50 protein-coding genes and 1 pseudogene (2 of these 51 only partly in view) are annotated in these 57671 nt (G+C 70.4%); 31 read left to right on the top strand and 20 right to left on the bottom strand.

What is annotated here, in order from left to right:
• The 4 genes in view from ACH442_RS29455 to ACH442_RS29440 are tightly spaced (at most 31 nt apart) and all read left to right on the top strand, a layout consistent with a single transcriptional unit that may run on beyond the window.
• On the top strand, positions 1–843 hold the final stretch of the coding sequence (locus tag ACH442_RS29455; RefSeq protein WP_396341357.1) for a glycosyl hydrolase family 95 catalytic domain-containing protein. The gene continues 1920 nt to the left of window position 1, outside the view; 843 of the gene's 2763 nt are visible here — the last part of the coding sequence; the start codon falls outside the window, past its left edge; it ends in the stop codon at positions 841–843.
• A 21-nt stretch (positions 844–864) separates the two neighbouring features.
• Positions 865–2319, top strand: coding sequence for an endo-1,4-beta-xylanase (locus ACH442_RS29450; protein WP_396341356.1), 1455 nt, complete (start codon positions 865–867; stop codon positions 2317–2319).
• Between the two features lie 31 nt (positions 2320–2350).
• On the top strand, positions 2351–4747 hold the full coding sequence (locus ACH442_RS29445; protein ID WP_396341355.1) for a ricin-type beta-trefoil lectin domain protein: 2397 nt from the start codon (positions 2351–2353) through the stop codon (positions 4745–4747).
• Entirely contained in the window at positions 4732–7425 is a 2694-nt protein-coding gene (locus tag ACH442_RS29440; RefSeq protein ID WP_396341354.1) for a ricin-type beta-trefoil lectin domain protein, read from the top strand. The genes ACH442_RS29445 and ACH442_RS29440 overlap by 16 nt, the downstream gene beginning before the upstream one ends.
• Before the next feature lie 60 nt (positions 7426–7485).
• Here the strand turns inward: ACH442_RS29440 and ACH442_RS29435 are convergent, their stop codons facing one another.
• Both ACH442_RS29435 and ACH442_RS29430 read right to left on the bottom strand, forming a co-directional pair.
• The gene (locus ACH442_RS29435; RefSeq protein WP_396341353.1) at positions 7486–7695 is read right to left on the bottom strand and encodes an SDR family oxidoreductase; all 210 of its coding nucleotides are present in this window, start codon (positions 7693–7695) and stop codon (positions 7486–7488) included.
• A 262-nt stretch (positions 7696–7957) separates the two neighbouring features.
• Entirely contained in the window at positions 7958–8986 is a 1029-nt protein-coding gene (locus ACH442_RS29430; RefSeq protein WP_396341352.1) for a zinc-binding dehydrogenase, read from the bottom strand.
• A gap of 119 nt (positions 8987–9105) precedes the next feature.
• Between ACH442_RS29430 and ACH442_RS29425 the strand changes: the two genes are divergently transcribed.
• The 6 genes from ACH442_RS29425 (at position 9106) to ACH442_RS29400 (ending at position 15418) form a co-directional block, all read left to right on the top strand.
• Entirely contained in the window at positions 9106–10479 is a 1374-nt protein-coding gene (locus tag ACH442_RS29425) for an ABC transporter substrate-binding protein (RefSeq protein ID WP_396341351.1), read from the top strand.
• Entirely contained in the window at positions 10476–11405 is a 930-nt protein-coding gene (locus ACH442_RS29420; protein ID WP_396341350.1) for a carbohydrate ABC transporter permease, read from the top strand. The genes ACH442_RS29425 and ACH442_RS29420 overlap by 4 nt, the downstream gene beginning before the upstream one ends.
• A gap of 85 nt (positions 11406–11490) precedes the next feature.
• Positions 11491–12321, top strand: coding sequence for a carbohydrate ABC transporter permease (locus ACH442_RS29415; RefSeq protein WP_396341428.1), 831 nt, complete (start codon positions 11491–11493; stop codon positions 12319–12321).
• A 28-nt stretch (positions 12322–12349) separates the two neighbouring features.
• A complete protein-coding gene (locus ACH442_RS29410) occupies positions 12350–13540 on the top strand; it encodes a mandelate racemase/muconate lactonizing enzyme family protein (RefSeq protein WP_396341349.1) in 1191 nt (396 codons plus the stop codon).
• 64 nt (positions 13541–13604) lie between these two features.
• On the top strand, positions 13605–14429 hold the full coding sequence (locus ACH442_RS29405) for an amidohydrolase family protein (RefSeq protein ID WP_396341348.1): 825 nt from the start codon (positions 13605–13607) through the stop codon (positions 14427–14429).
• Positions 14426–15418 carry an aldo/keto reductase gene (locus ACH442_RS29400; RefSeq protein ID WP_396341347.1) on the top strand — a complete coding sequence of 331 codons (993 nt, stop codon included), beginning with the start codon at positions 14426–14428 and terminating at the stop codon, positions 15416–15418. Before ACH442_RS29405 ends, ACH442_RS29400 begins: the two co-directional genes overlap by 4 nt.
• Before the next feature lie 15 nt (positions 15419–15433).
• Here ACH442_RS29400 and ACH442_RS29395 read toward each other — a convergent pair whose 3' ends face one another.
• The gene (locus ACH442_RS29395; RefSeq protein ID WP_396341346.1) at positions 15434–16204 is read right to left on the bottom strand and encodes a FadR/GntR family transcriptional regulator; all 771 of its coding nucleotides are present in this window, start codon (positions 16202–16204) and stop codon (positions 15434–15436) included.
• 130 nt (positions 16205–16334) lie between these two features.
• Positions 16335–19274 carry a S8 family serine peptidase gene (locus ACH442_RS29390; protein WP_396341345.1) on the bottom strand — a complete coding sequence of 980 codons (2940 nt, stop codon included), beginning with the start codon at positions 19272–19274 and terminating at the stop codon, positions 16335–16337.
• A gap of 225 nt (positions 19275–19499) precedes the next feature.
• Here ACH442_RS29390 and ACH442_RS29385 point away from each other — a divergent pair, with 225 nt between their 5' ends.
• Positions 19500–19631, top strand: coding sequence for an alpha/beta fold hydrolase (locus ACH442_RS29385; RefSeq protein WP_396341344.1), 132 nt, complete (start codon positions 19500–19502; stop codon positions 19629–19631).
• A 90-nt stretch (positions 19632–19721) separates the two neighbouring features.
• Here the strand turns inward: ACH442_RS29385 and ACH442_RS29380 are convergent, their stop codons facing one another.
• Complete coding sequence (locus ACH442_RS29380; protein ID WP_396341427.1) at positions 19722–19832, bottom strand: SDR family oxidoreductase; 111 nt, start codon at positions 19830–19832, stop codon at positions 19722–19724.
• Between the two features lie 98 nt (positions 19833–19930).
• Here ACH442_RS29380 and ACH442_RS29375 point away from each other — a divergent pair, with 98 nt between their 5' ends.
• Positions 19931–20203 carry a hypothetical protein gene (locus ACH442_RS29375; protein WP_396341343.1) on the top strand — a complete coding sequence of 91 codons (273 nt, stop codon included), beginning with the start codon at positions 19931–19933 and terminating at the stop codon, positions 20201–20203.
• 229 nt (positions 20204–20432) lie between these two features.
• On the opposite strand, the gene ACH442_RS29370 is transcribed toward ACH442_RS29375, so the two are convergent.
• Positions 20433–21878, bottom strand: coding sequence for an arabinofuranosidase catalytic domain-containing protein (locus ACH442_RS29370; RefSeq protein WP_396341342.1), 1446 nt, complete (start codon positions 21876–21878; stop codon positions 20433–20435).
• Positions 21879–22282: 404 nt separating this feature from the next.
• Between ACH442_RS29370 and ACH442_RS29365 the strand changes: the two genes are divergently transcribed.
• Positions 22283–23296: a LacI family DNA-binding transcriptional regulator gene (locus ACH442_RS29365; RefSeq protein WP_396341341.1), complete on the top strand. Its 1014-nt coding sequence runs from the start codon at positions 22283–22285 to the stop codon at positions 23294–23296.
• Here ACH442_RS29365 and ACH442_RS29360 read toward each other — a convergent pair.
• Positions 23256–24299 carry a glycoside hydrolase family 26 protein gene (locus ACH442_RS29360; RefSeq protein WP_396341340.1) on the bottom strand — a complete coding sequence of 348 codons (1044 nt, stop codon included), beginning with the start codon at positions 24297–24299 and terminating at the stop codon, positions 23256–23258. The genes ACH442_RS29365 and ACH442_RS29360 overlap by 41 nt on opposite strands.
• 222 nt (positions 24300–24521) lie before the next feature.
• On the opposite strand from ACH442_RS29360, the gene ACH442_RS29355 reads away from it, so the two are divergent.
• From ACH442_RS29355 to ACH442_RS29345, 3 genes are all read left to right on the top strand, one after another.
• Positions 24522–25277 (top strand): glycoside hydrolase family 16 protein, encoded by a 756-nt coding sequence (locus ACH442_RS29355; protein WP_396341339.1) that lies wholly within the window; start codon positions 24522–24524, stop codon positions 25275–25277.
• Positions 25278–25507: 230 nt separating this feature from the next.
• On the top strand, positions 25508–27058 hold the full coding sequence (locus ACH442_RS29350) for a serine/threonine-protein kinase (RefSeq protein ID WP_396341338.1): 1551 nt from the start codon (positions 25508–25510) through the stop codon (positions 27056–27058).
• 332 nt (positions 27059–27390) lie between these two features.
• Positions 27391–28455: an ATP-binding protein gene (locus ACH442_RS29345; RefSeq protein WP_396341337.1), complete on the top strand. Its 1065-nt coding sequence runs from the start codon at positions 27391–27393 to the stop codon at positions 28453–28455.
• Positions 28456–28474: 19 nt separating this feature from the next.
• On the opposite strand, the gene ACH442_RS29340 is transcribed toward ACH442_RS29345, so the two are convergent.
• Entirely contained in the window at positions 28475–29566 is a 1092-nt protein-coding gene (locus ACH442_RS29340; RefSeq protein WP_396341336.1) for a sensor histidine kinase, read from the bottom strand.
• On the bottom strand, positions 29563–30222 hold the full coding sequence (locus ACH442_RS29335; RefSeq protein WP_396341335.1) for a response regulator transcription factor: 660 nt from the start codon (positions 30220–30222) through the stop codon (positions 29563–29565). The genes ACH442_RS29340 and ACH442_RS29335 overlap by 4 nt, the downstream gene beginning before the upstream one ends.
• A 186-nt stretch (positions 30223–30408) precedes the next feature.
• Here ACH442_RS29335 and ACH442_RS29330 point away from each other — a divergent pair, with 186 nt between their 5' ends.
• The 5 genes and pseudogenes from ACH442_RS29330 to ACH442_RS29310 all read left to right on the top strand — a co-directional run bounded on the left by ACH442_RS29330 (position 30409) and on the right by ACH442_RS29310 (position 37024).
• A complete protein-coding gene (locus ACH442_RS29330) occupies positions 30409–31293 on the top strand; it encodes a S1 family peptidase (RefSeq protein ID WP_396341334.1) in 885 nt (294 codons plus the stop codon).
• A gap of 263 nt (positions 31294–31556) precedes the next feature.
• Positions 31557–32789 carry a sensor histidine kinase gene (locus ACH442_RS29325; RefSeq protein WP_396341333.1) on the top strand — a complete coding sequence of 411 codons (1233 nt, stop codon included), beginning with the start codon at positions 31557–31559 and terminating at the stop codon, positions 32787–32789.
• A gap of 52 nt (positions 32790–32841) precedes the next feature.
• On the top strand, positions 32842–33492 hold the full coding sequence (locus tag ACH442_RS29320; protein WP_396341332.1) for a response regulator: 651 nt from the start codon (positions 32842–32844) through the stop codon (positions 33490–33492).
• A 131-nt stretch (positions 33493–33623) separates the two neighbouring features.
• Positions 33624–34346 (top strand): annotated as a pseudogene (locus tag ACH442_RS29315) (ABC transporter ATP-binding protein); the annotation flags it as partial.
• A 185-nt stretch (positions 34347–34531) separates the two neighbouring features.
• Positions 34532–37024 carry an FtsX-like permease family protein gene (locus tag ACH442_RS29310; protein WP_396341331.1) on the top strand — a complete coding sequence of 831 codons (2493 nt, stop codon included), beginning with the start codon at positions 34532–34534 and terminating at the stop codon, positions 37022–37024.
• Positions 37025–37117: 93 nt separating this feature from the next.
• On the opposite strand, the gene ACH442_RS29305 is transcribed toward ACH442_RS29310, so the two are convergent.
• Entirely contained in the window at positions 37118–38722 is a 1605-nt protein-coding gene (locus ACH442_RS29305) for an AMP-binding protein (protein WP_396341330.1), read from the bottom strand.
• Positions 38723–38904: 182 nt separating this feature from the next.
• Here ACH442_RS29305 and ACH442_RS29300 point away from each other — a divergent pair, with 182 nt between their 5' ends.
• Positions 38905–39846 (top strand): endonuclease/exonuclease/phosphatase family protein, encoded by a 942-nt coding sequence (locus ACH442_RS29300; RefSeq protein WP_396341329.1) that lies wholly within the window; start codon positions 38905–38907, stop codon positions 39844–39846.
• Between the two features lie 15 nt (positions 39847–39861).
• On the opposite strand, the gene ACH442_RS29295 is transcribed toward ACH442_RS29300, so the two are convergent.
• Complete coding sequence (locus tag ACH442_RS29295; protein WP_396341328.1) at positions 39862–40662, bottom strand: ATP-binding protein; 801 nt, start codon at positions 40660–40662, stop codon at positions 39862–39864.
• A gap of 279 nt (positions 40663–40941) precedes the next feature.
• Between ACH442_RS29295 and ACH442_RS29290 the strand changes: the two genes are divergently transcribed.
• On the top strand, positions 40942–42474 hold the full coding sequence (locus ACH442_RS29290; protein ID WP_396341327.1) for an alpha-L-arabinofuranosidase B: 1533 nt from the start codon (positions 40942–40944) through the stop codon (positions 42472–42474).
• A 266-nt stretch (positions 42475–42740) separates the two neighbouring features.
• Complete coding sequence (locus ACH442_RS29285; RefSeq protein WP_396341326.1) at positions 42741–44246, top strand: dolichyl-phosphate-mannose--protein mannosyltransferase; 1506 nt, start codon at positions 42741–42743, stop codon at positions 44244–44246.
• A 479-nt stretch (positions 44247–44725) separates the two neighbouring features.
• Here ACH442_RS29285 and ACH442_RS29280 read toward each other — a convergent pair whose 3' ends face one another.
• Positions 44726–45214 (bottom strand): GNAT family N-acetyltransferase, encoded by a 489-nt coding sequence (locus ACH442_RS29280; RefSeq protein ID WP_396341325.1) that lies wholly within the window; start codon positions 45212–45214, stop codon positions 44726–44728.
• 190 nt (positions 45215–45404) lie between these two features.
• Here ACH442_RS29280 and ACH442_RS29275 point away from each other — a divergent pair, with 190 nt between their 5' ends.
• Together ACH442_RS29275 and ACH442_RS29270 are read left to right on the top strand one after the other, a co-directional pair.
• On the top strand, positions 45405–45863 hold the full coding sequence (locus ACH442_RS29275) for a hypothetical protein (RefSeq protein WP_396341324.1): 459 nt from the start codon (positions 45405–45407) through the stop codon (positions 45861–45863).
• 37 nt (positions 45864–45900) lie between these two features.
• On the top strand, positions 45901–46278 hold the full coding sequence (locus ACH442_RS29270) for a VOC family protein (protein WP_396341323.1): 378 nt from the start codon (positions 45901–45903) through the stop codon (positions 46276–46278).
• Between the two features lie 75 nt (positions 46279–46353).
• Here the strand turns inward: ACH442_RS29270 and ACH442_RS29265 are convergent, their stop codons facing one another.
• The 3 genes from ACH442_RS29265 to ACH442_RS29255 all read right to left on the bottom strand — a co-directional run bounded on the left by ACH442_RS29265 (position 46354) and on the right by ACH442_RS29255 (position 48981).
• The gene (locus tag ACH442_RS29265) at positions 46354–47283 is read right to left on the bottom strand and encodes an alpha/beta hydrolase (RefSeq protein WP_396341322.1); all 930 of its coding nucleotides are present in this window, start codon (positions 47281–47283) and stop codon (positions 46354–46356) included.
• Positions 47284–47396: 113 nt separating this feature from the next.
• Positions 47397–47870 carry a GtrA family protein gene (locus ACH442_RS29260; RefSeq protein WP_396341321.1) on the bottom strand — a complete coding sequence of 158 codons (474 nt, stop codon included), beginning with the start codon at positions 47868–47870 and terminating at the stop codon, positions 47397–47399.
• 184 nt (positions 47871–48054) lie between these two features.
• A complete protein-coding gene (locus ACH442_RS29255) occupies positions 48055–48981 on the bottom strand; it encodes a DMT family transporter (RefSeq protein WP_396341320.1) in 927 nt (308 codons plus the stop codon).
• A 72-nt stretch (positions 48982–49053) separates the two neighbouring features.
• Between ACH442_RS29255 and ACH442_RS29250 the strand changes: the two genes are divergently transcribed.
• Both ACH442_RS29250 and ACH442_RS29245 read left to right on the top strand, forming a co-directional pair.
• Positions 49054–49974: a LysR family transcriptional regulator gene (locus ACH442_RS29250; protein ID WP_396341319.1), complete on the top strand. Its 921-nt coding sequence runs from the start codon at positions 49054–49056 to the stop codon at positions 49972–49974.
• A gap of 129 nt (positions 49975–50103) precedes the next feature.
• Entirely contained in the window at positions 50104–50796 is a 693-nt protein-coding gene (locus ACH442_RS29245) for a GntR family transcriptional regulator (protein WP_396341318.1), read from the top strand.
• A 38-nt stretch (positions 50797–50834) separates the two neighbouring features.
• Here ACH442_RS29245 and ACH442_RS29240 read toward each other — a convergent pair whose 3' ends face one another.
• Positions 50835–51707: a biotin-dependent carboxyltransferase family protein gene (locus ACH442_RS29240; RefSeq protein WP_396341317.1), complete on the bottom strand. Its 873-nt coding sequence runs from the start codon at positions 51705–51707 to the stop codon at positions 50835–50837.
• Positions 51704–52321, bottom strand: a complete 618-nt coding sequence (locus tag ACH442_RS29235) for an allophanate hydrolase subunit 1 (RefSeq protein ID WP_396341316.1) — start codon at positions 52319–52321, stop codon at positions 51704–51706. The genes ACH442_RS29240 and ACH442_RS29235 overlap by 4 nt, the downstream gene beginning before the upstream one ends.
• A gap of 125 nt (positions 52322–52446) precedes the next feature.
• On the opposite strand from ACH442_RS29235, the gene ACH442_RS29230 reads away from it, so the two are divergent.
• The 3 genes from ACH442_RS29230 to ACH442_RS29220 all read left to right on the top strand — a co-directional run bounded on the left by ACH442_RS29230 (position 52447) and on the right by ACH442_RS29220 (position 55236).
• Positions 52447–53757, top strand: a complete 1311-nt coding sequence (locus ACH442_RS29230; RefSeq protein WP_396341315.1) for an MFS transporter — start codon at positions 52447–52449, stop codon at positions 53755–53757.
• Positions 53758–53808: 51 nt separating this feature from the next.
• A complete protein-coding gene (locus tag ACH442_RS29225) occupies positions 53809–54480 on the top strand; it encodes a class I SAM-dependent methyltransferase (RefSeq protein ID WP_396341314.1) in 672 nt (223 codons plus the stop codon).
• Between the two features lie 63 nt (positions 54481–54543).
• A complete protein-coding gene (locus ACH442_RS29220) occupies positions 54544–55236 on the top strand; it encodes a class I SAM-dependent methyltransferase (protein ID WP_396341313.1) in 693 nt (230 codons plus the stop codon).
• A gap of 44 nt (positions 55237–55280) precedes the next feature.
• Here ACH442_RS29220 and paaK read toward each other — a convergent pair whose 3' ends face one another.
• The 3 genes from paaK to ACH442_RS29205 all read right to left on the bottom strand — a co-directional run.
• Positions 55281–56552, bottom strand: a complete 1272-nt coding sequence (paaK, locus tag ACH442_RS29215; protein WP_396341312.1) for a phenylacetate--CoA ligase PaaK — start codon at positions 56550–56552, stop codon at positions 55281–55283.
• Between the two features lie 85 nt (positions 56553–56637).
• Complete coding sequence (locus ACH442_RS29210; protein WP_396341311.1) at positions 56638–57069, bottom strand: hypothetical protein; 432 nt, start codon at positions 57067–57069, stop codon at positions 56638–56640.
• 211 nt (positions 57070–57280) lie between these two features.
• A protein-coding gene (locus ACH442_RS29205; RefSeq protein WP_396341310.1) for a hypothetical protein crosses the window boundary here: on the bottom strand, positions 57281–57671 show its 3' portion. Its footprint extends 1745 nt past the window's final position; only the last 391 of its 2136 coding nucleotides appear in the window; its start codon lies beyond the right edge, outside the window — the gene reads right to left on this strand; it ends in the stop codon at positions 57281–57283.

The raw sequence follows: 57671 nt of genomic DNA, 5'->3' as shown, positions 1-57671 counted from the left end.
GGGACCGGCTGGTCGCTCGCCTGGAAGATCAATTACTGGGCGCGACTGGAGGACGGCGCCCGGGCGCGCAAGCTCCTGGGTGACCTCGTGCGCACGGACCGCCTCGCGCCCAACATGTTCGACCTGCATCCGCCGTTCCAGATCGACGGCAACTTCGGCGCCACCTCCGGCATCGCCGAGATGCTGATGCAGAGCCACAACGGCGAACTGCACCTGCTGCCGGCGTTACCGGCCGCCTGGCCGGCCGGTCGGGTGACCGGCCTGCGGGGGCGGGGCGGATACACGGTGGGTCTGGGATGGAGCGCCGGTCAAGCGGACGAACTGCTGATCACGGCGGACCGTGACGGGGCCGTCAAGCTGCGTGCCCAACTGTTCGCCGGGACCTTCACCGTCACCGACCTCACTGACGGCGCCTCCACCGCCGTCACTCGCATCGAGTCGGACTCGGTGCAGCTCACCGCCCGCGCCGGGCACACCTACCGGGCCGCCCGGGCCGGCGTGGACCCGTCCCCCTCGTCCTCGTCGCCGTCGCCGTCGCCGTCCGGCGCGCGGGCGGTGTACGCGGTGACGAGTTCGTGGTCCGGCGGCTTCCAGGCCGAGGTGACGGTGACCGCCGGATCCACGGCGATCAGGGGATGGACCGTCTCCTGGAGCTTCCCCGGCGGTCAGGTCATCAGTCAGGTCTGGAACGGCACCTACACCCAGAACGGACCGAACGTGACGGTGACCAACGCCGCGTACAACGGCGCCCTCGCCCCTGGCGCCGCCACCAGCTTCGGACTGATCGCCTCGGTGACCGGCGGGAACGAACCGCCCACCGCCGTCACCATCACCACCACCTGAACCTCGAGAGGACGTACAGGAATGAAAGAACGCCGTACCGGTGGTCGCGCCCGGCTCCTCGTCGGCGGCGCCTGTGCCGTGTTGATCGCCGTGTCCTCGGTGGCCCTGGCCACCGTCGCCCGCGCCGACCTGACCGGCCCGCCCGGGACCACGCTGAAGGCGGCCGCCGAGCGCAGCGGGCGGTACTTCGGTGCCGCGATGGGCGGCGACCGCCTCAGTGACCAAGGTTTCCTCACCATCGCGAACCGCGAGTTCGACATGATGACGGCCGTCAACGAGATGAAGCCCGACGCGACCGAACCCAACCGCGGCCAGTTCGACTTCCGGGCCGGTGACGCGATCTACAACTGGGCCACCCAGCACGGCATGCGGGTCCGGGGCCACACCCTGGCCTGGCACGCGCAGCAGCCACGATTCTGGGGGAGTCTCAGCGGCAGCGCCCTGCGCACCGCGATGGTCGACCACATCAACGGCGTCATGGCCCACTACCGGGGCAAGCTCTACGCCTGGGACGTGGTCAACGAGGCCTTCGCCGAGAACGGCAGTCGCCGCAGCTCCAACCTGCAGTCCACCGGCAACGACTGGATCGAGGTGGCGTTCCGGACCGCTCGGGCCGCCGATCCGTCGGTAAAGCTCTGTTACAACGACTACAACATCGAGAACTGGACCTACGCCAAGACGCAGGGCGTCTACAACATGATCCGGGACTTCAAGTCCCGAGGCGTCCCGATCGACTGCGTCGGCCTGCAGACCCACTTCACCGGGGGCAGCTCGCTGCCGGGCAACTTCCAGACCACGCTGCAGAGCTTCGCCGCGCTCGGCGTGGACGTGGCCCTGACCGAGGCCGACGTCACCAACGCCTCCGCCACACAGTACGCGGGACTGACCCAGGCCTGCGTGAACGTTCCCCGCTGCGTCGGCATCACGACGTGGGGCATCCGGGACAGCGACTCCTGGCGTGGCAGCGAGAATCCGCTGCTGTTCGATCGCAACAGCAACCCCAAGGCCGCGTACACGTCGGTCCTCAACGCGCTCAACGCCGCCTCCACCTCCGTGCCCGGTACGAGCGGCCCGTCGCCGAGCACTCCGGGCAGCCCGTCGCCGAGCAGTCCGTCGCCGAGCACTCCGGGCAGCCCGTCGCCCAGCAACCCGTCGCCCAGCAACCCGTCGCCGAACGCCTGCAGCGCGACGTATCACCTGACCAACAGCTGGAACGGCGGCTTCCAGGGCGAGGTCACCGTGGTCAACAACGGCTCGGCCACCCTCGGCGGCTGGACCGTGCAACTGGCGCTGGCCGGCGGGCAGACCCTCGCGAACGTCTGGAACGGCGTCAACACCGGCACCAGCGGCACGGTCAGCGTCCGCAATGCCGACTACAACGGCACCCTCGGCGCGAACGCCTCGACGAGTTTCGGCTTCCTGGCCAACGGCAGCAGCAGCACGCCGCCCGTCGCCGTCTCGTGCACCGGCCTCTGACCCGCGACCGCCCAGAAGGGATGGAACTCAGATGACAACACGCGACAAGCGCAAGCCGAACCGCGGCTGGGCTGCCGCCGCCGGTCTGCTGCTGGCTGTGGCGGGGGCGCTGACCGTGACCCCCGCGCCGGCGCAGGCCGCCACGGCGATCACGGTCAACGGCGCGTCCGGCGGACGCACCTTCGACGGCGTCGGGGCCATCAGCGGCGGTGGCGGCAACAGCCGCCTGCTCATCGACTATCCGGAACCGCAGCGCAGCGACATCCTCGACTACCTGTTCAAGCCGGGCTACGGCGCGGCGATGCAGATCATGAAAGTCGAGATCGGCGGCGACACCAACTCGACCTCCGGCGCGGAACCCAGCCACGAGCACACCCGGGGCCAGGTGAACTGTGACCGCGGGTACGAGTGGTGGATGATGGCCCAGGCGAAGGCACGTAACCCCGGCATCAAGCTGGTCGGGTTGTCCTGGGGCGCCCCTGGCTGGATCGGCAACGGCAACTTCTGGTCCAGCGACTCCATCGACTACCTGATCGCCTGGCTCGGGTGTGCCACCTCCCACGGGCTGACCATCGACTACCTCGGTGGTTGGAACGAACGCGGCCGGGATCTGACGTGGTACAAGAACCTGCGCTCGGCGCTGAACTCGCGCGGATACCCGAACGTCAAGATCGTGGCCTCGGACGAATTCGGCTGGGGCTCGGCGGACGACGCGCTGCGTGACCCGGCGTTCGGCTCGGCCATCTCGGTGGTCGGCAGCCACTACGTCTGCGGCTACCGCAGCGCCCAGACCAGCTGCCCCAGCTCGGCGAACGCGGTGAACTCGGGCAAGACCCTGTGGGCCAGCGAGAACGGCTCCGACGACTACAACGCGGGCGCGCCGGCCCTGGCCCGCGGCATCAACCGTGACTACATCGACGGGAAGATGACCGCCTACCTCAACTGGCCGGTCATCGCCGCGATCACACCCAACATCCCCTGGAGCACAACCGGCGTGGCCGTGGCTCCCCAACCGTGGTCCGGCTACTACTCGGTCGGTGCGAGCACCTGGGTCATGGCCCACACCACCCAGTTCACCGCACCCGGATGGCGCTACCTGGACAGCTCCACGGGCTACCTCGGCGGCAACCGCAACAACGGCAGCTACGTCTCGCTGAAGTCGCCGACGAGCGCCGACTACAGCACCGTCATCGAGACGATGGATGCCGGCTCGGCGCAGGATCTCCAGTTCAGCGTCACCGGAGGGCTGTCGACCGGGACCGTGCACGTGTGGTCCACCAACGTCCGGTCGGGAAACCCGGCCGACCAGTTCGTCCGCCGCAACGACATCACCCCGTCCAACGGCTCGTTCTCGCTGACCGTTCAGCCGGGCTACGTCTACAGCATCACCACGACCACCGGACAGGGCAAGGGCACCGCGACCAGTCCCGCCCAAGGCGCCTTGGCGCTGCCCTACAGCGATGACTTCGACGGTTACGCGACCGGGCGCGAGGCCAAGTACCTGTCGGATCATCAGGGCTCCTTCGAGGTGGCCCCGTGCGGTGGCGGCCGGACCGGTCAGTGCGTACGCCAGATGTCGGAACAGACGCCGATCTTCTGGACCGGGGGCCACGCGGAGCCGTTCACGCTGCTCGGTGACGTCAACTGGCGCAACTACACCGTCTCCTCCGACGTCCTGCTGGAGAAGAGCGGCTATGCGCAACTCGTCGGCCGCGCCGGCAACTACAACCATGACAATCCGCAGAGCCTCAACGCCTACTATCTGCGGGTCGCCGACAACGGCTCGTGGTCGATCCGCAGCAACAACACCAGCGGCAACCAGCGGACCCTGGCCAGTGGCACCACGACCGCCCTGGGCACCGGCCGCTGGCACAAGCTGGCCCTCACGCTCAACGGCGGCACCCTGACCGCTGCCCTCGACGGCGCCACGTTGGGCAGCGTCTCGGATTCCACCTGGGTCGCCGGCCAGGTCGGATACGCCACCGGTCAAGGTGTGACCGCCCAGTTCGACAACCTGACCATCACCCCGCTCGACGGCGGCACGAGCCCGACCGGCACGATCCGCGGCGCCGGGTCGAACCGGTGCCTGGACGTCAACGGGCAGAGCCAGGCCGACGGGACGGTCGTGCAGATCTGGGACTGCAACGGCGGCGCCAACCAGACCTGGACGGCGACGTCGAGCAATCAGCTGACCGTCTACGGCAACAAGTGCCTCGACGCACCCAGCACCTCCACCGGCGCCCGGGTCCGGATCTGGTCCTGCACCGGCGCCACCAATCAGCAGTGGCGGCTCAACGCCGACGGCACCATCACCGGCGTCCAGTCCGGTCTGTGCCTGGACGTGACCGGCGCCGGGACGGCCAACGGCACGGCCGTCGCCTTGTGGACCTGCAACGGCGGAAGCAACCAGAGATGGACCAGGTCGTGACCATGATGTCTCTCGCGAAGACCCTGCTGGCGGCCACCGTGGTCGTCGCCGCCAGCACGACGGTCGCCGCCGTCACCGGGCAGGCCGCCGAGGCCGCGGTGCAGGCCACCTACTACGTCGCTCCGGACGGCAACGACAGCAATGCCGGAACGATCACCGCACCGTTCCGGACCGTGCAACACGCGCGGGACGTCGTCCGCACGGTGAACACGGCCATGACCGGTGACATCAACGTCTATCTCCGCGGCGGCAGCTACCCGGTGAGCAGCACGATCGAGTTCGGGCCGGGTGACTCCGGCACCGGCGGCCACCGGGTGGTCTACGCCGCCTACCCGAACGAGACGCCGGTGCTCGAGGGTGGCGTCCAGGTGACCGGGTGGACCCAGCAGAGCGGCAACATCTGGAAGGCCCCGCTCAACCGCTCCGGCAAACTCCGGGCTCTGTACGTCAACGACAAGCGGGCGTTCATGGCCGCGAAAACGATCAACTCGGCGGGCTGTCAAGGCACCTACACCATCACTGCCGGGCAGGCGGACTGGGCGTGGGAGTCGGGGTCGCAGTGCGCCGGCGCCAAGTACAGCGCGTCGGACTTCCCGGCCATCGCCACCAACCAGGACGACATCGAGATCGAGACGTCGACCACCTGGACCTCGGCCATCGTGGGAGTGCGCCAGGTGACCACCGACGGTGGCAACCGGGTCGCGGTGTTCCAGCAGCCCGGCGCGGCGATCGCACAAGGGGCGTACAACGGCAACGCGCAGGTCGGCGGCGTCCACAAGGTGATGAACGCGTACGAGTTCCTGGACACACCGGGGGAGTTCTACTTCGACAAGTCCAGCCGGACGCTCTACTACTACAAGAGCGATGCCGAGAACATGGCGGCCGCGACGGTCTTCGCACCCGACAACGTGACCACGCTGCTGCGGGTCGCCGGCACCACGACGAGCAACCACGCGCGCGGTCTCACCTTCTCCGGTCTCACGGTGCAGCACTCCGACTGGAACCTGACGAACGTGGCCGGTTCCGTCTACAAGCAGGCGCAACAGGGCAATCTCAGCGCCATCGCGTACGCGAAGCAGAACTTCCATGCCTACTACTACCGCAACGTCGACACCACGCCCGCCGTCGTCCAGATCCAGAACGCCGACGGGATCCTGCTGCAGCGCAACCGGATCCAGCACACCGGGGCCGACGGCATCAGCATGGTCAACGACGTGCAGAACAGCCAGCTGACCGGCAACTACACCAACGACATCGCCGGATCGGCGATCTCCGTCGGCCACCCCCAGCACGTCTTCATCGGCGACGCCGGGTCGAGCAGCCGCGAGAAGTTCCCGGCCCAGGTGGAGGGACTCCCGAAGAACATCGAGATCAAGAACAATTTCCTGTACGACAGTGCTGTGCTCTTCAACGGGCACAGCCCCATCTCGGCCTACTTCGCCGACACGCTGACGATCCAGCACAACCGGATCGAGAAGGCACCCTGGGCCGGCATCACGCTCGGCTGGGGCTGGTGGAACTTCGACGGGTCGTCGGGGTCCGTCGCCCCCAACCGGCCGACCACCTCGGCCCGCAACAACACCATCAGCTACAACCAGATCGTCGACACGGTGCAGCGGCTGGGTGACACGGCCCCCATCTACACCCTCGGCAGCCAGCCGGGAACCACCATCACCGACAACTATCTGCAGGGTGTGCCGGCCGGCCACAAGTACGGCCTCCATCCGGACGAGGGCTCGGCGTACCTCACCTTCCGCGACAACGTGCTGAGTGTGGACAAGAACGTCACCTGGCTGATCAACTCGGACGACTTCGGCCGCAAGCACGACCTGAACATCACGAACACGTACGGGCCGGTCAACAAGGTCTCCAACAAGAACCTGCCCAACAGCACGGTCCAGGACATCCTGGTGTCCTCCGACTACGTCTGGCCGGCGGCCGCCTACGGCATCGCCGTGAATTCCGGGCTGGAGGACGCGTTCCGGGACATCGTCCCGCCGGCCCGTCTCTCGCTGCCCGATCACGTCCTGCCGGCCAGCACGTACACCGGTAGCGGGACCTCGACGATCCCGGTCCGCAGCGCCGGCGACCCGGGCCGGAGCATCTGGCTGGCCCCCTCCGGCACGACGAACTTCGTCGCCGGACCGACGATGACGAGCGCCGGCGGCACCGCCACCTCGATCGCGGTTCCGTCGTCACCGGGCGACTACCGGCTCTTCGTCCTGGACGCCGGAGGCAACCGATCGGCCGAGTCCACGTCGATCGTCCGCCGGCAGGGCGGCGGCAGCCAGCAGAGCGGGCAGATCGTGGGCGGCCAGTCCGGGCGGTGCGTCGACGTGCCCAACGCCACGACCGCCAACGGCACCCAGGTGCAGCTGTGGGACTGCGACGGCAGCGCGAAGCAGCGGTGGTCCTACACCGGGAGCAAACAGCTGATGGTGTACGGGAACAAGTGCCTGGACGCCTCGGGGAACGGCACGACCAACGGCACCGCGGTGATCATCTGGGACTGCCACGGCGCCGTCAACCAGCAGTGGAACGTCAACGCCGACGGATCCATCACCGGTGTCCAGTCCGGCCTGTGCGTCGACGCGAACAACGCCGGCACCGCGAACGGGACCAAGCTGATCCTCTGGTCCTGCAACGGCGGCGCGAACCAGAGATGGGCCATGACCTGAGCCCGGCTGCGCCTCAGGTGCCGGACGGAGATCTGAGGCGCAGCCGCCGGGGGACGGCTGTCACCGTCCCAGCCACCCGCCGTCCACCGGGAGGACGACTCCTGAGACGTAGTCGGACGCCGCCGAGCTGAGGAAGACGGTGGCCCCGGCGATGTCGTCACTCCGCCCCCAGCGACCGGCCGGGATGCGCTCCAGATGGACCGCGACCGGCCGGGATCCTCCCGCAATGCCGCAGTGTTGTCGGTGGCGATGCAACGGGGGCGATGGCATTGACGTTCACGCCCTGGCCGGGCCACTCGTTGGCCAGCGCCCGGGTGAGCCCGCGGCACGATCGGCGAAGTCGACGGCGTGGGCCTCGAAGGAGCGGCCCCGGGCGCGTACGGCCGCCGCGACTCGTCGTCGGGGCACAGGTGCGCGCTCACGCCGATGATGTCCGCGCCGGCGGTGGCGAGCGCCTCGGCCATGGCGCGGCCGATCCCACGGCGGGCGCCGGTGACAACAGCGAGCCGCCCGTTCAGATCGAACGATCCGCTCATGCCGGCTCCTGCCCCGCCACGTCCACCAGGATCTTCATCGCCCGGCCGGCCGCCAGGTCGGCCATGGCGCCGGCGGTGTCCTCGAGCGGCACGACACCGGTGATCAGCTCCTGTGCGGGGATGACGCCCCGGTCCAGCAGGTCGATCGCGCGCTCGAAGTCGGATCGCTGGTACACCCGCGCGCCGAGCAGGCGCAGCTCGCGCCAGAAGACCCTTTGCAGGTCGATCTCCCGGGGGACCGCGTGGATGGCGACGACGACGATCGTGCCCCGCACCTTGGCCAGAGCCGTGGCCGCGCGCACCGCGGCGGCGGCGCCGGAGACTTCGAAGACCACGTCGGCGCCGGCTCCGCCGGTCCGGCGTTCGACCTCGGCGGCGAAGCCGGTGCCGGACGGGTCCCGGACGTCGAACCCGAGGGAGGCGACCAGATCGCGGCGTTCGGCGTCGATCTCGGCCACCAGGACCCGGGCCCCCGCGTGGCGGGCCACGACGGCGATGAGCACGCCGATCGGGCCGCCGCCGAGGACGACGACCTGATCGTCGATCTGCAGCTCGGCTCGGCGCACGTCGTGCACCGCGACGGCGACGGGCTCGACGAGGGCGGCGGTGCGCAGGTCCAGCCGGGCGGGCAGCGGCAGCACGATCGAGGCCGGCACGTTCCAGCGTTGCTGCAGGGCCCCGGGGGAGTCGATGCCGACGAACGTCAGGTTCTGGCAGATGTGCTGATGGCCGGCCAGGCAGGCGGCACACGTGCCGTCCCAGAGCAACGGCATCACGGTGACCCGGTCACCGGTCGCCCAGCCGGTCACGCCCGGTCCGACGGCGGCGACCGTGCCCGAGGCCTCGTGACCGAAGATCAAGGGAGTGCGCACCCGGGCGTCCATGTTCCCGTGCGTGATGTGCAGGTCGGTGCCGCACAGACCGCAGTAGGCCACGGCTATCTGTACCTCGCCGGGGGCCGGGGCCGGCACCTCCACCGATACCGTCCGCAGGCTGCCCGCTCCTTGGTACGCCGCGCCTTTCATGGCTCGCCACCTCGCCCTCATGGGATCCTGCCGGACCCTTGCAGACATCATACGTATGCCCTTATATTTCGGCTCCATGAACGTGGCGTCAATATGGATGATCAAAAAAGGACTACGACATGGTTCGATTCACCAGCGCCCGTAAACTCCGCTCCCGGCTGGCCATCCTTGGCGGCGCCGTCCTGTTCACCGTCGCCCTCACCGGCTGCGGGGGCGGGGGTGGGGGTGGGACCGATCCCGGCACCGGCGAGTACGGATTTCCCCAGGTTGCCCAGGACGACAAGGCCTCCATCACGGTGTGGGTGGACGCCGACCGTACGAAGGCCGCGGATGCCTTCCAGAAGGCCAACCCCGGCGTACCGATCCAGGTCGTCACCTACGACGGGTCGGCCAACGGCTCCAATTCCTTCCGGACGAAGATCCAGCTGTTCGACCGCGCCGGAAGCGGCTGGCCCGACGTGGTGTTCTCCAGCCAGAACAACGACGCCGCCTGGGCCAGCCAGAAGAGCAACGGCAAGCAGGCCTACGCCGCCGTGCTCAGCGACGGGCTGGTCGCGAAGGACACCCTCGACAAGTTCACGGCGGGTGCCCTGAACCCGTGCACCGTCGACGGCAAGGTGTACTGCCTGCGCAACGACCTGGCCCAGGCCGTGCTCTGGTACAACAAGGCGCTGCTCGACCAGTTCGGCTACCGGGTCCCCACCACCTGGGAGGAGTACCAGGCCCTCGGGGAGAAGGTCGCCCGCGAGCACCCCGGCTACATCGTCGGCACGGTGGGCGACGCCTGGACACCCGAGGTCTACTTCTGGGCCAGCAAGTGCCAGGCCAACGGCATCACCGGGCCCAAGGACGTCACCGTCGACACCGGCACCCCGCAGTGCCGGCGGGCCGCCACCATGCTCGACACCCTGATCAAGAACGGGACCACGCCGAACGTCAGCGTGTTCACCCCGGAGTTCGTCCAGAAGTACTCCGGCAAGGTTCTCACCATGCCCGGACCGGCCTGGTACGCGGGCGCCATCTTCAACAACCCGCAGTCCCTCAACGTCCCCAAGGGTCAACTCGGCGTGGCCGCCCCACCGGCCTGGCAGGGCGAGCAGGCCGTCACGGGCAACGTCGGCGGCGGCACCTGGTTCGTCAGCAGCCACTCGAAGAACCTCAAGGCCGCCGAGAGCTTCGTCCGATTCGTCACCACGGCCGACCAGTACCAGGTCGAGGTCGCTCCCGGCTACCCGGCCTACGCGCCCGCCGCGGAGAAGTGGGTGCAGAAACAGCAGACGAGCGGCTACTACGCCTCGGACCTGCAGGCCGTCGCCGAGGCCGGCACGTCGATCTGGGACGGCTGGGGATCCGGCATCTTCAGTCAGGAGGCCATCTGGGCCAAGACGATGACCCCCGCCATCGCGAACGGCAAGAGCCTGGTGTCGCTGCTGCCCGAGTGGCAGACCGCGATCAAGAACCAGGCACAGGTCGCCGGTTACACGGTCAAATGACGATCGTCGGCGAGACCGCCCCGGTGGCGGCCCCGGCGAGGCGGGCGGCCCGCAAGCCGCCCGCCTCCCGCGGCAGCGCGATGAGCTACGGCTTCATCTCCCTCTACGTGCTGTTGACGCTGGCCTTCGGCGTCCTGCCCGCGGTCTACGCCCTGGTTCTGGCGTTCACCGACGGCGAGGGCCGTTTCGCCGGGCTGGCCAACTTCGCCACGGTCGTCGGCGACTTCCGCTTCTGGCCGGCCGTGACGCACGTGGCGCTCTATCTCGTCATCTGGTTGGTCGCGCTGGTCGTTTTCGTGACCCTGCTGGCGATCGTCGTGCACGCGATCAGGGTCAGGTGGCTCAGCCGTACGCTGCGACTGGTCTTCTACCTGCCCGGCGCCCTCGCCGGCGCCTCCAGCGTGCTGCTGTGGCTGTTCGTGCTCGATCCGGCCGCCAGTCCGGTGAGCGGTCTGCTCTCCGCGCTCGGCTTCGACAGTTTCGTGCAGGTCATCGCGCCCGGAAATCTGCCGGTGGTCTTCACCGTCGTGGCCTTCTGGACCGGGGCCGGCGGCTGGATCGTGATCATGTACGGCGCCCTCAACAACATCAGCGCCGAGGTGATCGAGGCGGCGCGGGTCGATGGTGCCAACGCCGCTCAGATCGCGTGGCGCATACAGCTGCCGATGCTGCGCAAGTGGATCTCGTACATGGGCATCATGTCGCTGGCCGCCGGCACCCAGCTCTTCGTCGAGCCGCAGCTGCTGTCGCAGGCCAGCAATGCCGTCGTCCCGAACGACTACTCGCTCAACCAGCTCGCCTACCAGTACGCGTTCCAGCAGAACGACTTCAACGGAGCGGCGGCGATCTCCCTGCTGCTGCTCGTCATCGCCCTGGCGCTGTCCGCCGTCTTCGTGACGCGCGGCGGCCTGTTCGAGCGGGACTGAGCCCATGACGTCCGTGCACAGTGCCTCCCCCCGGTCACCCCGGCCCGGTCCGAGTGGCTGGAGCGGCAGGACGATCGCCGCGGTGATGGTGGCCGTGTTCGTCCTCTTCTTCGCCGTCCCCCTGGTCTGGCTGCTGCTCGCGACCACCAAGACCATGCGGGACCTGACTGTCGGCAATCCCTTCTCGTTCGGCAGCCTCGGCGACCTGGCCACCAATGTGGACCAGTTGTTCGCCTTCCAGGACGGGGCGGTCACCTCCTGGATCGGCAACTCCGCGCTGTACGCGCTCGGCGCGCTGGCCGTCACCCTGGTCGCCGGCATCCCGGCCGGTTACGCGCTGGCGCTGACCGAGTTCCGGTTCCGTCGATTACTGCTGGTGCTGACCCTGATCATTATGCTGATCCCCAACACGGCGCTGGTCCTGCCCATCTTCCTGGAACTCAACGCCGTCGGGTTGATCGGCAGCCCGATGTCGGTGATCCTGCCCATGTCGTTCTTCCCGTTCGGCGTGTACCTGACCTACATCTACTTCTCCACGAGCATCCCGCGCGACCTGCTCGCCGCCGCCCGCATCGACGGCTGCCGGGAGTTCCAGGTCTTCACCAGGATCGCGCTGCCGCTGGCCACGCCGATCGTCGCCCTGGTGGCCTTCTTCAGCTTCGTGCAGAACTGGAACAACTTCTTCCTGCCCTTCGTCATGCTGCCGTCCAGCGACGGGTACCCGGTTCAGGTCGGGCTGACCTCGCTGCTGGCCTCCACCCCGGCCTTCAACCCCAGCTCGGCCGGTGCCCAGTCCGTCCAGCTGCCGACCCTGGCCCTCGCCACCGTGGTGTCGGTCCTGCCGGTGCTCATCGTCTTCCTGGTGTCGCAGCGCTTCCTGGTCGCCGGGATGACCGCCGGCGGCACCAAGGAATGACCACCGCCTTTCGCGACAAGGAGCCGACATGAGAGTCACCGGCTATCGCAGCCTGCTGACCAGGCACGAGTGGGGCCGGCTGATCGGGGACGCCAACGGGGTGATGCCGGGTCACCAGACCGGCGTGCACGTGCTGATCCTCGAGACGGACGAGGGCATGGAAGGCGTCGGCGTCGGGGCTCACGGCGACATCGACCGCGTCTTCGGCGTCGTCGAGGGCCAGGACCCGCGCGCGGTCACCGCACTCTACGACCGCATGCTCGCGTGCGTGTTCAAGACCGGGCACGCCGGGTCGGCGTTCGGGGCCATCGGCGCGATCGACATGGCGCTGTGGGATCTGAAGGCCAAGGCCGCGGGTGAGCCGCTCTGGCGCACCCTCGGCGCACTGGACCGCTTCGTGCCCGGGTATGCCTCGGGGCTCGACATCGCGCTCGACGACGACGCGCTCGTCCGGCTCTACGAGCAGTACGCCGACCGCGGGTTCAGCTCGGCCAAACTGAAGGGTGGGCAGGACGTACGCCACGACCTGCGCCGGCTGCTCGCGGTGCGGGAGGTGCTGAGCCGCAACTCGGCCTACCCGGCGCTCATGCTGGACGCGAACGAGTCGTGGAACCGTACCCAGGCCGTCCGTTTCGTCACCGAGCTGGAGCGGACGATCGACCTGGCCTGGATCGAGGAGCCGGTGCGCCGCTGGGATGCCGGCGGGCTCGCGGCCGTGCGGCAGCACATCCGCGCGGGCGTGGCGACCGGGGAGAACCTGACCGGGCTCGAGCAGTACCGACCGTTGCTGGCCGCCGACGCCGTCGACATCGTCCAGGTCGGCAACGTCTGGGGCATCACGCACTTCCTGCGGACGGCGGCGGCGGCGCACCTGCATGATCTCCCGGTGAGCCCGGTGACCTACCACACCAATCCGGTGGCTCACGCCGCGGCCGCGATCCCGAACCATCTCGCCTTCGAGGTGCAGCACCTGACGGCGCCGGTCGGGCTCGTGATCGACCAGGAGATCATGGACGGTGGCATCGTCCTGGGCGACGAGCCGGGGATCGGCATCCGCGTCGACGAGGCCCACATCAACGCCGTCCGCGCGGCGAACCCGGTCGCCGAGTCGGGCGGGCCGCACGTTCGTCCGGTGCGAGCCGGCCTGCGACTCGCGCCCGGCCTGCCCGGGACGGCCGTGGGATCCGCCGCGACCCTGACGACAGGGACGCCGGCATGAGCCCGCGAACGCCGCAGCGGCACGCCGAGCAGCGGGCGCCCGGCGACGAGATCCGGCACCGGTCGTGAGCGACTTCGTCGACGCGCACGTCCACCTGTGGGATCGGGCCACCGACCCGCAGCCGTGGATCGAGCCGGACTCGATGGCGGCGATCGACCGGGACTTCGGCTCCGGCGACCTCGCCGAGATGCTCGACGCGACCGGTGCCGGCACGGCCGTGGTCGTCCAGAGCAGCAACAGCCCGGGCGAGACCCGCCGGTTGCTGGCCGACCCGGGGAACCGCATCGCTGCGGTCGTCGGCTGGATCGACCTCACCGCCGACGCCGGGGCGCAACTCGACCGCCTCGGCCCCGGAGCGCGGCAGCGGCTGGCCGGCATCCGTCATCTCGTCCATCTCGACCCCGATCCCGACTGGCTGAGCAGGCCCGCCGTCGGGCGCGGCCTCGACGTGCTCGCCGCCCGCGGCCTCTCCTTCGACCTGGTCGTGCGGTCCTGGCAACTGCCGCAGGCCGCCGCGGTCGCCACGGCGCATCCCGGCCTGTGTCTTGTGCTCGACCATCTCGGGGGCATCGCCGAGACCGACGACGAGCGGGGTTGGCAGCGCGGACTCCGGGCTCTCGCCGACCGGCCGAACGTGTACGCGAAGATCTCCGGCCTCGCCGGCCTGGTGCACGACCCGCACCGGCTGCGCCGGGTGACCGCCGTGGCTCTGGAGGCATTCGGCCCGGACCGGCTCATGTACGGCTCCGACTGGCCCCTGGCCCGGCTGAGCGCCGGACCGGTCGCCTGGCGGGCCGCGGTGGACGGTCTACTCGCCGGAGCGAGCCCGGCCGAGCGCCACGCGATCATGTCGGGCGTCGCCACCACCTGTTACGGGCTCGGCACGTGACCGCGATCGCGGACAGACTGTTCGGGCGGGCCAGATCGGCGCACGGCGTGCTCGGGTTCGGTGGCGCTCCTCTGGGCAACTTCGCCGCGGCGATGGACGACGAGCAGGCCGGCCGTACGCTGCGCCGGGCCTGGGCCGGCGGAATCCGCTATTTCGACACTGCGCCGCACTACGGCCTCGGACTCTCCGAGCGCCGGATCGGTGCCGCCCTGCGGGACCGCCCCCGCGACGAGTTCGTGATCTCGACCAAGGCCGGCCGGTTGCTCGTGCCCCGCGACCGGCCTCTCGCCCAGGACGACGACGGGTTCGTGGTGCCCGGCACCCTGCGGCGGCAATGGGACTTCACCGTCACGGGAGTCGAACGCTCACTGCGCGAGAGCCTCGGCCGGCTCGCCCTCGACTCGGTCGACATCCTCTTCGCCCACGATCCCGATCAGGCCTGGGCCGGCGCCGCCCGGCAGGCGCTCGCGTCGCTGGCCCGGCTCAGATCCGCCGGGCTGGTGTCGGCCATCGGCATCGGGACCAACGCGACCGCGGGGCTCGAGGGCGTCATCCGCGACGGTCTGGTGGACGTGATCATGCTCGCCAACCGGTACTCCCTGCTGGACCAGGAGGCGCTCGGGTCGGTCCTCGAGCCGGCCCGGGAACACGGGGTCGCCGTCGTCGCCGCCGGTGTCTTCGCCACCGGACTGCTCTCGACCGCGCATCCGCGCCGTGACGCCACCTACGATTACCGGCCGGCGCCCGCCGGCGTGCTCGGGCGGGCCGGCCGGATGGCGGAGATCTGCGCCGATCACGGCGTCCCGCTCCCCGCCGCGGCCCTGGCCTTTCCGCTGCTGCATCCCGCGGTGGCCGCGGTCGCCGTCGGAATGCGCTCGCCGCACGAGGTCGACGAGGATCTGCGTCACCTCTGCACCGACGTCCCGGCCGCGCTCTGGCGGGATCTCGTCGCCGGCGGGTTCGTCCCCGCCGGCGCGGTAGGCCTCTGACCCGCGGTTTCCTGATCAGCGGCGCAGGCGGCCGGGATCCTCGGGGCCGCCCCGGCGGACCAGCCATGCCTCGGTGATGTGGGTGAACATCGCCTCCGCCGCACCGGCCGGGTCACCGGCCGCGATGCGTTCGCAGATCCGGCGGTGCCCCCGGTTCGACGCCACGCACAACGCCCGCTCCGTCTGGCCCATGTACCGAGCGGTGTTGACGACCTGGCTCTCCAGCGCCCGCACGACCGCCCGCGCGATCCGGTTGCCGGAGGCCCGCATGATCGTGTCATGGAAGGCGCGGTCCTGATCCCCGTAGGCCTGCGTGTCGTCCACCAGCGTGTCCATCGTGTCGACCAGATCCCGCAGCCGGTCGACGGTGTCCGAGTCGGCCACGCGCGCGGCCACGTTCGCCATGTCCGACTCCAGCAGCCGCCGGGTGACGACGAGATCGTCCAGGATGACCAGGCCGTCGTCCTGGGCGATGCTCGCGCTCAGGATCATCTCGTCGAGCATGTCCCACATAGCCGGGGCCGTGACGATCGTTCCCGCGCCCTGCCGAACCTGGACCAGGCCCTTCTCCTGCAGGATCTTCACCGCTTCGCGTACCACCGTGCGGCTCACGCCGAAGTTGTCACCCAGGACGGGCTCGGGAGGTAGCGCCGTCCCGGGTTGATGCACGCCGTCGACGATCCGTCCCACCAGCTCCGCGGTGACCGCCCGCACGAGGCTCGCCGGGCGGCGCACCCAGGCCGGGGCCGCGGGGACTGCCACTCCCGCCTCCGGTGCTCGATCCATGCGTCCTCCCCGTACTCCTGAGCGCTACCGTGATCGTAGTGCCAGTCGGGGGAGCCGCCACCGCCATACATCATACCTATGATGTATGGCGGTGACCTGGGCGACCCGGTCGTCCTGAGGTGGCTGCCGGTCAGCGCGAGCTGATCAGCAGCCCCGGCACGACCGTACGGCCGGTGCGGAACTCGGTGTAGGCCCACTGCTCCTGGTCCGGCTGCGGGCCGACCGGGTTCACGGTGACCTGTCCCGATCCGCCCCGGGTGACCTCCGGCGGCGCGGTGATCGTCGCGTTGCGGCGGTTGCCGTCGGCCGCGACCGTTGTCACGCCGAGCCGGTAGGGCACCTCAGCGGTGTCCGTCGACTGCGCGTGCACGTACGCCAGGTATACGCCCGGCTCCGGGAAGAACCGTGCGATCCGCTCGTTGCTGTGCCAGAACGCCCAGCTGCGCTCGACCATTTTGCCGTCCTTGTAGAGATACAGGTCGAGGTTCTTGTTCGGGTCGTCCGAGGCGGTCTGCACGATCAGGCCCGCCGTTCCGCTCGGCACCACGATCCGGGTGCCCTGCGTCCCGACGCCACCGGGGAAGAACGATCCACCGGTCACGGTCGTGCTGAGCTGCTTGTCCGTCCAGGTCACCGGGGTGTATCCGGTGGTCCGCGCGGCCAGCGGCCCGGTGAATCCGGGCTCCAGGTAGCCCTGCCCGAGCCCGCCGACCCGGCCGAACTCGAGGCCGGTGTCGTCGTAGGGCCGCGGCGTGAGACCCCACGGCCGGGCCGCGACGGTGAGCCGCACGCGGTGCTGGGCGCCCGTGAGGATCAGCGAGCCGGTGGTGTATCGGTCCCAGGTGGCCGTACCCCGCGCCAGCTTGAGCGTGACGGTCGCCGTGGCGCCCGGACGGACGGTGAAGGTCTCGGGGGTGATGGTGACGTCCATGCCGGACAGGCCCTCGACGCGCGCCCGGTAGGTCTCGGTGCGCCCGCCGACATTGGTGAAGCTGCGCTTGACGACCACGGGGTGCAGACCGTCGTACTCCCGCAGCGCGATCGAGGGCAGGTTGAGCTCCTTGCCGTCCGGCGTCGCGGCCGAGGCGAAGGCGGTCAGCGAGGCCGCGGTCGGCTCGGCCACCAGACCGGGGTCGGTGGCGCGGGAGACGAGCGGCAGACCCGAGCCCTGCCGCAGCGGGCTGCTGGTCCCCTTCGTGTCGCCCGCCGTGGTCCGCAACGCCGAGGCCACCGCGCCCGGCGACCAGCCGGGGTGCTGGGCGCGCAGGATCGCGGCCATGCCGGCCACGTGCGGCGCGGCCATCGAGGTGCCGGAGTAGGCGTCGAAGAGCCGCCCACCGGCCATCGGCGACACCGCCGCGACCACGTCGACGCCGTCCGCCACGAGGTCGGGTTTCTGCAGCCCGGTGTGCATCTGGTCCGGCCCGTACGAGGAGAGCCCGGCCACGCTCGGCAGCCCGGCCACGCTCGAGGTGTCACCGCCGGTCGTCAGGGTCGCCGTGCCGTCGTCCCGGTGCGCCCACAGGTAGTTGAAGATCTGCCCGGCCTGCTCGGTGCTCCACAGGTACACCGCGGGGAAGTCGTAGATGACGTTGAGGCGTACGTTTCCGGCCGTCTGGAAGAGCACGACTCCTGCGCCGCCCTTGGCCTTGACCTCCTCGACGGCTCCGGCCGCGCTGTCGAAGTCACAGGCGACGATCTTGCCCTTGATCTTCGCGGCGTCGAGGCTGCCGCCCAGGCAGAACTGGGCGCCGTCCTCGGTCGAGCCGGCCCGGTCGGCGAAGACGATCGGGGTCCGGCCCCGCGCGGGCAGCACGTCCATCGAGGCGCCGACGATCTTCGTGCCGTCGCCGAGGCGTACGGTCGCCTCGTTGGCTCGTTCGACCGCGGCGCCCACGGTGGTGACCCACGGCTCGGCGTTGCTGATCATGCCGGACATGCCGTCGTTGCCGGCCGACGCGGCCACGAAGACGCCGGCCAGGTAGGCGTTGAGGAACGCGTTGCCGATCGGACTGTTGGGCTGGTAATCGCCCATCGCGTTGCCGATGGAGTAGTTGATGACGTCGACGCCGTCGGCGACCGCCGCGTCGATCGCCGCGATGATGTCGGCGTCGGTGCCGGAGCCGCCCCACAGAGCCTTGTAGACCGCGATCTGCGCGTCCGGCGCCACCCCCGAGATCTTGCCGAGGTCGCGGCCGAGCACCATCGCGTGCGCGACGGGCAGACCGGCCGCGGTCGACGCCGTGTGGGTGCCGTGACCCTGCATGTCGCGGGCGGAGAGGATCTCCCCGTCGGGCAGCCCTCCGGCCATCTCGATCCAGCCGTCCGCGAAGTAGCGGGCGCCGATGATCTTTCCGTTGCAGGCACTGGCCGGGAAGCCGTCGCCCACCTGGCAGGTGCCGTGCCAGCCCTTCGGCGCCGGCATGGTCGCCGCGAAGGACGCGCTCTCCGGCCAGATGCCGGTGTCGATGACCCCGACGACGACTCCGGACCCCTTGCCCGGCATCGGTGTGGTCTTCGGGCCGGTCGCTGCTGTCCTGCTCGGACTGCCGAGGGCCGCCGCGTCGGCCTTGACCACCTGCGCCTTGCTGACGGCGGCCACGCGCGGGTCCTCGGCCAGCGTCGTCGCCTGGGCACCGGTCAGCTTCGCGGTGAACCCGTTGAAGGCCGTCGTGTAGGTCTGCCGCGCCTTCACCCCGAGGTCGTCGAGCACGTCACGCTGGGCTTCGCTCAGATGTGCCCGGTATTTCTCCGCCGCGGCCGAGTGCGGCTGGAGCTCCTGCCCGGCCGCCGGCTCGGTGGCGGCAAGACCGGACTTCCCACCGGCGTACGAGGTGACGGGCGCCTCGCGCAGCCGGACCACGTACTGACCGTCGGTGAGGGCGGGGCTTGCGGTGTTCGGGCGAAGCGCGGCGCCGCCGGTGAGCGCCGCCGGAGTCCGTCCTTCGTGCAGAAGGCCCAGGTCGGGCAGTGGTGTGCCCGCCCGGGCCGGCGCCGGCCCACCCAGACCGACTGCGGTCAGGGTGAGAGAAAGAGTGAGTGCCGACAGCGCTCGAAGGCTCGTGGCCACGAGTCTCCTTCCCCAGTGGAGAGTCACTTGCATGGATGGCCACACCCAACCCTGAACCGGTTAAGAAACCGCAACAAGATCATTAAGATCGATGGAGCCGGCCGGGGCGTGCGCGAGGCGGACCCGCTGCCGGGGACCCTCTTCTTCGCCACTCGGGCGCATGTCGACGCGACCGGTCCGTCTCCGCCGACCACCCCGAGAACCTGCTGGGAATCATCGCGATCGATGCCAACGCAGCGCTCGACGACCTTGGCGATCATCAAGGACTGCGGCCACTTCCCGTGGGTGGAGCAGCCGGAGGCGTTCCGTGCGGCGTGTGCGGCCTGGTTCGAGGAGCGGAACGTCCCGCTCTCCTGACTGTCCGGCCGCGCGGCCGGCATGAACCCGCGGGGCGGGCGTCACCGACGCCCGCCCCGCGAACCGGATCGAGTGCTCGCCGCGGCGGCATCAGATCTGCTCGGCGCCGCCGTCGACGAAGATCTCAGCGCCGGTCATGAAGCTGGACTGCTCCGACACCAGGAAGAGCACCGCGTTGGCGATCTCCTCCGGGCGGCCGATCCGGTGTCGCCGCGGCCCGGAACGAGACGGAGGATCTGCTCGGCGCGAGCCGCGGCGACGGATTCGCCGGCATGATCCGTGATCGCTGTCATCCGGACATGTCGCTGATCCTGGGGGGTTCGCTCACCGGCGACGCGGGCGCGCTGCGGATGCTGGGAGACCACACCTACAGCGCCGGCGTCGGCCTGCGGTTGCGGGAGGTGACCGTCAGCCGGGACCTGATGATCTGGGAGACCGACTTCGTCAACCCGCCGGACGATCCCGAGCACTGCCCACCCGGCCTGATCTGGCTGCACAGCCTCCGGCGGGGCCGCACTCAGCGCCCCCGCCTGGCTTACCGTCTGGACGGCTCGCCCCGCGATCCGCGGTAACCGCGGTCCCGGAGCCGGCGAACCGCGGTCACCCGCAGGTCCGCCTTGGCGGCGGAACCGGCCGAGCCGAGGACCCGGCCGCCGGCCGTCGCCCAGCCGCCGGCTCCGACCGTGGGCCGCCGCCCAGCCGCTGGTCGCGGCCGGGGGCGGGGTCCGGCGCCGACCGGGGCGGCGGCGCGCCGGGGCGGAGCGGTGCTCCGCCGTACGGGAAAATGGTGTTGATTTTGATCTATCGGTAGCCGGCCGCGACGACGCTGGCCTGTACGGCGTTCTCGGTCGCGTCGGAGGGGTAACCGGCGACCATGGCGCCCTCGTAGAAGGTGCCGGCGCTCTGGTTGGTGTTGTCGATGCAGCAGTCGCCGCCGCTGCCGAGGATGATCGCGCCCTGCTTGCGCATCGGGCTGTAACCGCGCGGCAGTGCCCCGTCGTAGAGCGTGAACAGGTTGCCGGACTGGGCGTTGCTGCCCTTGATGGCGAATCGGGAGGTGCCGTTGTTCTTCAGCGTCGCGGTCACGAATTTGCTGGTGAACGCGCGCTGGTTGGAATTCCAGGCGCTGCTGCCGCCGGGGTAGAGGCCGTATTCGAGGTCCGCCTGCACCCACGGCCCGGTGCCTGAGCAGCCGCCGAACCAGCAGCTCGTCCCGAAGTAGATGGCATCCATGGCGCCGGCGCCGTCGGCGCGACGGGTGGTCTCACTGTTGCCGTAGTCGAAGCAGCAGCCGCTGTTGACGTGGGTTCCGCTGGTGACCATGTAGATGCCCTCGGGGGCGCTGCCGGTCGGGATGCCGGAAGCGGATCCGTTGCGCCAGTAGCTGTTGCCGGGGTTGATGTAGAGCGAGTACGCTTTGGCGCCGCCGACGGTGACCGTCTCGCGGGTGGCCCCGGCCGCCGTGTCGGCACCCCCGATCCCGCCCGGGCCCTGATAGCCGAGCTGGTTCCCGTGCCCGGACTGGTCATAGATGATCGTGATGACGCACGACGTGCCGGAGCAGAAGGCGTCCTGGCTTGCCGCGTTCGCCGCGCCGCCGCGGCCGAGCACGCCGATGTCGCGGGTGGTGTTGTCCGAGGAGCGTCGCACCTGGTAGAGCGCGCCGGTGTAGGCGGCGAACAGGGCGCGGGTGGTGCTGTGCGCGGCCATGCAGGGGGTGCCGCCCGCGGCGTAGATGTCGCAGGGCAGGTTCGTCGCCGGCGTCGAGGTGCTCGGCGACGGTGACGCGGAGGTGCTCGGCGACGGTGACGCGGAGGTGGAGGGGGACGGACTGCCGGTCGTGCCGTTGCAGGTGGTGCCGTTGAGAGCGAAGGAGGCCGGGGCCGGGTTGCCGCCGGTCCAGGTCCCGTTGAAGCCGAAGGAGACGCTGCCGCCGCCGGCGATCGTGCCGTTGTAGCTCGCGTTCGACACGCTCACCTGGGAACCGGACTGGCTCACCGTCCCGTTCCACAGCTGCGAGACGCTCTGCCCGGCGGTGAAGGACCAGGTCAGGGTCCAGTTCGCGATCGGGTCGCCGAGATTGGTGACGGTGACGCCGGCGGTGAAGCCGCCTTGCCAGGAGGACGACACGGCGTAGGCCACCGAACATCCCGTGGCCGCTGACGCCGGTGACGCGGCGGCGACGACCATCGAGGCCAGCAGGACACCGGCGGACAGTACCGCGGTGGTGGATCCGGGTTTTCTCATAACCTCTCCTGAATTCGGCATCCGGGAGCGCTCCCACGGAAGATTTCCTCAGAAAATTAGTTCAGTAAAAGATTGATGTCAATGTTAAGCGAATATTTCGCTCTCGAGTGACTGGGGCCATGAGCAGTCAATTCGTGACCCAATGGCGGAGAAGAGGGGGATCAGAAAAGTGTTATGTGTGGCGTCTCTGCCGAGTCGGAGGACGTTCCTTCGGCCAGGCTGAATCGTATTCTGAAATAGAACCTTCGCGGGCCGCCGGGCCGGCGGTTCCCCGGTCCTCCGGGGAAAGCCCACGCGACCCGGGTCCGCGTTGTTCAGGGTGCGAGGAAAGTCAACTAGGATCGACCGGAGCCAGGCCGGCATTCGGTGCCCTGGTGACTGGTGCGAGTGGAGGGGTCCAGGCCATGCCGTCACCCGCCCGGTCCCGGCCGCCGACCCTCGACGAGGTCGCCGAGCGTGCCGGGGTGTCCCGCACCGTCGTCTCTCGCGTGATCAACAACGGGCCGCACGTGAGCCCGGCCAAGCGCGAAGCGGTGGAGAAGGCGATCCGCGAGCTCCGCTTCACCCCCAACCGGGCCGCGAGGGCTCTGGTCACCCGCCAGACGGGGGTGGTGGTCCTGGCGGTCTCCGGCGAGGGGCCGGAGGTGTTCGGGGACCCGTTCTTCGCGCAGATCATCGTCGGCGCATCCACCGCGCTGGAGAAGACCGAACTGCATCTCATGCTCAGCCTGGCCACGCCCGTCCACGGGCGGCAGCGGCTGAAGGCCTTCCTGCAGACCCGGGGCGCCGACGGGGTGATGCTGGTCGCGATGCGTGGCGACGATCCGCTCATCGACATCGCCGCCCAGTCCGGGTTGCCGACCGTTTTCGTGGGACTACCGATCCACGGCACGCCGCCCTTCTACGTCGACGTGGACAACGCCGGTGGATCGCGGGCGGCGACCGAGCATCTGCTCCGCAACGGCCGCCGCCGAATCGCCATGATCACCGGACCGGAGGACACCGCCGTCGGCCGGGAGCGCCGCCGCGGCTACACCGAGGCGTTGCTGCTGGCGGGCTCCGGGCCGTACGCCGTGCAGCCGGGTGACTTCCTGGAGAAGGGTGGGGCCGAGGCCATGCGCGCGCTGCTGAGTGCGTACCCGGATCTCGACGCGGTGGTCGCCGCCAACGACAACATGGCGGCCGGCGCCCTGCGGGTGTTGCGGGAAGCGGGCCGTGCGGTCCCCGGTGACGTGGCGGTGGTCGGCTTCGACGATCTGCCCGTCGCGGTGCACACCGATCCGAAGCTCACCACCGTCCATCAGCCGGTGCAGGCCCTGGGCCGGGAGGCCGCCCGCATGCTCATCGACCTGCTGGACGGCGCCCGGCCGGAACCGTTCATCCTGCCGACGAGAATGGTGGTGCGGGAATCCGCCTGAGCGCGATCCGGGCCAGCTCGTGGCCCCGGCCGTTCATGTACCGGCGGTGCACCCAGGAGGTGAACGCGGTCAGCGCGGCCGGTGACGACGCCGGTGACCACGCCTCCTCCTTCGTCACATCGAAGTAGGTGAGCAGTTTCAGTTCCGGGAACGCCCCCGCGGCGAGCGTCGCGTCGAGGTCTCGCAACCACCGCGCCTTGTCGCCGCCGTCCTCGGACGACGCGAACTCCCCGAGCATCACCGGCCGGTGCGGCGCGACCGCACGAGCCTTCGCGTACGCGGCGGTGAAAGTCGCGTCGAACCCGGCCCAATGGTCGCCGGTCGGATCCCAGGACGGGCCGAATCCCCAGTTGTAGCCGTCGATGCCCACCCAGTCGACGTAGTCGTCGCCGGGGTACGCGGCCGCGGGATCGTTGTAGGCCTCGTCCGGCGCGGAGCCGTTGTTGAACGCCCACACCCACTGAACGTTGCATGCCCCGGCCGCCTCCGCCACGTCGTGGACGTGCCGGTACGCCCGCACGTAGCGCGACGGGTCGGCGTCGTTGTTGGCGATGCCCCAGGGATACCAGTTGCCGTTGAACTCGTGTCCCCAGCGGACCAGAATCGGCCGCCCCACGGCGGCGAATTCCCTGGCCCGTGCGGTGATGTAGCCGTCCCAGGCGCCGTCGATGATGTCCTGCAGACGGATCTGAGCCGGATCGTTCGGTCCCAGAGCGGTGTTCCACGGCTCCCAGGTGTAGTGCGGCATGATTCCGCGTCGCCACAGCATCTTCGCCTCGTTCACCGGGAACGCCGCGCCGGTCGCCCAGCTGTCGAACCACATCACGCTGGCCGGGGTGACGCCGTAGAGGGTGCTGACGTCGGCGGCGATCGCGGTCGGATCCTCCTCGCGGAAAACGCCGAGGTAGCGAGTCGTGCCCCGGGCGGCGTTCGCGCGACCGGGGTCGGACGCCACCGCGACCGCGGCGATCGCGGCTGACCCCAGCAATGTTCGCCTGCGCATAGTGTCTCCTCGTTTTGGAAGCGCTTCCGGTGTCAACGTATGACTGACGCTGATCTATGTAAAGAGAGATCATGAGCATGGTTCCCGGGAGCGTGGCGCAGGTGGTGATCGAGCAGGACAGATTGACAAAAGTCAACGGGGGGTTTCAGACTTTCCATCGACCTGTCCGGATGTCCTACTCCGGAAGCGCTTCCAAAAGCCCCCGGAAGAAGCGGAGTTCCCGTGCTCATCGCCCGATCCCGCGCCGCCGCCGCCGTCCTCGGCGTCGCCCTCGCACTCGCCGGCCCCGGCGCCGTACCGGACCAGGCGGCCATCGGTTCGAGCTTCACCGACAACTTCGACGGCTTCGACACCGGACGCTGGTACAAGGCCGACGGCTACAGCAACGGCGGCATGTTCAACGCCGGCTGGCGCGGCGACCACGTCACCGTCGGCGGAACCATGAACATCAACCTGGACAATCAGCCGTGCCCGAGCGGTTGCTCGGGCAAGCCCTACGCCTCCGGCGAGTACCGCACCACGAACCTGTACTCCTACGGCCGGTTCGAGGCCCGGCTGAAAGCGGTCAAGAACCCCGGCACCGTCACGTCGTTCTTCACCTACACCGGGCCGAGTGACGGCCAGCCCTGGGACGAGATCGACGTCGAGATCCTCGGCAAGAACACCAACCAGGTTCAGCTCAACTACTTCACCAACGGCACCGGCGGCCACGAGACCGTCATCAACCTGGGCTTCGACGCCTCCGCCGGGTACCACAACTACGCCTTCGAGTGGTGGAACCGGGGCACTGTCAACTGGTTCGTCGACGGGGTGCTGGTCCACCAGGAGAACGGGTCACGGGGGCCGCTTCCCACTCACCCGCAGCGCATCATGATGAATCTGTGGCCGGGCATCGGGGTCGACAGCTGGCTACAGCCGTTCACCTACCGGGGCCGGCAGACCGCGAGCTACGACTGGGCCAAGTACACCAGGTACTGAGCCCGGACCACGACGAGGCCAGGGGCCCGCGCCCGGCTGTGTCCCGTGCCTGCGCTGCACGCCACCCGTCGTCGTGACCTCCACCCGGATGTGGAGTCCGGCCGGCGCTGACCTCGGAACGGAGGCACGAGGGATGAAGCGCCGCCCGCCGCCGCGGCGGCGGGAGATCACGGCTGTGGTCCGGCCGGTAGGGTTTCGCGAGCCGTCCACCATGGATCACGGGAGTCGGGATGAGCGAGCGCGGTGGGGCCCTGCGTCCTGAGGACCCGGTGCACATCGGGGCGTACGAGCTGGTCGGCCGGCTCGGGGCCGGTGGCATGGGCGTGGTCTACGAGGCTCGGGGGATCGACGGGCAGTCGGTCGCGGTGAAGGTGGTGCACGCGGAGTACGCCGCCGACGGGGAGTTCCGGGCGCGGTTCCGGTCCGAGGTCGCCCGGGCCCGGCAGGTGCCGCCGTTCTGCACGGCCGCTGTGCTCGACGCCGACCCCGAGGCGGCGCGGCCGTACCTGGTGGTCGAGTTCGTCGACGGGCCGTCGCTGGCCGCGGAGGTGGCCCGGCGCGGGCCGCTGAGCGCGCCGAACCTGCACGGGCTGGCGATCGGCGTGGCCACCGCGCTGGCCGCGATCCACGAGGCCGGGGTCATCCACCGCGACCTCAAGCCGCAGAACGTGCTGCTCGCGCCGGGCAGTCCGAAAGTGATCGACTTCGGCATCGCCCGGGCGCTGGAGTCGGCGACCCAGCACACGCGAACCGGGGAGGTCGTCGGAACGGTCAACTACATGGCGCCGGAACGCTTCGGTGACCCGGACGTCCCCGTCACCCCGGCCGCGGACATCTTCGCCTGGGGCTGCGTGGTCGCGTACGCAAGTCAGGGTCGTCCGCCCTTCGACGCCGAGTCCGCGGTCGGCGTCTTCGGCCGGATCATGAACGGCAATCCGACCCTCGACGGACTGACCGGGGCGCTGCGGGTGCTGGTGCAGCGGGCCCTGTCGCCGGTACCGGAGCAGCGGCCGACGGCCCGGGAACTGGTCGAGGCACTGCTGGACCGAACCCAGGTCCATCCGGAACTGCGCGCCGCGGTCGACGGGATCATCAAGGTCCGCAAGCGGCGGCGAGGGGTCAGGACGCTCGTCGTGGTGCTGGCGCTGGCGCTCGCCGGGGGCCTCGGGTTCGCCCTGCGGCCCCGCAACGACGACGACGTCCCGAAGGACGACGTCACCAGGCTGGTCATGCCGAGTGGGACCCTCGAACTCTCCGACCCGCTGGTGGTCGAGGGCAAGTGGGAGCAGACGTCGGTGGAGGGCGACAAGACGTACTGTCGCTATGTCGATGATCGTTTGCAGGTGCAGAACCACTCCACCGGCGTGTGGCAGTGCCAGGGCGAACGCGTCGACCTCAAGGGCAGCTTCGCCGTCGAGGTCAGCGCCCGGATCGAGCGGGCCGGCAGTTGCCTGGGCGTGTGGTTCGCCGAGTCGAGGGAGCGGGTCTACCGGCTCGACGTGTGCGCGAATGCCTGGCGGGTGCAGGCCGAGAGTCAGGGAAACGGCGACACGCTGCCGGTGCACGAGTGGGCGTCCCCGGTGGCGGTTCCCGGCACGGAGTTGCGCCTGCAGGTGGCGGTGCAGGACGGCGTGCTCCGGGTCGGCCACGACGGCATTCTGATCGGTGAGCAGACGATGCCGGAGACGGACGTGACCGGCGGCGCCTTCGGCCTCGGCGTGATCAGCGACCAGTCCGACGCCCGAGTCTCCTTCAGCGATGTGGAAGCCTGGTCCGTCTGACCGGTTGTCGCGTCTCGTCCAACCCGGCCGTTCTCTCCCCGCGGCATCGCTGCCGGTGACGATCTTTCCCCGCGGGCACTGCGGGGAGCAGGCGGGCGCGATGAGGAAGCGTGTCGCCACAACGAGATGCTTGTACCAGAAGGCAGGCCGGTGATCGATCCGCCGCGGCCGAGCAACTGACCGCCGTGCTCGACGGTGACTCGCAAGGCTGGGCCGTGGCCCGGTCGGGGCTGTCGACTTGACCGACGGGTCGGTCACGGCGAGCATTGAGCTCGCGAACCGCGACCGATGTCTCCAGGCCGGCCTCGGCCGCCTGGCCGAGAAGGCAGGGCATGACGTTGCAGCAACACCCGGGCCCAGCGGCCACCGAGGGCGGGGAAGGCGCGGTCATCACCGGCCGGTGGGGAGGGGCGCCGGGCTGGTTCGCCACCGCTGACGCTGTCGGCGACGAGGTGGTACCACGGCTGGCGGATTGGTGCGCGGTGCACGTGCGTGTCTCCGCCGTACGAGCGTTGCGTGCCGGTGTGACAGTCGCTCTCGACGAGATCGTCGCGGCGCAGCCGGACGACGGCGAACTCCTCGAAATGATCACCCTGCGCCATCGTGACGCCGGACGTGAGCCGGTGGTCCGGCACTGGGCGGCCGAAGTGCCGGTCCGAGTCGGCGACAACTACGGCGCGGGTCGCGTCGCCGCCACCGGGGTGACACGCTACCTGCCGCACGTGCCGTCCGGGATGCTGCAGGCCGTGGTCACCGATCCTGAGCAGGCGAGCCAGCTCAGGTCGCTGGGCGTCTCCAGTTCGATCGTCGTGCCTCTGCGCACCTCGAGCGGGGTTCTCCTCGGCGCGATGACGCTGATCAGGGAGTTGGACTTCCACGAGCCGTTCGCGGAGTCCGACGTGCACACTGCCGAGGGCTTCGCCCGGCTGGCGGCCGACGCGCTGGACGCCTCCCGGGTCACCACCGTGACGACGGAATCGGCAACACCGCCACCGTGGCTTCGTGACAGCGTCAGCTGGCGCCCGGAGAACCCCGCTGCCGTCACGACGAGCACCGAGGGCCGCAACTGGGTGCGGATGACGCTCCCGGAGGTGCTGACCCGGACGCCTCGGCGCGAGTTCTACGACGACGTGGACCTGGTGGCGACCGAACTGATCAGTAACGCGGTACGCCACGGTGGTGGACTGTGCGAGGCGCAGTTGATCAACACCGGGGAACACCTGCGGGTGGTGGCCGCCGACGACGACCCGCGCAGCCCCGCGGTCAGGCCGCGCCACGAGGACCGGCCCAACGGGCGAGGCATGCACCTCATCCAGGCGCTGACCGATGCGTGGGGCGTCTACCGGCACCATGCCGAGCCCGGCAAGCGTGTCTGGGCCGACCTGCGTTTCAGCTGATCCGTCGGGCAGGCGCCGGTCACGGGACCGTGGGAGGAGGGAAACTCACCTCCACGCGGAGGCCGTCCCGGCCGGTGGAGGACGCCGCGATCGTGCCGTCGTGCGCCCTCGTGATCGACCGGGCGATCGCCAGCCCCAGCCCCGCACCGCCACTGTGGTCGATGCGAGCGGCCGTCCGCCGCCGGAACGGCTCGAACAGTGCCGACACCTCGTCCGGCGGGATGTCGTCGCCGGTGTTGACGATGATCAACGCAGGGGCGTCGCCCACCCGTACGTCGATGGTTCCTTCTTCCCGGTTGTATTTGACCGCGTTCTGGATCAGATTGCTGACCAGCCGCTCCAGCAGCACCTGCTCGCCGAGCACCACCCGCGGACGCAGCTGCGTCGTGATGGTGATCCCGGCTTCGGCCGCGCGTTTACGATGCGCGTCGACGACCGCCGCGGTGATCTCGTCGAGTCGCAGCGGCGTCGACGACATCAGCCCGCGGTCGCTCTCGCTGAGCACCAGCAGACCCTCGATCAGCCGCTCGTTGCGTTCATTGGTCTGCAACAACTGGGCGGTGAGCAGCTCGACCTGGTCGGCGCTGAGCGTGTGAGCCATGCTGACCTCGATGAGCGTCCGCTGGACGGCCAGCGGCGTGCGCAACTCGTGGGACGCGTCCGCGGCGAACCGGCGCTGCGCCTCGTAGCCGACCGCGATCCGGTCCATCATCTCGTCGATCGCGCGCCCGAGCCGCGCGAGTTCGCCGGAGCCGGGGCCGGGCCGCAGACGGTGACCGAGGTTCTGCGGGCCGACGTCGGAGATCAGCGGGACGATGTCCCGGACCGGCCGCAGGCACCAGCGGACCAGCGGCACGCACGCCGCGGCCAGGAGCAGCAGGAAGACCAGCCGGGTCAACACGTTCGGGATGCTGGGATGCCGGTAGAGCTGAATGCAGAGGTACGACGTGCTCTCACCCGGCGAATCCAGCGCCGGCGGGGAGCACGGGCCCGGTACGAAGTCCGACCACAGGTCGAGGAACCGGGCCGACACCCACGGCACGAACTGCGCCGCGATCAGAAGAAGAGCACCGACGAGCAGCATGCGCCGGCCGGGCGAGCCGAGGGTCATGAGCCCAGCCGGTATCCGACGCGGGGAATGGTGTGGATCAGCGGCGGGTCGCCGAGCTTGCGCCGCAGCGTCATGATCGTCACCCGGACGGTGTTGGTGAACGGGTCGGTGTGCTCGTCCCATGCCTGTTCGAGGAGGTCCTCGGCGCTGACGATGCGGCCGCCGGCCCGCATGAGCACGTGCAGGACGGCGAATTCCTTCGGCGACAGTGACAGCACCAGGCCGTCGCGGGCGGCGGTGTGCCGGGTCACGTCGAGGACCAGTCCGTCCCGCTCCAGCACCGGTGGCAGCGCGGTGGCCGACCGCCGGGACAGCGCCTGCAACCGGGCGACGAGCTCGGCGAAGGCGAAAGGTTTCGTCAAGTAGTCGTCGGCGCCCAGTCCCAGGCCTTCGACACGGTCGCGGATGCCGACGGCGGCGGTGAGCATCAGGACCCGGGTGCCGCTGTCCGAGCCGGCGATCATCCGGCACACGTCGTCACCGCTGCGTCCGGGCAGGTCCCGGTCGAGGACGGCGACGTCATACCGGTTGACGACGAGTTTCTCGGCGGCGGTGTCGCCGTCGTAGACCACGTCGACCGCCATCGAGAACCGTCGCAGCCCCTCGGCGATCGTGTCGGCCAGAATCCGCTCGTCCTCGGCGACAAGCACCCGCACGCCTTGCCCTCCTGTCGGTGATCCTCCGCCGGCCACAAACACTGCCCCGGCCTGGCCAGGACGTCCGCCGGGCAGCCTCGCAACCCCCGGATAAAAATTCCGTAAGCACGCGTCTGACAGCCCCTGAACATCCCGTTGCCGAGCATGAGCACACCTCGTCCCTTCGCCCGACCCGGTGGTGCCCTCTTGCTCCGTCCCCTGACGAACCTACTCACGATCGTGCTGATCGTGCTGGCCGGTGCTCAGCCCGCCGAGGCTGTCGCCTACGGCGAGGACGCTCCGGACGGCGACTACGCGTTCTCGGCCCGCCTGACCATGACCGGCATCCCGACCGAGGAGCGCGGCAGCCGGGACAGCTGGTGCTCAGGGGCTCTGATCGCACCGAAGTGGGTGATCACCGCCGGACATTGTTTCCGCGACGCCGACGGCGAACGGGTGAGCCGCACCGTCGCGGCGGAAACCACCGCCACCGTCGGACGCACCGACCTCGGGACCTCCGCCGGGCACGAGGTCCGTGTCGTCGGCGTCCGGCAGTCGGAGACCGCCGACGTCGCTCTCGCCGAGCTCGACGAACCGATCACCGACATCGCGCCCCTCAAGGTCGGCAGCACCGCGCCGGAACCGGGGGAGAAGGTCCGGCTGACCGGCTACGGGCTCTCCGGCACGGGCGATTCCACCCCGGAGCGGCTGCAGACCGGCCGGTTCGTCGTCGACCGGGTCGGCGACACCGTCCTGGAGATCTCCGGCCGCGCGCCGCGGCGGGACACCAGTGCCTGCCCGCACGACTCCGGCGGCCCGTACTTCCGGGAGAGCCCGCCGGTCCTGATCGCCGTGGTGAGCAGCGGCCCGACCTGCCCGCACGAGGGCCCCGACCTCAGCGCCCGCACCGACAACCTGGCGAACTGGATCACCGGGACGATCGACGACGGACCCACCTTCCCGGGGACCACGCCGGTGCGGGTCGCGGTGGGCGCGGCGCTGCTGTTCGTCCTGCTCGTGGCCGTGTTCCTGGCCCGGTCGCAGCATCGCGGCACCCGCCGCCGGGCGGCGAAAGCGGTCACCGGGGTCTGATCCGTTGCATGTGCCGGCGATGGGTGCGTGGCCACCCGGCGGGCCGCGATCGTCGGCGCGGGCTCGCGGTCGCCGCCGACATCCTGATCGGTTCCCTCAGCGCGGCGGCATCCTCGGCCGGCGTGCCGGGCAGCGCGAACTCGGCCTGGTTCATGCACCTCGCCCGTCCCACCGCCGCGCGGCGGCCGAGGCGAAGGATCTTTTCGCCGTACGGGAGAATGGGTCTTGATCGTGGTGGGAACGGAGCCGGGGCGGGAGGGTTCGTGGTGAGACGCCGGCTCGTCGGCCGCCTGCGTGACGGCGTCAGCGGGCTGAAGCACGTCGTCGGCGGGCTCGGGACGTCGGCGCTGGCGCTGGCGATCCTCGTCGGGATGGTCGTCGTGTTCGCCGCCTGCCTCGTCGGAATCGGACTGCTGGTGGTGCCGGGCATCCTGCGTGGCGTGCGATTCGCCGCTGATCAGGAACGGGCACGCCTGACCCGATGGGGACCCGCGCTGATCGGCCCGCCGCCGCTGCCGCCGACGATCCGGGAGGCGCTGCGGGACTCCGCCGTCCGGCGTGAGCTGGGCTGGACCGCCGTGCACGGGAGCGCCGGCTTCCTGCTGGGACTGCTCGGGATCTCGCTGCCGGTCTACGCGGTCGAGGACGTGACGTTCCCGCTCTGGTTCCGGGCGATCGACCCGTCGCTGGGCGCGCCGGGGATGTTCTGGTGGCGGGTCGACGAGCTCGGCGAGGCACTCGCAGTGCTGCTGGCCGGGGTGGTCTTCGCGGTGCTCGCGGTGCTGCTCACCCCGGGGATCGCGTGGCTGCAGGCGCTGCCCGGGCGCCGGTTGCTGGCACCCGCCGGAGATGTCGACCTGTCGCTGCGCGTCGCCGAGCTGACCGCCACCCGGGCCGCGGCTCTCGACGCGCACGCCGTGGAACTGCGGCGCATCGAACGATCCCTGCACGACGGCACGCAGAATCGCCTGGTCGCGCTGAACGTGCTGGTCGGAGCCGCGCGACGGGCTCTCGACCGGAACCCGGAGGCGGCCGCGGACATCCTGGACCGGGCGCAGGACGCGGCCGAACTCGCGCTCGCCGAGTTGCGGGCGGTGGTGCGTGGCATCCTGCCTCCGGTGCTCGACGACCGCGGGCTGGCGGGGGCGCTCGACGGGCTGGCTGCGGGCTGCGCGGTGCCGTGCCGGGTCGACGTGGAGGTGCCCGGGCGATGTGCGATCTCGGTCGAGGCGACCGCGTACTTCGTGGTGGCCGAGGCCCTGACGAATGTGGTCAAACACAGTCAGGCCAGGTCCGTCGAGGTGGTGGTCCGGCGGGCCGGGGACCGGCTGTCGGTGCGGATCACCGACGACGGGCACGGCGGCGCCGACGAGAGCGGTGGCTCCGGGCTCGCCGGGATGCGACGGCGGGTCGAGGCCTACGATGGCCGTTTCGTCCTGACCAGCCCGCCTGGTGGGCCGACGACGATGGACGTGGAGCTGCCGTGCGGATCCTGACCGCATCTCCGCTGGTAACCGTGCTGGATCCGGTGATCGAGGTGGAGCTGCCGTGCGGATCGTGATCGCCGAGGACGACGCCCTGCTGCGCGAAGGGCTGGCACTGCTCCTGCGGGCCGAGGGCCTGTCGGTGGTGGCGACCGCGGAGACGCCGGGCGCGTTCCTCACCGCGGTGGAAACCTTCCGGCCGGACGTCGCGATCGTCGACGTCCGGATGCCACCCACGCACACCGACGAGGGGATCGCCGCCGCGGTCGAGGCCCGCCGCCGGATTCCCGGCCTGGCGGTGCTGGTGCTGTCGGCGTACGTCGAGCCGGCCTTCGCCACCGATCTGCTCGCCCAGGGCTCGGCGAAACTGGGCTACCTGCTGAAGGAACGCGTCGGACGGGTCGAGGAGTTCCTCGACGCCCTGCACCGCGTCGCGGACGGCGGCACGGCGATGGACCCGGAGGTGATCGGGCAACTTCTCGCCCGCAGCCGCCCGGACAGCACGCTGTCGCGGCTCAGCCCCCGGGAGCGCGACGTGCTCGCGCTGATGGCCGAAGGTCTGGGCAACAGCGCGATCGCGGAGAAACTCGTCATCACGGAGGGCGCGGTCCACAAGCACATCCGCAGCATCTTTGCCAAGCTCGGACTGGCGCCCGACGACCGGGCCGACCGGCGGGTGACGGCGGTCCTGCGGTTCCTCGAGTCCGCGCGCTGAGCCCGCCACCGATCGAGGTACAGCCTGCTGTACCCGGGTTGACCAGGTGGCTTCATTTTCCCGGACGCCCGGAATGACCAGACTTCTCAGTGTGCGCAACGACCACAGCTCGCACAGGGAGAGGCACAGCAATGTCCGCGGTTCGTGTACAAGGACTCACCCGCATCTATTCGTCCGACGGTGAGCCGGTGACCGCCCTCGCCGGCGTGGACGCAGCGTTCGAGCGGGGCACCTTCACCGCGGTGATGGGCCCCTCCGGCTCCGGCAAGAGCACGTTGCTGCAGACGGCGGCCGGTCTCGACCGGCCGAGTTCGGGCACCGTCCGGATCGGCGGCACCGAACTGACGGAACTCTCCGAGACGAAGCTGACCGAGCTCCGGCGGGGACGCATCGGTTTCGTCTTCCAGGCGTTCAACCTGATCGGTGCGCTGACCGTCGAAGAAAACATCCTCCTGCCGCTCCGACTCTCCGGGACCCGCCCGGACCGGGCCTGGATCGGGCAGGTGATCGAGCGGGTCGGCCTGGGTCAGCGGCTCCGGCACCGGCCGTCGGCGCTCTCCGGCGGTCAGCAGCAGCGGGTGGCGATCGCCCGGGCTCTCGCCTCCCGGCCGGAGGTGATCTTCTGCGACGAGCCGACGGGGGCGCTCGACACCACCACGGCGGCGGACGTGCTCGCCCTGCTGCGCGGGATCGTCGACGAGCACGGCCAGACCGTCATCATGGTCACCCACGACCCGGTGGCGGCGTCGTACGCCGACCGCGTGATCGTCCTGGCCGACGGCCGGATCGTGCACGACCTCCCGCAGCCGGGCGCCGCGCGCATCGCCGAGCACCTGGCCGCTCTCGGCCGCCGCCCGGCCCCGGCCCGATCCGGCGGCGACGGGGATGCCGGCTCCGGCCCGGCTCGATCCGGCGGCGACGGGGATCCCGGCTTCGCTCCGGCTCGATCGGCCGGCAACGAGGATGCCGGCTTCGCCCCGGCCCGATCCACCGGCGACGAGAATGCCGGCTTCGGCCCGCTGAACCAGGGAGCCGCCCGATGACCTCGCTCGCTGTCCGCATGCTGCGCCACCGGCCCGGATCCTCGGTGGCGACCCTGCTGGCGCTCGTCCTGGGCGCGCTGATCCTGACCACGATGGGCGTCCTCGTCGAGTCCGGCCTGCGGTACCACCCGGGTCCCGTCCGCTACGCCGCCGCCGACCTCGTCGTCGCCCGGCCCGACACCACCTTCACCGGCAAGGAGTTCGACGGCGAGATCACCCGGAGCACCGTCGCCCTCCCGGAAGGCGGCACCGTGGCGGCCGAGCTGGCCACCCGGATCCGCGAGGTTCCGGGCGTCACCACCGTTGCGGTGGACGAAGGCATCCCGGTCCTCACCGGCACCGGTGCCCAGGTCTCGGGGCGAGGATGGGGGAGTGCGGTGCTGACCCCGTACCAGCTGGCGACCGGGCGGGCGCCGTCCGCCGACGACGAGGTGGTGCTCGATGCCGCCACGGCCGCCGGCGCCGGACCCGGTGACCAGGTGCGGTTGATCGTCGGCGGGACTCCGGGGACGTACCGGATGAGCGGTCTGGTGAAGGAAACCGGGACGGCGGCGATCTTCTTCACCGACGCCCGCGCCGCGGCCCTGGCCCCGCACCCCGGTGCGGTCAGCGCCATCGGCGTCTTCGCGGAACCCGGCGCCGACCTCGGGCAGTTGCGTTCCCGGATCACGGAAGTCGCCGGTGACGCGAAGGTTCTCACCCGATCCGGCAGCGGACTGGCGGAGAGCTCCACCGGCAAGGCCGCCGCCACCCTGTTGGTCCAGGTCGGCGCGTCCTTCGGCGGCTACGTCGTGCTGCTGGTCGTCTTCGTCGTCGCCGCCACGGTCGGACTTTCCGTGCGCCACCGCCGGCGCGACCTGGCCCTGGTCCGTGCGGTGGCCGCCACCCCCGGCCAGGTCCGCCGCATGATCATGGCCGAGTCCGCGCTGGTCGGCCTCGTCGCCGCGATCATCGGCGTTCCTTGCGGACTGGCCGCGGCCCGATGGCTCACCCACGAGCTCACCGATCGCGGCTTCGTTCCCGCGGGGTTCCCGATGGTCCCCGGCGCGATCGCCGCGGCGGCCGCCGCGGGCATCGTCCTGCTGTCCGCTGTGCTCGCCGGGCTCCTCGCCGCCCGCCGGGTCACCGGCATCAAACCCGCCGAAGCGCTCGGTGAAGCCGCCGCGGAACCCGGCACCGCAGGAAATCTCCGCCGGATCAGCGGCCTGATCGCGCTGGCGGCGGCAGGCGCGTCGGCCTTCGCCGCGGTGGCCGCCGGCGGCCAGACCGCGCTGGGCGCCGCGCTCGGCATGCTGTACCTGTTCGTCCTGGCCGTCTCCCTGCTCGCACCCTGGATCACCACCGCGGCGGCCCGCCTTCTCGCCCGTCCGCTGCGGACGGTCTTCGGCACCAGCGGCTACCTGGCCGCCGCCAACCTGCGCGCCAACGCTCGCGGCACCGCGACCGTGCTGACCTCGCTGGTGCTCGCGGTCGGCTTCGGCGGTTCCGTCTGGTTCCTGCAGGACAACCTGGAGCGGCAGGCCGTCGCGCAGAGCCGGGCCGGGCTGCGGGCCGAGAAAGCGCTGGTCGCTCCGGCCGGCCTGGCCCGGTCCGCGGTGGCCGAGGTCAGAGCGATTCCCGGTGTACGGGCGGCGACGCCCGTCCGTCACACGACGGTCGTGGCCGCGCTGATGGGCGACGGTGAGTCGATCGGCGCACGCGCCGTCGACCCGGCGACCGTCGACCGGACGCTCGACCTGGGGGTGACCGGAGGCAGCCTCGCCGATCTGAAGGACGGCACCGCCGCCGTCTCCGCGACACAGGCATCCACGTTCAGCTGGGATCTCGGCGAGACCGTCGACCTGCGTCTCGGCGACGGCACCCCGACGAAGGTGAAAATCGTCGCCGTCTACCAGCGCGGGCTCGGTTTCGGGGACGTCGTCCTGCCGCTGTCCACGGTCGCCGGTCACACCGCCACGAACCTCGACGACGAGGTGCTGATCAGCGCGCCCGCCACGGCTGACGCCGCGTTGCGCCGGGTGGCCACCGCGCATCCCGGCAGCGCTCTTGTCGACACCGACGCACTGAGCGGCGGACTGGCGAAGGACCTCGCACTCAGCGCCTGGCTCAACCGCCTGCTGATCGCGGTGATGGTCGGCTACACGGTGGTGGCAGCGGCCAACACCATGGTCATGGCCGCGCTCGCCCGCCGCCGTGAGCTGGCGCTGCTGCGCCTGACCGGCGTCACCCGGCGCCAGGTGCGGCGGATGGTCAACGCGGAACAGGCGGGCCTGCTCGGCACCGCGGTGATTCTCGGCGGCGCGATCGCGGTGCTGACGCTGGGCAGCGTCGTCCGGGCGCTGACCGGAAACCCGGTGCCGTACCTCCCACCGCTGGGCGTGGCGATCGTTCTCGGCGGCACCGCGGTGCTCGCGCTCGCCACGACGGTGCTGCCGATCGCCCGGATGCTGCGAGTTCCGCCGGTCGAACACATCGGCATCAGAGAATGACGGTCACCGCGACGGAAATCTGCGTCGCCTGAGCGGCGGGCGGCCCGTGCTCCTGCGGGCCGCCCGTTCCCGCCGCCTTGACGGAGAGTTTCCTCAGCCGAGTCCGCGGAGGGAGATCTCGCGCATCTCCACCTTGCGGACCTTGCCGGTGACCGTCATCGGGAAGTCGTCGACGATGCGGACGTAACGCGGAATCTTGTAGTGGGCGAGCTTTCCCGAGCAGAAGGCACGCAGGCTCTCCGCGTCGAGCGGCTCGGTGCCGGGTCTCATCCGGATCCAGGCCATGACCTCCTCACCGTACTTCTCGTCGGGCACCCCGATCACCTGGACGTCGAGCACATCGCCGTGGGTGAGCACGAATTCCTCGACCTCCCGCGGGTAGATGTTCTCGCCACCGCGGATCACCAGGTCCTTGATGCGGCCGGTGATCCGCACATATCCGTCGGCATCCATCACCGCGACGTCGCCGGTGTGCATCCAGCCGTCCGCGTCGACCGCCTCGGCCGTCTTCTCCGGCTGCTCCCAGTAGCCGAGCATCACCGAGTAGCCGCGCGTGCACAGCTCGCCGGTGGTCCCGACCGGTGTGGTCGCACCGTCGGCGTCGACGATCTTCACCTCCAGGTGCGGCCCGGCCCGGCCGACCGTCGCCACGCGGCGTTCGAGGCTGTCGTCGGTGCGGGTCTGGCAGGAGACCGGGGAGGTCTCCGTCATGCCGTAGCAGATCGACACCCCGGCCATCCCCATCCGCTCGATGACCTGTTTCATCGTCTCCACCGGACAGGGTGAGCCGGCCATGATCCCGGTACGCAGGCTGGACAGGTCGAAGGAGTCGAAATCCGGGTGGTTGAGCATGGCGATGAACATCGTCGGCACGCCGTAGAGCGAGGTGCAACTCTCCTTGGCCACCGCCTCCAACGTCAGCCCGGGGTCGAAACCGGGTGCCGGGATCACCATGGTGGCGCCGTGGGTGGTCGCCCCCAGGTTGCCCATCACCATGCCGAAGCAGTGGTAGAACGGCACCGGGATGCAGATCCGATCGGCCTCGGTGTAGTCGATCAGCGCCCCGACGAGGTACCCGTTGTTCAGGATGTTGCGGTGCGACAGTGTCGCGCCCTTCGGGAAGCCGGTGGTCCCGGAGGTGTACTGGATGTTGATCGGGTCGTCCGGGCGCAGCGTCGCCTCGACGTCGTCGAGCACTGCCGGGTCGGCGGAGGTCTCCGTCAAGGCATCCCAGGACGCCTCACCGATGAGCACCACGTCCAGCAGCTCCGGGCATTCCGGCCGGACCCCGGCGATCATCGCCGCGTAGTCCGAGCCCTTGAAGGAGGATGCCGCCACCAAGGTGCGGATCCCGGACTGCTGCAGCACATAGCGCAGCTCGTGGCTGCGATAGGCCGGGTTGACGGTCACCAGGATCGCCCCGAGCCGGGCGGTCGCATACTGCGTGAGCACCCACTCGGCGCAGTTCGGGGCCCAGACCCCGACCCGGTCGCCCTTGGTCACGCCCAGCCGGCGCAGTCCCAGTGCCACCGCGTCCACCGAGGTCTTGAGCTGCGAATATGTCCACCGCCGGCCGGAGGTGCAGTCGACCAGGGCCTCCCGCTCGCCGTGCCGGGCCACCGTGGCCAGCAGATCGGCGCTGATGGTGCGCTCCAGCAGCGGCGGTTCGGCCGGTCCGGCACTGACGCTGAGTTCCACGGTGACCTCCCGGGCGTTGCGAATATGGCCCCGACCACATCCTGACCCGGATTCCCGGAAACCGGCAGGGCCGTTCCGGCCCGTCCGGGGTGCGGTTTCCCGAAATGGCCCTAGGTGGTGAACTCCCGGCGTACTCCGTGCCTCCCGGCCACCCAGTTGATGATCTTGGCTATGGTGGCGCGATGAACGTCGCCGTGGCCACCGAGCCGGTCCGCACCCGGCGCCCGGCACGGGCCGCGGTCGTGGCGCCGGTGACCGCGGCGGTGCTGCTCAGCGGCGCCATGGTGGCTCATCGATGGGTGCCCGGCTCGGCCGGTTCCGTCCTGGACAGCGCGCTGCCGTGGCTGGCCGCACCGGTTCTGGTGCTCGTCGCCGTCGCCGTTCTGGTGCGCCGGCCGGTGCTGGTTGCCGCGACGATGGTGCCGGTGCTCGTCTGGGCGCTGATGTTCGGTCCCGATCTGGCCGACCGGGCCGGCTCCGGCCCGCACGACCTGCGGGTCGCCTCGCTCAACCTGGGTGCCGCCACGGTGGAGCCCGCCCTGGACCCGCTGGTGTCCGCGGCGCCGGATCTGATCGTCCTGCAGGAAGTCACCGCCGCCAACCGTCCTGCGGTTGCCGCCCGCCTCGGCGACGCCTACCCGTTCCAGGCGAACGCGGGCACCGTCGCCGTGTTCAGCCGCCTGCCGTTGTCGGACACCGAGCCGGTCGACATCCAGATCGGCTGGACCAGGGCGTTGCGGACCACGGTGCGCACCGGTTCCGGACGGGTCCGGGTCTACGCCGTGCATCTGGCGTCGGCCCGGGCCGGTCGCACCGCCGAACGCAACCGGACGCTGACCGCCCTGGCCGGCGTGATCCACGCCGATCCTGCGCCGTGCCTGCTGCTCGCCGGCGATCTGAACACCGCCACCACCGACCGCCACTTCGACGTGCTGGCACCGCTGACCGACACGCAGAAGGAAGCCGGCGCCGGTTTCGGTTTCACCTGGCCGGCCCGCTTTCCGCTGGTACGCCCGGATCATTTGCTGCAACGCGGCATGACCACCCGCCGCGCCTGGGTCGTCGACGCGCCCGGCAGCGATCACCGGACGGTTCTCGCCGATCTCGGCAGCTGTGAGGCCTAGGTTCTGTCCCGCGGATCACGCGGGGCTGCGGCGTGGCCCGGCCGGCGCCTCGTCGGGACCCGCTTGGGGCCGCAACAACGACCAGACGATCTTCCCGCCGGGCGTCGTGGTCACTCCCCAGTGCGCGCTGGCCGCTGCGATCATGCGCAGGCCACGGCCCGTCCCCGGCGCCATGATCGCGCCGGTCACGGGTGGTCCGCCGGTGACCCGCGGGACTGCGCGGCTGCCGTCCTTCACCGCGATCCTCAGATACTGCCCGGTGTACGCCGCGATGACGTGGAAGTCCGTGCCGGCGTGCTGGATGGCGTTGTTCGCGAGCTCGGAGGCGACCAGCCGGGCCGGGTCCCGCAGGTGCGGCAGTTGCCAGCTCGCGCAGGCGCCACCGACCAGGGAGCGGGCGTGTCCGGCGCTCTCCGGTGCCGGTGGCAGTTTTTGCCGGACCCAGCGGGGCACGTGGGCGCGGACGGCGAGCATGGCGAGGTGATGGTCCTCGTAGAGCGCCACGTGGGACCGGAACCCGCCGAGCCCGCCGGCGACCTCCTCCGTGGCGCGGCAGAGCATCACGGGAACGCCCCAATGGGTCTGCGCCTCGTAGGTCACGGTGGCGAAGATGCCGAGGTGGGCCGGATCCGTGTGCCCGAACCAGGCCAGGTCGACGACGACCGCTGCCGGGCACTCGGCGGCCGCCTTGCTCACCGCGAGGTGCACGACGCCGATGCCGGCGAGGGTCAGATCACCCCGGAGGCGGACGGTGGTGACGCCGCTGTCCAGGTCGCGTTCGGTGGTCGTCGCTAAAGCGTGAGGGGCTCGTCGCACAACGTTATACCCAACGCTTGTCGGGTCCGGGACCGCAACCTCGTCACCCGTATCGGGGAACGGCACGGCGGTCATCGATGCGTTGACAGCCTCGTTACGGCAGTGTTTCAATCGGCGGCATACCCCTGTGAGCGATAACACATCACGGTCGTCACTGCGGCACTGATCGCTACCCCGGCGATGGCGGTTCTTTCCCTCGCGCGTCGAAATTCGGCCACCACGGAGATCATGCGCGGTTGTTAACGCTCACATCCACCCCCGTTCCCAGAAAGAGTCCCCATGGTGAAAGCAAGAAGCCTCGCAATCGCGGGCATCGTCGCCGCCGGCGTCCTGGTCAGCGCCGGTCCCGCGGACGCCGCCGGCACCGGCCCGTGCGACATCTACGCCTCCGGCGGCACCCCGTGCGTCGCCGCGCACAGCACCACCCGGGCGCTCTACGGCGCCTACACCGGCGCTCTCTACCAGGTGAAACGCAACTCCGACGGTGCCACCACCACCATCGCCCCGCTGACGGCGGGCGGTGTGGCCAACGCCGCCGCGCAGGACAGTTTCTGCGCCGGCACCACCTGCCTGATCACCGTCATCTACGACCAGTCCGGACGCGGCAACCACCTGACCCAGGCCCCGCCCGGCGGGTTCCAGGGACCGGACGTCAACGGCTACGACAACCTGGCCGGCGCCACGGGCGCCCCGGTCACGGTGGGCGGGAAGAAGGCGTACGGCGTCTGGATCTCGCCCGGCACCGGTTACCGCAACAACAACACCAACGGGATCGCCACCGGTGACGCCGCCGAGGGCATGTACGCCATCTTCGACGGCACCCACTACAACGGCGGCTGCTGTTTCGACTACGGCAACGCCGAGACCAACAGCCTCGACACCGGTAACGGCCACATGGAAGCGCTCTACTTCGGCACCAGCACCGGCTGGGGCACCGGCTCCGGCAGCGGCCCGTGGATCATGGCGGACCTGGAGAACGGCCTGTTCAGCGGCTACAACGCCGGCAACAACTCGGGCGACCCGACGATCACCCACCGGTTCCTCACCGCCACCCTCAAGGGCGGGCCGAACCAGTGGTCGATCCGCGGCGGCAACGCCCAGTCCGGCTCGCTGTCGACGTTCTACAGCGGCGTCCGGCCGAACAAGTCCGGCTACAACCCGATGCACAAGGAAGGTGCGATCATCCTCGGCATCGGCGGTGACAACAGCGTCAGCGCGCAGGGCACCTTCTACGAGGGCGTGATGACCTCCGGCTACCCGTCGGACGCCACCGAGAACGCCGTGCAGGCGAACATCACCGCCGCCGGTTACGCCACCACCTCGCCGGCCAGCGGCCCGGCGGTCACCGTGGGCTCGTCGGTGTCCCTGCGCGCCACCACGGCCTGCTGCACCACGCGGTACCTCGCGCACTCCGGCACCAGCGTCGCCACCCAGGTCGTCACGTCGTCGAGCGCGGCCACGCTGAAGGCGCAGGCATCCTTCACCGTCCGCGCCGGTCTGGCGAACAGCTCCTGCGTCTCCTTCGAGTCCAAGGACACGGCCGGAAGTTTCCTCCGGCACTCCGGATTCCAGCTCTACCTCAACGCCAACGACAACAGCACGCTGTTCAAGCAGGATGCCACCTTCTGCCCGCAGTCCGGACTCAACGGCCAGGGCAACGCGCTGCGCTCCTTCAACTATCCGACCCGCTACGTCCGGCACTACAACAACACCGGCTACGTCGCCAGCCAGGGCGGCGTCCACACCTTCGATGCGGCGAGCGCCTTCGCCGACGACGTCAGCTGGGTGGTCTCCGCCGGATGGACCTCCTGACCCGCTGACCTGCCTGCGCCGGGCGCCCCCGTCCGCCCGGCGCAGGATCGGACTCGGACCCGGGCGCGTACATCAGGAGCGCCGGCGTGCCGACACCGGCGACGGGCGACGCGGCGGCGGCCTGCGCGGGAAGGGAACGGCGGCGTGGGTGGGCGGGCGCCGGTGGGCGGGTGCCGGCGAGAACGGCGACCCGTTCGTGGAGCCGTGCGGTAACGAAGGGCGACCCGAGGACGTACCGAATTGTTGGAATCTCTAGGATCGCCCGAATGACAACGGCGGTGACCGATCCGGTGGTGCGGCCCGGCAGCGGTGTGCCCGACGTCGTGCGGCGGCGGCTGGCGACGCTGGAGAACTGGCTCGACCCCTACTCCTGGCTGGTCACCGTGGTCATCACGACGGCCGCGGGCATCCTGCGGCTGGCCGGGATCAGCAACCCCAAGGGGTACGTCTTCGACGAGGTCTACTACCCGACGGACGCCTGGGACATGCTGCAGCACGGCGTGGAGTGGGACGAGAAGTCCGACTCCGCCGGCTACGTCGTGCATCCGCCGCTGGGCAAATGGCTGATCGCCGTCGGCGAGAAGATTTTCGGCAACACCGAGCTGGGGTGGCGTTTCACCGCCGCGATCGCCGGGACCCTGATGATCCTGGTCCTCATCCGGGTCGCGTACCGGATGTTCCACTCGATCGTGCTCGCCGGCCTGGCGGGTCTGCTGATGACGCTGGACGGTTTCCAGCTGGTGCTCTCCCGGACGTCGCTGCTGGATGTCTTCCTCGGCCTGTTCGTGCTGGCCTCTTTCGCCGCCATGCTGCTGGACCGCGACCATTACCGGCGTCGCCTGCTCCGGGCGCGCGAGAACGGGCCGCTGGAGAAGGCGCCGCGGATCGTGCCGTGGTGGCTGCTCGCCGCCGGTGCGCTGTTCGGGCTGGCCTGCGGGGTCAAGTGGAGCGGGCTGTTCTTCCTCCCGTTCTTCGCGGTGCTGATCGTGGCCTGGCGGGTGCAGGCGCGACGGTCGGCCGGGGTTCCCGGACCTCTCGCCGGGCTCCTCGGTGACCTCGGGTGGGGCCTGATGAGCTTCATGCTCGGCTTCGTCTTCTACCTGGCGACCTGGACCGGCTGGTTCGTCACCGACAGCGGGTGGGACCGGCATTACCGCGCGCAGCACGGGATGAGCGAACCGCCGGTGCTCGGGGCGCTGCTCAACCTGCTGCACTTCCACCAGGGCGCGTTCGGGTTCCACACCGGCCTGACCAAGCCGCACAACTACCAGTCGTGGCCGTGGCAGTGGTTGCTGCTGGGACGGCCGGTCGCCTTCTACTGGCCGAACAACCCCGGCACCGGCTGCGGGGCACCGAACTGCATCCGTGAGATCCTGCTGCTCGGCACACCGATTCTGTGGTGGTCATTTCTACCGGCGCTGGCGGTGCTGCTCTGGCTGGCGATCTCCCGGCGGGACTGGCGGGCCTACGCGATCCTCACCGGCGCGGCGGCGGGCCTCGTCCCGTGGTTCTACTTCGCGGTGGCCGACAGCCGGACCATGTTCTCCTTCTACGTGCTACCCGCGTTGCCGTTCCTGATCCTCGCGGTGGTCTACGTGCTCGGCGCCCTGACCGCCTCGCCGCAGGGGCGGGTGTTCGGCACGGTGGTCACCGGCGTCTACGTGGCGTTGGTGGCGCTGAGTTTCGCCTACTTCTACCCGATCTTCGTCGGGAACCTGATCCCGTACGACTCCTGGTTGTCCCGGATGTGGCTGGGCAACCGCTGGATCTGACGCGCTGATGGCGAAACGCGGCGCGCCGCCGACACGCCCGACGAGTGTCCATGGCGTCGCCCGACCATCACGTCTCCGGCGCCGGAGAGCACCACCGGGCGCTGCCGGCCCCGGGTTCCGGGACGACGTGCCGTGAACGAGATCACGCGGGCGTGGGCTGGACACCTCGGAAGGTTCGGCGACAGGCCTGCGGAGTGACGCCGAGCGTGCTGTGCAGGTGCTGCGGCCGGGGAGTGAACCCGGTCGACCGGAAGACCCGCGGCGGCACCGGCATGGCCGGTGTGCTCGGCGAGCCACCGTTCGGGCGAGGAGGGCCGCACCCGGGACAAGACCGTTCTGCGCGTACGCGACGGGCAGGCGTGACCGACCCGCGTCGCGCTCGTCGCGATGACGGGCAGGTGCGGGCCGGCGCGGTCGGCGACCGCGACTGTCGTCGCGCCGGCGGCGGCCGGGATCGCGGAGAGGCCGGTCAGCGACGTCTAACGGCCGAGGACGAAGACGAACTCCTCGACGCCGTCCTCGGGCTCCGGTTCCCGCGCCTCCTGCGCGTGGTCGCGCTGGAAACCGCACTTCTGCAGGACCCGGATCGAGCCGGCGTTGCTCGCGGCGACGAAGGCGTGCAGTGGGCGGACCGGCACCTCGCCCAGGAACAGCGTGAGCGCCTGCGTGGCGACGCCGCGGCCCCAGTGCTCGCGTCCGACCCAGTAGCCGATCAGGCGGAGGTCGCCGTCCGCCCAGCTGCCGAGGTTGCCGGCGACCGTGCCGTCGGCCAGGATCGTCCGCAGGATGACCGTGTCGTCGCGGCGCAGCTTCGCCCAGTGGGCGTCGAACTGCTCCCGGCGGCGTGACGGGAACGCCGCGATCCGCGCCGCCACCGGATCGGCCTGGTGCTCGAAGAGGACGTCGAGGTCACCGTCCTCGACGGCGCGCAGGCGGACCCCGGCCGAAGCGTCGCCGTCCCCGGTCATCTTCTTCCCCCGAGTGTGATGCGTGGTGCCTGATAGCGGATCGACGCCACGCTACACCGGCCGGGTGCCCGCCGTGGCCCCGTCACCGACGTGTCCTGGGTCCGGACGAGACCAGAGGTTTCCCCGGCGCGCGATGTCGTCGAAGGGGTGAGCCTGGTCTGGTCGGGAAGCAGCACGACGGTGGATCGGGATGGTGGAGGTGGCGGTGATCGTCCGGAGAGCGGAGACGTCGGCGCGGATCGGGAGCGAGTGGCCGGCCGTCGTGGTGGCCATGGGAATCCTGGTGCTGCTCGGCGGGGTGCTCATCACGGCCACCGCACGGTGGTCGGCGGCCGAGTTGACGGACATCATCGGCACACTCTCACCGGTGCTCGGGGTGGTGACCGGCGCGTTCGTGACGTACTTCTTCACCCGCCAGGCGGCCGCGTCGGCGACCGGCGCCGCGCGGGACGCGGCCGACACCGCGGCGATGGCGGCGGAGACCACGCGGGATCAGCTGACCTCCCGTACGGAGGAATGGCAGACGCAGTTGCAACGGACCCAGGCACTGCACAACGCGCTCAGTGTGGCGCTGGGCCTGGCCGACGAGGCGACCGGCAGGAAGATGCGGGAGGACCCGGCGATCTCCGCGGTGCTGGAGCAGCGTTAGGTCAGGAAGTGGCCGGAATCGGCGCGACGATGGTGGCATGACAGCGACGTGGAAGATCGAGCTCATTCCGGTGCCGGTCACCGATGTGGACCGGGCGAAGGATTTCTACGAGCGGATCGGGTTCACCGTCGACCTCGACCGCCAGGTGCGTGCCGGTCTACGGTTCGTGCAGCTCACGCCGCCGGGGTCGGCGTGCTCGATCGCCATCGGCGAGGGCATCACCGACAAGGTGCCGGGCACGCAGGAGATCCAGGTGGTGGTCGCCGACGCCTACGCCGCGCGCGAGGGGCTGGTGGAGGCGGAGATCTCCGTCGGCGAGGTCGACGTGCAGCCGTGGGGAAATTTCGTGTACTTCCGTGATCCGGACGGAAACCGGTGGTCGCTCCAGGCGGTCGACCGGCGCCCGAACGGCTGACCTGTTCTGTCACGCCGTCCGGCGGGGGAGGCACCGGCCCGCCGCCGGGACGTCCCGGCGGCGGGCGACGGCGGCTCACCCGAGGTTGGTGGCGTAGAAGCCGGCGAGTTCCTTGACGGCCGGGTCGACGTACTCCGGTTTGTCGTAGAGGTCGACGTGGCTCGCGTCCTCGATCCAGACCAGGCGCTTCGGGCCGGGGTGGCGCTGGAACGCCTCGATGCCCATCCACGCGGTGACGGCCCGGCGGCCCAGAACGGACAGCAACGGCCGGTTGCCGATCAGCGGAACCGCGGCCCACGCGTCGAAGAGCGCCAGGTGGTCGATGCTGGCCCAGGGCATCGCCGTGGTCGAGCGTGGGTGCTGCCCGCGCGGCGTGCAGTAGTACTCCACGCCCTCGAAGCCGTGCTCGCCGCCCAGCTCACGGCCGGCCTCGGGGGTCGGCGGGAACAGCGGGAAGCTCTGCGGGCCCTCGCCCCGGGCCTCGGCGGTACGGGCGGCCGCGGCGGCGTCCAGCATGCCCTGGAAGACGGCCGGGTCCTGGTCGCCGTCCGCGCCGAAACGGAACTGGCGGGCGATGTCCACCCCGCTGACCGTGGCGACCGCCTTGATCCGGTGATCGCTCGCGGTGGCGTTGAGCACGTAGCCGCCCGACGCGCAGATGCCCAGCGCGCCGATCCGCTCGGCGTCGACCTCGGGACGGGTGGTCAGGTAGCTGACGGCCGCCTTCAGGTCCTCGACGCGGTGCGCCGGGTCCTCCAGGCCACGCGGCAGGCCCTCGGACTCGCCCTGGTAGGCGGCGTCGAAGGCGAGCGCGGCGTACCCCTGCTCGGCGAGTTTGCCGGCGTAGAGCCCGGCGGCCTGCTCCTTCACGCCGCTGCCGGGGTGTCCGACCACGACGGCCGGAAGCTGGTCTCCCTCGGGCAGGTACAGGTTGCCGGCGATCCGGAGACCCTGGCTGTCGAACGTGACGTCGATCTTCTGCATGGCGACATCGCCCTTTCTCACGGGAAGAACTTCTTTCCCGTACGGTGCTCCGGGCGGAAGCCCGGTGCCCCGGTAGCGGACCCTGGGCGTGGCAGACCAGGGTTACCGGGAGGGGACTTGCCGGCAGCGCGGGACTATCGCCGGAAGACCCACCAGCGGGACGCCGAATACGTGAGAGCGGCGACGAACCCGGAGGCGACGAGGCGGGCGGCGGCGAGCGGGAGACCCACCGTGGCCAGGCCCGTCGTGACGCCGACGGTGATGACGTAGTCGCCGGCGAAGACCGCGACGTAACGCAACGCCTGCGGACCGGCCGGAGCGTGCGAACGGAAGTTGACCGTGCGGTTCAGGACGAAGTTCAGGACGAACGCCGCCAGGTACGCGATCGACACCGCCACCGGCCGGGACAGCGGTGTCCAGTGCCGCAGGACGGCGAGCAGGACCAGGTCGACCGCGAAGGTGAACGAGCCCAGAACGGCGAAACCCGCCATGTCCCGCGTCACGAACCGGCGGGTGCGTGCGGGCAGGCGGTCGACCCAGGCGGTGAGGAAGTCGCCGAGCCGGTCGGGCCATCGGGTGCCGATGGTGCTCTGCTCCTGGACCGCCATCCCCGCATCGTTTCGGTCGGGCGACGCTCCCGCGGCGCGTCGGCTCGGGCGCAACAGTACTTGGCGGCGGCGGTTCCACGAGCGGGCTGCGCGAACATCCGGCGAACGGTTCGCGGGCGGAAGGTGACGTCATGTCTCGGGGCGGCCGGCGATCGACATTGCGGGGTCCGGTGACGCAGTGGCGCTATCGGCGCTGGGGGAGCGGGGGAGTTTCGACGGGGGAGGGCGGGCTTTCGACGTACCGTCGCCATCGGGTTCGGGTGGTGATCTGGAGGACGACGACACAGGACAGGACCAGGGTGCCGCCGAGCAACTGGATCGGGGTCAGTGACTCGCCGAGGGTCAGGGCTGCCAGCGCGGTGGTGACGACCGGTTCGAAGGTGGACAGAATGGCGGCCGTCGACGGTCCGGTGCGTTTCAGGCCGGCGAAGAACGTCAGCATGGCGATGACGGTGGAAATCACCGCTGTGCAGGCCAGCCACAGCCACGCCGAGGGCGGGAGACGGAATGAGACTCCGCCGGTGAAAGCGGCTCGTGCGCCCAGGGTGGCGGCGGCTCCGGTCATCACCAGCACGGCGAGAAGCACCGGCGTCAATCGGCGGACGACGGTGTCGGCGACGAGAATGTAGACGGTGTACGTCAAGGCGGCACCGAAGCCGAGCAGTGCGCCGTCGGCCTGAACGCGGCCCGTTCCGGCGCCGAGGAGAACCAGCACGGTTCCCGCCGACGCGGCTGTCAAGGCGACGATTCGTGGGGGCGTGAGCCGATCGCGGCCGAGCAATGCCGCCGCGACCGTGACCATGACCGGAAACGTGTAGAGGATCAGGGACAGCAGCGACGCGTCCATTCTTTCCAGCGCGGCGAAATACAGGCTCGCCTGCGCGGCATAACCGACCGCGCCCAGGCCGAGAGCGGTCACCAGCAACCGCCCGCGAACCGCTTGCCGCTCGCTCCGGCGACAGACGAGAACCGTTCCCAGAAGTACGGCGGAAAGCGTGAATCGCACGAGCAGCAGCGCTTCCGGCGTGACCCCGGCGTCGTAGGCGAGTTTGCCGAAAATCGCCATCGCGCCGAAGCAGGCCGCGGAGACGAGACACAGTGCTGGACCCATGTGCTCAGCGTCCGGCACCCGATCGAACAGGTCCAGCGATGTTTTCCGGGGCTGACTCGTTAGGATTTCCGCATGGTCGCATGGGATCTGCGGCGGTTGCGGTTTCTCCGCGAGTTCGAGGAGCGCGGCACCCTCGCCGCGGTCGCCGTGGCGCTGGGTTACAGCCCGTCGACGGTTTCGCAGCAGCTGGCGTTGCTGGAGAAGGATGCCGGCCTGCGGCTGTTCGAGAAGGCCGGCCGTGGCCTGCGGCTCAACGACGCCGGGCGGTTGCTGGTGCAGCACACGCGCGTCCTGCTCGCCGCGGCGGAGGCGGCCGAGGCGGATCTGGCCGCGCTGAGCGGGGACGTGCGCGGGACGGTGCGTGCCGGTGGGCTGCAGTCGGCGGCGCGACGGCTGCTGGTGCCGGCGGTGGCGACGATGATGGCCGCCCATCCCCGGGTCCGGGTGGAGATCTCCGAACTGGAACTCGAACAGGCGTTGCCGGGGTTGCGGCTGGGTGCGGTCGACCTGGTGATCGGCGACGAATACGACGGGCATCCACGGCCGCGACCAGCCGGTCTGCGGTTCGCCGTGGTGCTGGAGGAACCGATCAGAGTGGTGCTGCCGGCGGCACATCCTCTCGCCCGGTCGGGCGGGCCGGTGCCGATCGCCGGGTTACGCGGTGACATCTGGGCGTCGTCGTCGGAAGGTACCGGCCACCACGCGATGGTGGAAAGTACCTGCCGCGCGCTCGGCGGGTACGAGCCTGACCTGCGGCATCACTCCAACGACGCGGACGTGCAGCTGGAACTGGTGCGGGCCGGGGCGGCGGTGGCGCTCATGCCGCCGCTCGCTCTTCCCGACGGGGACAATTCCTTCGCGGTACGCGACGTGGCGGAGACCGCGTTGAAACGGCGTCTCGTGGTGGCCACGCGGGACACGCCGCCCGCGCCGGCGTTGACCGCTCTTCTCGGCGCGGTGACCGCCCGCGCCGCGACTTTCGGGCCGACGTGAGGCAGGGCGGCGCGGAGGGCGGGCCGTGTGGCTTCGTATCGGACCGGAACTGCGCAGTCGGTGCAGCGAAGAGGCGGATCGCAGTGCGGCCCGTCACCGTACGGCGAAGGATTGTTCTACGATCTGGGCGTGACTGACGAGTGGGGCGCCCAGCTCGCGGGTGATCGGGCGCTGCTCGACCGCGGCAGCACGGCGGAACGGGTGGCGGACATCCTGCGGCAGCGGATCACCGAGGGAGTGTTCCTGCCCGGCACCCGGCTCAGTGAGGAGAGCCTGCGCGAGGCGCTCGGCATCTCGCGGAACACGTTGCGCGAGGCGTTCCGGCTGCTCGCCCACGAGGGTCTGCTGGAGCACCAGCTCAACCGCGGTGTCTTCGTCCGGTTGCTGAGCACCGCCGACATCCGGGACCTGTACGCGATCCGCCGCATCCTGGAGTGCGGCGCCCTGCGCAACCTGTCGACGGTGCCCGCGGAAGCGGCGGCGCAGGCGGGTGCGGCGATCGAGGCCGCCGAGGACGCGGCGGCGCGTGGCGACTGGGGTGCGGTCGGTACCGCGAACATGCGGTTCCACCAGGCGATCGCGGATCTGGCCGGCAGCCGCCGGGTGGCCGAGACGGTTCGCGGGCTGCTGGCCGAGTTGCGCCTGGTCTTCCTGGTGGTGGCCGACCCGCGGCAGCTGCACGAGCCGTACCTGGCCGGCAATCGCGCGCTCTACGAACTGCTCGCCGCGGGTGACGCGCGCGCGGCCGAGGAGGCGCTGCAACGCTACTTCGACGACGCGGAGGCGCAGCTGCTGGCCGCCTACGCCGCCGCGGCTCGATGAGCAGGGGCCGGTAAGACCACGGGTGGCGGCGGAGACCCTCACCGGCCGGCCGCAGACGCTCTGACGAAGGTGACGGCGGTTCCCGGCCGAGCCTGCCCCACCAGATCCACATCAGCCGGATCCACCACCCCGATCACCGGATAACCCCCGGTCGTCGGATGGTCGGCCAGGAAGATCAGCGGCTGCCCGTTCGCCGGCACCTGGACCGCGCCGAGCACGAGACCTTCGCTGGGCAGCTCACCGGCGACCGCCCGGGTCAGCACCGGCCCGGTCAGCCGAGCCCCGACCCGGTCGGTCTCGTGCGACACGCGGTAGACCGCCGTGAACAGCGTCGCCCGGGCATCCCCGGTGAACCAGTCGTCGCGCGGCCCGGGCCACACCCGTAGCCGCAGCTCACTCCCGGGGGAGGGGTAGGGCGCCACATCCACTCCGGGCGGCGGCCCGAACACCGCCCCGACCGGCAGCACGTCGCCGTCACGTACCTGCTCGGGTCCCAGCCCGGAGAGCGTGTCGGTGGCCCGGCTACCCAGCACCGGAGGCACCGCTATCCCGCCGCCGACGGCGAGATAGACCCGCAGCCCCGCGCGTGCCTGACCGATCGTGATCATCGCTCCGGCCGGCACCGCCAGGGGCAGGCCCGGGTCGGCGGGGCGATCGCCGACGCGTACCGAGCACGGCGCACCGGTCACCGCGACGGTCATCGCCCGCCCGGCCCGCAGCCGCACGCCACCGAGCAGGATCTCCAGCCCCGCGGCATCCTCCGGGTTGCCGGCCAGGCGGTTCGCCAGCCGCAGCGCGCCGCTGTCGGCCGCACCGGAGCGCGGCACCCCGAGGTGAGCGAACCCCGGCCGCCCGAGATCCTGCACCGTGGTCCGCGCGCCCGCGCGCACCACCTCCAGCACCGCGCTCACCGGACCTCGACGAATCGGACGGTGGCACCCGGTGTGAGCAGCGCCGGCGGGTCATTTTCGAGATCGAAGAGAACGGCCTCGGTACGGCCGATGCACTGCCACCCGCCCGGTGACGCGCTCGGGTACACCCCGCTGTACGGCCCCGCCAGCGCGACCGTTCCCGCCGGCACCCGGGTCCGTGGCGACGACCGGCGAGCCACGTGATGCCGCGCCCCGAGCCCGGTCAGGTACGCGAACCCGGGTGCGAACCCGCAGAACGCCACCCGGAACTCGGTCCCCGAGTGGATGCGCGCGACCCCCGCCCGATCGGTGTCCCACATCGTCGCCACGTCGTCGAGGTCGGCGCCGTCGTACCGCGTCGGGATCTCGATCGTGGTCAGCGGCCCGGCGGCGGACGACGGCGCCCGAGTCCCACCGGCCTCCACGAGTGACCGGATCCGATCAGGATCGGTGACCCCGTCGACCAGTACCGTGCGTGCCGCCGGAACGATCTCCGTCGCGGTCAGCGCGCCCTCGGCCCGAGCCGCGACCAGCAGGTCGTAGGCGGTGGAGACGGCGGCCTCGTCGTCCCACTCCAGGAGGACGGCCGAGGGCCCGGCCCGGCGTGCACGCATGGTGGCTCACTTTCGGCGGAGATACACAGTCTTCACATTGAGGTATTGCCGGATTGTTGAACGATTCCTAGAGTGTGGCACACGGCACCACGCAGCCCACGACCACCCCCAGGTAGGAGCTCGCCATGCATGCCAGTCGTCGCGTCATCCTCGCCGGTCTCGTCGGCACCTCCCTCGAGTGGTACGACTTCTTCCTCTACGCGTCCGCCGCGGCACTCGTCTTCGGCAAGTTGTTCTTTCCGAGCTTCGAGCCGCTCACCGCGACGTTGCTCGCCTTCGCCACCTACGCGGTGGGTTTCGTCGCCCGGCCGCTCGGCGGCATCCTCTTCGGTCACTTCGGTGACCGGAACGGTCGCAAAGGCGTCCTCGTCGCCACCCTGCTGCTGATGGGCGGCGCCACGTTCCTCGTCGGACTGCTGCCGAGCTACTCCACGTTCGGTGCCGCCGCCCCGATTCTGCTGGTCACACTGCGTTTCCTTCAAGGCCTCGGCCTCGGCGGCGAGTGGGGTGGCGCGGTGGTGATGTCCCTCGAGCACGGCGACCCGCAGCGTCGCGGGCTCTCCGCGTCCTGGCCGCAGGTCGGCGTCCCGGCCGGGAACCTGCTCGCCTCCGGCGTGCTCTGGCTGCTCTCCGCGACCCTTTCGGAGAGCTCCTTTCTCGGCTGGGGATGGCGCATCCCGTTCCTTCTTTCTGGCCTGCTTGTGCTGGTGGGCCTATGGATCCGGGTCGCGGTCACGGAGTCGCCGGCGTTTGCGGAGCTCGCTGCGCAGGGCAGCCGCCCGAAACTTCCGCTGATCGAGGTGCTGCGCCGCCACCCGCGCGGGCTGCTGGTCGCGATGGCCGCACGGATCGGCACCGACGTCGCTTTCTACACCTTTTCCCTGTACGTCCTGACGTACGTGACCCGTACCGTGGGTCTGCCCCGGACGGTCGCGTTGACCGGTGTGCTCGTCGCGTCCGCACTGCAACTGGTCCTGATCCCACTGTTCGGCGGCCTGTCCGACCGGGTCGGCCGCCGTCCCGTCTACGCGGCCGGGGCGGTGGCGGCCGCGGCGTGGAGTTTCGCCTTCTTCCCGCTGCTCGACACGGCGAATACTGTCGTCATCGTGCTGACCGTGGTGGTGGCGCTGGCCACGCACGCCGCGATGTACGGGCCGCAGGCCGCCTTCGTGGCGGAGCTCTTCTCCACGCGGCTGCGGTACTCGGGGGCGTCGATGGGCTACCAGATCGCCGGCATCCTCGGCGGCGCACTCGCCCCGATCATCGCGATCAAGCTCGTGGCGGCGACCGGCAGTGCGTTCGCGGTCTCCGTCTACGTGGCGGCGGCACTGGGGCTGACGCTGGTGGCGCTGGCCTTCGCCCCGGAGACGTCCCGCCACCCGGCCACCGACGACATCCCGGCCCCACCGGCGACGAGGACGACACTCCCGGCGTGAAGTCCACGGTAGATTCTGCGGCTGCAGAGGGGTCGACGGAAGGCTACGGGGATGGATGCCAGGACCGAGGAACTGCGCGACGCGCACGACGTGCTGTCCGAGTACTACGCGAAGAATTTCGCCGGCCTGCTGGACGAACTGCCGGTCGAACGCGCCGTGCTCGACCTGTTCGCCGAGGTCACCCGCGCGACCGGCACGCAGGTCGCGGACGTCGGCTGCGGCACCGGGCGGCTCCTGCCCTACCTGGCGAGCCGGGGACTGTCACCGCGTGGGGTGGACCTCTCGCCGAAGATGATCGAGGTGGCCCGGCGGGACAACCCGGGCTTCGCTTACGAGGTCGCGGACCTGCGGCACCTGCCCTTCGAGGACGCCGCGCTGGACGGCGTGGTCTGCTGGTTCTCGCTGATCTACCTCGCACCTGACGCGAGGGTCCCCGCGTTCACCGAACTCGCGCGCGTGGTGAAGCCGGGCGGTCACCTGATCACGGCGTACAAGCTCGGCGACGGCACACTGCGGCGCAACGGGCTGAGCACCCAGCTCGGCGTCGACTTCGACCGGTACTTCCTGTCGGCCCAGGAGATGGAGGAACGTTTCGCCGCCGCCGGGTTCACCCTGGTCTTCCAGGGCAGCATCCCCGCGGAGGGCGTCGAGCCGCCCTACGGCTACATGCTGGTCCGCCGCATCACCGCCACCTCCACCGGTACCGGGACCGCCGCCGCGTGATCCTGCCTCGTGGACCTCGCCTCGCACTCGGGTGACCGGCCGGACGCGGCCTAGACTCGGCAGGTGACTGAGGACCTGGTCTCCGACGAGCAGCTCGCCGCGCAGTTGGACTACTACTCCCGGCGCGCCCCGGAGTATGACGACTGGTGGCTGCGCCGCGGCGCCTTCGACAAGGGCGAGGCCGAGAACACCGCGTGGTTCGCGGAGGCCGGCCTCGCCCGGACCGCTCTGCAGGACGCGGAACTCGGCTCCGACGTGCTCGAACTCGCCCCGGGCACCGGAAACTGGAGTGTCCACCTCGCACCCCGTGCCGCGCGGCTGACGCTGGTCGACGGCTCCGCCGAGATGCTCGCGCGCAACCCGGTCGCCGGCCTGCCGCACGTGCGGACGGAGATCGCCGACCTGTTCACCTGGGACACCGACAGCCGCTACGACAGCGTGGTCTTCACGTTCTGGGTGTCGCACGTGCCGCGTGAGCGCCTGCGGCCGTTCTTCGTGAAGGTTTCTTCCTGGCTGCGCCCCGGAGGGACGGTCTTCTTCGTCGACGACTCGCCCGCCTCGGTGGCCGAGCCGCACGTCACCGCGGCGGCCGGGCAGACGATGCGGCGCCGCCTGAGCAACGGCGACGGCGCCACCATCGTGAAGAATTTCTACACCGCCGGGGAGCTGATCGACGCCGCCGGCCGGGCCGGCCTGGACGTGCAGATCGGCGACACCGGCCGGTTCTTCCAGTTCGGGCTCGGCCACAAACGCTGACCCGGAGGTTTCGTCCCGCCAGGAAATCGCGCCGGCAGCCGGTCCTACGCGCGGGGACGGTTGTCGACGATGCGGCGGGCCTTGCCGATCGAGCGTTCCAGCGCAGCCGGCGGCACGACCTCCACCTTCACCGACACCCCGATGTTGTGTTTGATCAGCTCTTGGAGGCGCTGGGCGGTGCCGTCGCCCGGTTCGCCGTCGCGGGACTCGACGCGGACCGTCATCTCGTCGAGGCGCGCCGGCCGGTCGAGAACGCATTGGTAGTGGGGTGCCAGGCCGGGCACCCGCAGGATCAGTTCCTCGATCTGCGTCGGGAAGACGTTCACACCGCGCACGATCATCATGTCGTCGCTGCGGCCGGTGACCCGTTCCATCCGGCGCATCGGGCGGGCCGTGCCGGGCAACAGGCGGGTCAGGTCACGGGTGCGGTACCGGATGACCGGCATCGCCTCCTTCGTCAGCGAGGTGAACACCAGCTCACCGATCGAACCGTCACTCAACGCGGCGCCGGACGACGGATCGACGACCTCCGGGTAGAAGTGGTCCTCCCAGATGTGCAGGCCGTCCTTGGTCTCCGCGCACTCCTGGCTGACACCGGGACCCATCACCTCGGACAGTCCGTAGAGGTCGACGGCGTCCATACCGGTCCGTGACTCCACCTCCCGGCGCATGTCCTCGGTCCACGGCTCGGCGCCGAAGATTCCCACCTTCAAGGCGGTGGTCCGGGGATCGACGCCCTGCCGGTCGAACTCGTCGAGAATCGTCAGCATGTACGACGGGGTGACCATGATGACGTCCGGCTCGAGGTCGACGATCAGCCGGACCTGCCGTTCGGTCATGCCGCCGGAGACCGGGATGACGGTGCAGCCCAGCCGCTCCGCGCCGGAGTGGGCGCCGAGCCCGCCGGTGAACAGCCCGTACCCATAGGCGATGTGCACGCGATGGCCGGGACGACCACCGGCGGCGCGGATCGAGCGCGCCATCACACCAGCCCAGGTGTCCAGGTCGCGCTGGGTGTAACCGACGACGGTGGGACGGCCGGTGGTACCGCTGGAGGCGTGGATGCGCGCGATGCGCTCGCGGGGGACGGCGAACATCCCGTACGGATAATTGTCTCTGAGGTCTTTCTTGGTGGTGAACGGGAAGCGCCGCAGATCCTCGAGCGCACGACAGTCGGCGGGGTGAACGCCCGCCTCGTCGAACTTCCGGCGGTAGAAAGCAACGTTGTCGTAGGCGTGCCGCAGCGTCCGGCGCAGCCGCGTCAGTTGCAGGGCGCGCAGCTCGGCGGGAGAGGCGGTCTCGATCGGGTCGAGCATCGGATGCTCCCTCCGGCGATGCGTGACTGTTGCCCGCGTGTCACGTTGGATCCGGCGTCCGGAACCGGCGGCGGACAGCGACCGGTCAGGAGCCGGCGGCGGCCTGCTGAGCCTGCCAGACCGCGATCTGCACGCCGACCACGAAAACCTGCAACGACAGCGGAAGGCCGGGCAGGTCGGCCTCGATCGCGCCGGTCCAGGCGCTGGTGCGCTCCATCGAACCGGTCTGGACGCCGCCGACCAGCATTTCCTGGCGGTTGCCGAAGAACGAGGCGCGGCGGAACTCGTAGACCCGGCCGTCGGCCACCACCGACCAGTGTTTGCGGCCGGCCCGCTCGACCAGGGCGATCTCGTTGCCGGCCTCGTCGAACATCCGGTACTTGGTGCCCCACCCGTTGGATCGCACCTGGAAACGGTGCCCGTCGATCTCGAAGTCGCCGCCGCCGCGCCACCACGACGGGTCCCAGACGGTGATCGGGCGGCCGTCCGACTCGATCTCGTAGCGGCCGCGCCACATGCTCGTTCTCCTGGCCGTCAACATTCCCCGAGCGTAACCAGCCACGACAAAGGCGGCTCGCTCTTGAGCTGCCGGTCCAGGTCAGAAGGGATCCCGCCGACGCGGGAGCCGAGGAGAGCGCAGGTGCTGTACGGCCTGTCCCCCGCTCACGCGGAGGTCCCCGATTCGAACGGTGATGGAAGGAAGCACCCGCATGGCCTCGGCCCCCGCCTCACGCCGGGATCAGCTCGTGCAGCCGGTCAACAGTGTAGATCTCCGACCCGTCCGCGAGCCCGTCGGGCGCCTCCACCCCGATGAACGTGACCGGCTCTTCCGGCACCTCGCCGTCGAACATGATCACCTCGCCCTTGGCCCGCCACCGGTCGATCAGATACGCCGCCGTCAGGTATTCCCGTTCGACGAGCGCCCGCACCCGGTCACCCGTGGTGAACGCGTTGCCCTCCACCCGGTTGAACGCCGGCCGCCCGGTCAGGTAGAGGTGCAGCCACACGGCCTCCCACCCCTCCCCGCCCCGGGCGAAGACGATCGGTAGCGCCACTCGTCCCGGCCCGCGCATCACCGAGCGGGCCCGCACGGTCCGCGGGTCGAACGGCGCCCCCTCC

This window comes from Actinoplanes sp. NPDC020271, assembly GCF_044388125.1.
Classification (GTDB): Bacteria; Actinomycetota; Actinomycetes; order Mycobacteriales; family Micromonosporaceae; genus Actinoplanes.
The sequence above is the reverse complement of the archived record's forward strand: the minus strand, read 5'-3'. Positions and strand labels throughout refer to the sequence as shown.

Bases quoted from the DNA above. Each gene is read 5' to 3' on its own strand.
- paaK (WP_396341312.1), bottom strand. From the start codon at position 56,552: ATGCTCGACCCGATCGAGACCGCCTCTCCCGCCGAGCTGCGCGCCCTG.
- ACH442_RS29285 (WP_396341326.1), top strand. From the start codon at position 42,741: ATGACAACGGCGGTGACCGATCCGGTGGTGCGGCCCGGCAGCGGTGTG.
- ACH442_RS29425 (WP_396341351.1), top strand. From the start codon at position 9,106: ATGGTTCGATTCACCAGCGCCCGTAAACTCCGCTCCCGGCTGGCCATC.
- ACH442_RS29230 (WP_396341315.1), top strand. From the start codon at position 52,447: ATGCATGCCAGTCGTCGCGTCATCCTCGCCGGTCTCGTCGGCACCTCC.
- ACH442_RS29270 (WP_396341323.1), top strand. From the start codon at position 45,901: ATGACAGCGACGTGGAAGATCGAGCTCATTCCGGTGCCGGTCACCGAT.
- ACH442_RS29420 (WP_396341350.1), top strand. From the start codon at position 10,476: ATGACGATCGTCGGCGAGACCGCCCCGGTGGCGGCCCCGGCGAGGCGG.
- ACH442_RS29430 (WP_396341352.1), bottom strand. From the start codon at position 8,986: ATGAAAGGCGCGGCGTACCAAGGAGCGGGCAGCCTGCGGACGGTATCG.
- ACH442_RS29440 (WP_396341354.1), top strand. From the start codon at position 4,732: ATGGACCAGGTCGTGACCATGATGTCTCTCGCGAAGACCCTGCTGGCG.
- ACH442_RS29395 (WP_396341346.1), bottom strand. From the start codon at position 16,204: ATGGATCGAGCACCGGAGGCGGGAGTGGCAGTCCCCGCGGCCCCGGCC.
- ACH442_RS29360 (WP_396341340.1), bottom strand. From the start codon at position 24,299: ATGCGCAGGCGAACATTGCTGGGGTCAGCCGCGATCGCCGCGGTCGCG.
- ACH442_RS29415 (WP_396341428.1), top strand. From the start codon at position 11,491: ATGGTGGCCGTGTTCGTCCTCTTCTTCGCCGTCCCCCTGGTCTGGCTG.
- ACH442_RS29445 (WP_396341355.1), top strand. From the start codon at position 2,351: ATGACAACACGCGACAAGCGCAAGCCGAACCGCGGCTGGGCTGCCGCC.
- ACH442_RS29290 (WP_396341327.1), top strand. From the start codon at position 40,942: ATGGTGAAAGCAAGAAGCCTCGCAATCGCGGGCATCGTCGCCGCCGGC.
- ACH442_RS29275 (WP_396341324.1), top strand. From the start codon at position 45,405: ATGGTGGAGGTGGCGGTGATCGTCCGGAGAGCGGAGACGTCGGCGCGG.
- ACH442_RS29255 (WP_396341320.1), bottom strand. From the start codon at position 48,981: ATGGGTCCAGCACTGTGTCTCGTCTCCGCGGCCTGCTTCGGCGCGATG.
- ACH442_RS29260 (WP_396341321.1), bottom strand. From the start codon at position 47,870: ATGGCGGTCCAGGAGCAGAGCACCATCGGCACCCGATGGCCCGACCGG.
- ACH442_RS29310 (WP_396341331.1), top strand. From the start codon at position 34,532: ATGACCTCGCTCGCTGTCCGCATGCTGCGCCACCGGCCCGGATCCTCG.
- ACH442_RS29235 (WP_396341316.1), bottom strand. From the start codon at position 52,321: ATGCGTGCACGCCGGGCCGGGCCCTCGGCCGTCCTCCTGGAGTGGGAC.
- ACH442_RS29435 (WP_396341353.1), bottom strand. From the start codon at position 7,695: ATGCCATCGCCCCCGTTGCATCGCCACCGACAACACTGCGGCATTGCG.
- ACH442_RS29350 (WP_396341338.1), top strand. From the start codon at position 25,508: ATGAGCGAGCGCGGTGGGGCCCTGCGTCCTGAGGACCCGGTGCACATC.
- ACH442_RS29450 (WP_396341356.1), top strand. From the start codon at position 865: ATGAAAGAACGCCGTACCGGTGGTCGCGCCCGGCTCCTCGTCGGCGGC.
- ACH442_RS29365 (WP_396341341.1), top strand. From the start codon at position 22,283: ATGCCGTCACCCGCCCGGTCCCGGCCGCCGACCCTCGACGAGGTCGCC.
- ACH442_RS29300 (WP_396341329.1), top strand. From the start codon at position 38,905: ATGAACGTCGCCGTGGCCACCGAGCCGGTCCGCACCCGGCGCCCGGCA.
- ACH442_RS29370 (WP_396341342.1), bottom strand. From the start codon at position 21,878: ATGAGAAAACCCGGATCCACCACCGCGGTACTGTCCGCCGGTGTCCTG.
- ACH442_RS29280 (WP_396341325.1), bottom strand. From the start codon at position 45,214: ATGACCGGGGACGGCGACGCTTCGGCCGGGGTCCGCCTGCGCGCCGTC.
- ACH442_RS29410 (WP_396341349.1), top strand. From the start codon at position 12,350: ATGAGAGTCACCGGCTATCGCAGCCTGCTGACCAGGCACGAGTGGGGC.
- ACH442_RS29210 (WP_396341311.1), bottom strand. From the start codon at position 57,069: ATGTGGCGCGGCCGCTACGAGATCGAGTCGGACGGCCGCCCGATCACC.
- ACH442_RS29375 (WP_396341343.1), top strand. From the start codon at position 19,931: ATGTCGCTGATCCTGGGGGGTTCGCTCACCGGCGACGCGGGCGCGCTG.
- ACH442_RS29225 (WP_396341314.1), top strand. From the start codon at position 53,809: ATGGATGCCAGGACCGAGGAACTGCGCGACGCGCACGACGTGCTGTCC.
- ACH442_RS29345 (WP_396341337.1), top strand. From the start codon at position 27,391: ATGACGTTGCAGCAACACCCGGGCCCAGCGGCCACCGAGGGCGGGGAA.
- ACH442_RS29340 (WP_396341336.1), bottom strand. From the start codon at position 29,566: ATGACCCTCGGCTCGCCCGGCCGGCGCATGCTGCTCGTCGGTGCTCTT.
- ACH442_RS29250 (WP_396341319.1), top strand. From the start codon at position 49,054: ATGGTCGCATGGGATCTGCGGCGGTTGCGGTTTCTCCGCGAGTTCGAG.
- ACH442_RS29385 (WP_396341344.1), top strand. From the start codon at position 19,500: ATGCCAACGCAGCGCTCGACGACCTTGGCGATCATCAAGGACTGCGGC.